General features: G+C 63.9%; 52 protein-coding genes and 1 tRNA gene. 26 read left to right on the top strand and 27 right to left on the bottom strand.

Annotated features, from left to right (window positions below):
• Window positions 1-111: 111 nt before the first annotated feature.
• From ACTJLC_RS26330 to ACTJLC_RS26275, 12 genes are all read left to right on the top strand, one after another.
• A complete protein-coding gene (locus ACTJLC_RS26330) occupies window positions 112-753 on the top strand; it encodes a LysE family translocator (RefSeq protein ID WP_073430356.1) in 642 nt (213 codons plus the stop codon).
• A gap of 102 nt (window positions 754-855) precedes the next feature.
• A complete protein-coding gene (gene htpX, locus ACTJLC_RS26325) occupies window positions 856-1713 on the top strand; it encodes a zinc metalloprotease HtpX (protein WP_073430355.1) in 858 nt (285 codons plus the stop codon).
• A 311-nt stretch (window positions 1714-2024) separates the two neighbouring features.
• Window positions 2025-3464 carry a 16S rRNA (cytosine(967)-C(5))-methyltransferase RsmB gene (rsmB, locus tag ACTJLC_RS26320; RefSeq protein ID WP_440845680.1) on the top strand — a complete coding sequence of 480 codons (1440 nt, stop codon included), beginning with the start codon at window positions 2025-2027 and terminating at the stop codon, window positions 3462-3464.
• On the top strand, window positions 3461-4060 hold the full coding sequence (locus tag ACTJLC_RS26315) for a DUF4390 domain-containing protein (RefSeq protein ID WP_073430353.1): 600 nt from the start codon (window positions 3461-3463) through the stop codon (window positions 4058-4060). The genes rsmB and ACTJLC_RS26315 overlap by 4 nt, the downstream gene beginning before the upstream one ends.
• Window positions 4050-6464 carry a sensor histidine kinase gene (locus ACTJLC_RS26310; RefSeq protein ID WP_073430352.1) on the top strand — a complete coding sequence of 805 codons (2415 nt, stop codon included), beginning with the start codon at window positions 4050-4052 and terminating at the stop codon, window positions 6462-6464. Before ACTJLC_RS26315 ends, ACTJLC_RS26310 begins: the two co-directional genes overlap by 11 nt.
• Window positions 6465-7154, top strand: a complete 690-nt coding sequence (gene esaR, locus ACTJLC_RS26305; RefSeq protein ID WP_114161681.1) for a response regulator transcription factor EsaR — start codon at window positions 6465-6467, stop codon at window positions 7152-7154.
• A gap of 98 nt (window positions 7155-7252) precedes the next feature.
• Window positions 7253-7328, top strand: a tRNA-Phe gene (locus tag ACTJLC_RS26300).
• 429 nt (window positions 7329-7757) lie between these two features.
• Entirely contained in the window at window positions 7758-8489 is a 732-nt protein-coding gene (queC, locus tag ACTJLC_RS26295) for a 7-cyano-7-deazaguanine synthase QueC (RefSeq protein WP_073430350.1), read from the top strand.
• Between the two features lie 138 nt (window positions 8490-8627).
• Complete coding sequence (gene queE / locus ACTJLC_RS26290; RefSeq protein ID WP_440845676.1) at window positions 8628-9260, top strand: 7-carboxy-7-deazaguanine synthase; 633 nt, start codon at window positions 8628-8630, stop codon at window positions 9258-9260.
• Window positions 9261-9269: 9 nt separating this feature from the next.
• Window positions 9270-9713 (top strand): 6-carboxytetrahydropterin synthase QueD, encoded by a 444-nt coding sequence (gene queD / locus ACTJLC_RS26285; RefSeq protein ID WP_090518804.1) that lies wholly within the window; start codon window positions 9270-9272, stop codon window positions 9711-9713.
• 211 nt (window positions 9714-9924) lie between these two features.
• Window positions 9925-10707, top strand: a complete 783-nt coding sequence (locus tag ACTJLC_RS26280) for an HpcH/HpaI aldolase family protein (protein ID WP_114161683.1) — start codon at window positions 9925-9927, stop codon at window positions 10705-10707.
• On the top strand, window positions 10704-11405 hold the full coding sequence (locus ACTJLC_RS26275; protein ID WP_440845674.1) for a tetratricopeptide repeat protein: 702 nt from the start codon (window positions 10704-10706) through the stop codon (window positions 11403-11405). Before ACTJLC_RS26280 ends, ACTJLC_RS26275 begins: the two co-directional genes overlap by 4 nt.
• Window positions 11406-11524: 119 nt before the next feature.
• Here the strand turns inward: ACTJLC_RS26275 and rodA are convergent, their stop codons facing one another.
• From rodA to ACTJLC_RS26250, 5 genes are all read right to left on the bottom strand, one after another.
• Window positions 11525-12673 carry a rod shape-determining protein RodA gene (gene rodA / locus ACTJLC_RS26270; protein WP_310123267.1) on the bottom strand — a complete coding sequence of 383 codons (1149 nt, stop codon included), beginning with the start codon at window positions 12671-12673 and terminating at the stop codon, window positions 11525-11527.
• Window positions 12674-12683: 10 nt separating this feature from the next.
• Window positions 12684-15032 (bottom strand): penicillin-binding protein 2, encoded by a 2349-nt coding sequence (gene mrdA / locus ACTJLC_RS26265; protein WP_440845672.1) that lies wholly within the window; start codon window positions 15030-15032, stop codon window positions 12684-12686.
• A gap of 145 nt (window positions 15033-15177) precedes the next feature.
• A complete protein-coding gene (mreD, locus tag ACTJLC_RS26260) occupies window positions 15178-15690 on the bottom strand; it encodes a rod shape-determining protein MreD (protein WP_073430343.1) in 513 nt (170 codons plus the stop codon).
• The gene (mreC, locus tag ACTJLC_RS26255) at window positions 15687-16799 is read right to left on the bottom strand and encodes a rod shape-determining protein MreC (protein ID WP_073430342.1); all 1113 of its coding nucleotides are present in this window, start codon (window positions 16797-16799) and stop codon (window positions 15687-15689) included. Before mreC ends, mreD begins: the two co-directional genes overlap by 4 nt.
• Before the next feature lie 153 nt (window positions 16800-16952).
• On the bottom strand, window positions 16953-17996 hold the full coding sequence (locus tag ACTJLC_RS26250) for a rod shape-determining protein (RefSeq protein WP_004189550.1): 1044 nt from the start codon (window positions 17994-17996) through the stop codon (window positions 16953-16955).
• A gap of 379 nt (window positions 17997-18375) precedes the next feature.
• On the opposite strand from ACTJLC_RS26250, the gene gatC reads away from it, so the two are divergent.
• From gatC to ACTJLC_RS26225, 5 genes are all read left to right on the top strand, one after another.
• Entirely contained in the window at window positions 18376-18675 is a 300-nt protein-coding gene (gatC, locus tag ACTJLC_RS26245) for an Asp-tRNA(Asn)/Glu-tRNA(Gln) amidotransferase subunit GatC (protein WP_073430341.1), read from the top strand.
• Between the two features lie 149 nt (window positions 18676-18824).
• Window positions 18825-20312, top strand: a complete 1488-nt coding sequence (gene gatA, locus ACTJLC_RS26240) for an Asp-tRNA(Asn)/Glu-tRNA(Gln) amidotransferase subunit GatA (RefSeq protein ID WP_440845669.1) — start codon at window positions 18825-18827, stop codon at window positions 20310-20312.
• 5 nt (window positions 20313-20317) lie between these two features.
• Window positions 20318-21793, top strand: a complete 1476-nt coding sequence (gene gatB, locus ACTJLC_RS26235; protein WP_310123257.1) for an Asp-tRNA(Asn)/Glu-tRNA(Gln) amidotransferase subunit GatB — start codon at window positions 20318-20320, stop codon at window positions 21791-21793.
• A 143-nt stretch (window positions 21794-21936) separates the two neighbouring features.
• On the top strand, window positions 21937-22776 hold the full coding sequence (locus ACTJLC_RS26230; protein ID WP_310318501.1) for a PPK2 family polyphosphate kinase: 840 nt from the start codon (window positions 21937-21939) through the stop codon (window positions 22774-22776).
• Between the two features lie 49 nt (window positions 22777-22825).
• The gene (locus ACTJLC_RS26225) at window positions 22826-23605 is read left to right on the top strand and encodes an exodeoxyribonuclease III (RefSeq protein ID WP_440845666.1); all 780 of its coding nucleotides are present in this window, start codon (window positions 22826-22828) and stop codon (window positions 23603-23605) included.
• Window positions 23606-23644: 39 nt separating this feature from the next.
• Here the strand turns inward: ACTJLC_RS26225 and ACTJLC_RS26220 are convergent, their stop codons facing one another.
• The 7 genes from ACTJLC_RS26220 to argB form a co-directional block, all read right to left on the bottom strand.
• Window positions 23645-24832: a M48 family metalloprotease gene (locus ACTJLC_RS26220; protein ID WP_440845709.1), complete on the bottom strand. Its 1188-nt coding sequence runs from the start codon at window positions 24830-24832 to the stop codon at window positions 23645-23647.
• Window positions 24833-24906: 74 nt separating this feature from the next.
• Complete coding sequence (locus ACTJLC_RS26215) at window positions 24907-26301, bottom strand: AmpG family muropeptide MFS transporter (RefSeq protein ID WP_073430336.1); 1395 nt, start codon at window positions 26299-26301, stop codon at window positions 24907-24909.
• 14 nt (window positions 26302-26315) lie between these two features.
• Window positions 26316-26924, bottom strand: a complete 609-nt coding sequence (metW, locus tag ACTJLC_RS26210) for a methionine biosynthesis protein MetW (RefSeq protein WP_073430335.1) — start codon at window positions 26922-26924, stop codon at window positions 26316-26318.
• Window positions 26921-28066 carry a homoserine O-succinyltransferase MetX gene (gene metX / locus ACTJLC_RS26205; protein ID WP_083084981.1) on the bottom strand — a complete coding sequence of 382 codons (1146 nt, stop codon included), beginning with the start codon at window positions 28064-28066 and terminating at the stop codon, window positions 26921-26923. Before metX ends, metW begins: the two co-directional genes overlap by 4 nt.
• A 298-nt stretch (window positions 28067-28364) precedes the next feature.
• Window positions 28365-29042, bottom strand: coding sequence for a nucleoid occlusion factor SlmA (slmA, locus tag ACTJLC_RS26200; RefSeq protein WP_114161692.1), 678 nt, complete (start codon window positions 29040-29042; stop codon window positions 28365-28367).
• On the bottom strand, window positions 29009-29809 hold the full coding sequence (locus tag ACTJLC_RS26195) for a pyrimidine 5'-nucleotidase (RefSeq protein ID WP_073430332.1): 801 nt from the start codon (window positions 29807-29809) through the stop codon (window positions 29009-29011). The genes slmA and ACTJLC_RS26195 overlap by 34 nt, the downstream gene beginning before the upstream one ends.
• 206 nt (window positions 29810-30015) lie before the next feature.
• Window positions 30016-30915: an acetylglutamate kinase gene (gene argB, locus ACTJLC_RS26190; protein WP_073430331.1), complete on the bottom strand. Its 900-nt coding sequence runs from the start codon at window positions 30913-30915 to the stop codon at window positions 30016-30018.
• Window positions 30916-31180: 265 nt separating this feature from the next.
• Between argB and ACTJLC_RS26185 the strand changes: the two genes are divergently transcribed.
• Window positions 31181-31405 (top strand): cysteine-rich CWC family protein, encoded by a 225-nt coding sequence (locus ACTJLC_RS26185; protein WP_310123246.1) that lies wholly within the window; start codon window positions 31181-31183, stop codon window positions 31403-31405.
• A gap of 40 nt (window positions 31406-31445) precedes the next feature.
• On the opposite strand, the gene ACTJLC_RS26180 is transcribed toward ACTJLC_RS26185, so the two are convergent.
• On the bottom strand, window positions 31446-33083 hold the full coding sequence (locus ACTJLC_RS26180; RefSeq protein WP_440845662.1) for a tetratricopeptide repeat protein: 1638 nt from the start codon (window positions 33081-33083) through the stop codon (window positions 31446-31448).
• Window positions 33084-33214: 131 nt separating this feature from the next.
• Here ACTJLC_RS26180 and ACTJLC_RS26175 point away from each other — a divergent pair, with 131 nt between their 5' ends.
• Together ACTJLC_RS26175 and ACTJLC_RS26170 are read left to right on the top strand one after the other, a co-directional pair.
• A complete protein-coding gene (locus ACTJLC_RS26175) occupies window positions 33215-34525 on the top strand; it encodes an ATP-binding protein (protein ID WP_083084969.1) in 1311 nt (436 codons plus the stop codon).
• Window positions 34522-35064: a response regulator transcription factor gene (locus tag ACTJLC_RS26170; RefSeq protein ID WP_073430327.1), complete on the top strand. Its 543-nt coding sequence runs from the start codon at window positions 34522-34524 to the stop codon at window positions 35062-35064. Before ACTJLC_RS26175 ends, ACTJLC_RS26170 begins: the two co-directional genes overlap by 4 nt.
• Window positions 35065-35200: 136 nt before the next feature.
• Here the strand turns inward: ACTJLC_RS26170 and hslU are convergent, their stop codons facing one another.
• From hslU to ACTJLC_RS26125, 9 genes are all read right to left on the bottom strand, one after another.
• On the bottom strand, window positions 35201-36547 hold the full coding sequence (gene hslU, locus ACTJLC_RS26165; RefSeq protein WP_083084967.1) for an ATP-dependent protease ATPase subunit HslU: 1347 nt from the start codon (window positions 36545-36547) through the stop codon (window positions 35201-35203).
• Between the two features lie 9 nt (window positions 36548-36556).
• The gene (gene hslV / locus ACTJLC_RS26160) at window positions 36557-37093 is read right to left on the bottom strand and encodes an ATP-dependent protease subunit HslV (protein WP_083084965.1); all 537 of its coding nucleotides are present in this window, start codon (window positions 37091-37093) and stop codon (window positions 36557-36559) included.
• A 392-nt stretch (window positions 37094-37485) separates the two neighbouring features.
• On the bottom strand, window positions 37486-37905 hold the full coding sequence (gene dksA, locus ACTJLC_RS26155; protein ID WP_006050516.1) for an RNA polymerase-binding protein DksA: 420 nt from the start codon (window positions 37903-37905) through the stop codon (window positions 37486-37488).
• A 668-nt stretch (window positions 37906-38573) separates the two neighbouring features.
• Window positions 38574-39668, bottom strand: coding sequence for a CobW family GTP-binding protein (locus tag ACTJLC_RS26150; RefSeq protein ID WP_083085066.1), 1095 nt, complete (start codon window positions 39666-39668; stop codon window positions 38574-38576).
• A gap of 199 nt (window positions 39669-39867) precedes the next feature.
• Window positions 39868-41070: a class I SAM-dependent rRNA methyltransferase gene (locus ACTJLC_RS26145; protein ID WP_440845658.1), complete on the bottom strand. Its 1203-nt coding sequence runs from the start codon at window positions 41068-41070 to the stop codon at window positions 39868-39870.
• Window positions 41071-41160: 90 nt separating this feature from the next.
• Window positions 41161-42084 carry a tyrosine recombinase XerC gene (gene xerC / locus ACTJLC_RS26140; protein WP_440845656.1) on the bottom strand — a complete coding sequence of 308 codons (924 nt, stop codon included), beginning with the start codon at window positions 42082-42084 and terminating at the stop codon, window positions 41161-41163.
• Window positions 42085-42110: 26 nt separating this feature from the next.
• Window positions 42111-42830: a DUF484 family protein gene (locus ACTJLC_RS26135; RefSeq protein ID WP_310134942.1), complete on the bottom strand. Its 720-nt coding sequence runs from the start codon at window positions 42828-42830 to the stop codon at window positions 42111-42113.
• A 117-nt stretch (window positions 42831-42947) separates the two neighbouring features.
• The gene (gene dapF / locus ACTJLC_RS26130) at window positions 42948-43811 is read right to left on the bottom strand and encodes a diaminopimelate epimerase (RefSeq protein WP_440845653.1); all 864 of its coding nucleotides are present in this window, start codon (window positions 43809-43811) and stop codon (window positions 42948-42950) included.
• A 144-nt stretch (window positions 43812-43955) separates the two neighbouring features.
• The gene (locus tag ACTJLC_RS26125; RefSeq protein WP_073430320.1) at window positions 43956-44840 is read right to left on the bottom strand and encodes a lipid A biosynthesis lauroyl acyltransferase; all 885 of its coding nucleotides are present in this window, start codon (window positions 44838-44840) and stop codon (window positions 43956-43958) included.
• Between the two features lie 296 nt (window positions 44841-45136).
• Here ACTJLC_RS26125 and metK point away from each other — a divergent pair, with 296 nt between their 5' ends.
• Window positions 45137-46327: a methionine adenosyltransferase gene (gene metK / locus ACTJLC_RS26120; RefSeq protein ID WP_440845651.1), complete on the top strand. Its 1191-nt coding sequence runs from the start codon at window positions 45137-45139 to the stop codon at window positions 46325-46327.
• Between the two features lie 313 nt (window positions 46328-46640).
• Here the strand turns inward: metK and ACTJLC_RS26115 are convergent, their stop codons facing one another.
• Entirely contained in the window at window positions 46641-47012 is a 372-nt protein-coding gene (locus ACTJLC_RS26115; RefSeq protein ID WP_440845649.1) for a hypothetical protein, read from the bottom strand.
• A gap of 461 nt (window positions 47013-47473) precedes the next feature.
• Between ACTJLC_RS26115 and ACTJLC_RS26110 the strand changes: the two genes are divergently transcribed.
• On the top strand, window positions 47474-48235 hold the full coding sequence (locus tag ACTJLC_RS26110; protein ID WP_083084955.1) for a phytanoyl-CoA dioxygenase family protein: 762 nt from the start codon (window positions 47474-47476) through the stop codon (window positions 48233-48235).
• Between the two features lie 110 nt (window positions 48236-48345).
• On the opposite strand, the gene ACTJLC_RS26105 is transcribed toward ACTJLC_RS26110, so the two are convergent.
• Window positions 48346-48552: a DUF3185 family protein gene (locus ACTJLC_RS26105; protein ID WP_073430317.1), complete on the bottom strand. Its 207-nt coding sequence runs from the start codon at window positions 48550-48552 to the stop codon at window positions 48346-48348.
• Between the two features lie 227 nt (window positions 48553-48779).
• On the opposite strand from ACTJLC_RS26105, the gene mgrA reads away from it, so the two are divergent.
• Window positions 48780-49823, top strand: a complete 1044-nt coding sequence (gene mgrA / locus ACTJLC_RS26100; RefSeq protein WP_073430316.1) for an L-glyceraldehyde 3-phosphate reductase — start codon at window positions 48780-48782, stop codon at window positions 49821-49823.
• 71 nt (window positions 49824-49894) lie between these two features.
• On the opposite strand, the gene ACTJLC_RS26095 is transcribed toward mgrA, so the two are convergent.
• Window positions 49895-50080 (bottom strand): hypothetical protein, encoded by a 186-nt coding sequence (locus ACTJLC_RS26095; RefSeq protein WP_073430315.1) that lies wholly within the window; start codon window positions 50078-50080, stop codon window positions 49895-49897.
• A gap of 268 nt (window positions 50081-50348) precedes the next feature.
• Window positions 50349-51644, bottom strand: a complete 1296-nt coding sequence (locus tag ACTJLC_RS26090; RefSeq protein WP_440845646.1) for an MFS transporter — start codon at window positions 51642-51644, stop codon at window positions 50349-50351.
• Between the two features lie 396 nt (window positions 51645-52040).
• Between ACTJLC_RS26090 and ACTJLC_RS26085 the strand changes: the two genes are divergently transcribed.
• Both ACTJLC_RS26085 and ACTJLC_RS26080 read left to right on the top strand, forming a co-directional pair.
• On the top strand, window positions 52041-52253 hold the full coding sequence (locus ACTJLC_RS26085) for a hypothetical protein (protein ID WP_006050502.1): 213 nt from the start codon (window positions 52041-52043) through the stop codon (window positions 52251-52253).
• A 104-nt stretch (window positions 52254-52357) separates the two neighbouring features.
• Window positions 52358-53386 (top strand): serine/threonine protein kinase, encoded by a 1029-nt coding sequence (locus ACTJLC_RS26080; protein ID WP_440845644.1) that lies wholly within the window; start codon window positions 52358-52360, stop codon window positions 53384-53386.
• Window positions 53387-53431: 45 nt separating this feature from the next.
• Here the strand turns inward: ACTJLC_RS26080 and ACTJLC_RS26075 are convergent, their stop codons facing one another.
• The gene (locus tag ACTJLC_RS26075) at window positions 53432-55333 is read right to left on the bottom strand and encodes a DUF3857 domain-containing transglutaminase family protein (RefSeq protein ID WP_440845642.1); all 1902 of its coding nucleotides are present in this window, start codon (window positions 55331-55333) and stop codon (window positions 53432-53434) included.
• A gap of 328 nt (window positions 55334-55661) precedes the next feature.
• Here ACTJLC_RS26075 and ACTJLC_RS26070 point away from each other — a divergent pair, with 328 nt between their 5' ends.
• Complete coding sequence (locus ACTJLC_RS26070; protein WP_440845640.1) at window positions 55662-56399, top strand: PepSY-associated TM helix domain-containing protein; 738 nt, start codon at window positions 55662-55664, stop codon at window positions 56397-56399.
• The last annotated feature ends 220 nt before the right edge of the window (window positions 56400-56619 follow it).

Genomic DNA, 56619 nt, shown 5'->3' with positions numbered 1-56619 from the left:
GACTCGCGCGGGTCTTGAACATCGTCCGTTCGGCCGAGGCTCGCGGCCGCCGCCGCGAGCCGGCTGCGCGTTAGAATCACTTAAGCAACGGTCCAGGTTTCGAGGATTTCCATGTTCGGCATCACCCATTTTGAGTTCTTCGTCGTCGCGGTCTTTTTGCTGAACGTGACGCCCGGTCCCGATACGGCTTACATAGTTGGGCGCAGCGTCGCTCAGGGCCGCGGCGCGGGTCTGATGTCGGTGCTCGGCATCTCGGCCGGCTCCTGCGTTCATTCGCTCGCCTGCGCGTTCGGCTTGACCGCGCTGCTGGCGGCGTCGGCTACCGCGTTCACGATCATCAAGTTCGTCGGCGCCATCTATCTGATCTATCTCGGCGTGCGCCTGATTTTCGCCAAACCGGCCACGGATCAAGCGGGTGGTGAAGCGCGCGGGGCCGGTGCCCCCAAGTCGCTGCGCCAGCTTTTCCTGCAAGGCTTCTGGACCAATGTGCTGAATCCTAAGGTCGTGCTGTTTTTCGTGTCGTTCTTCCCGCAATTCGTGACCACCGGCGGCGATCATAAGACGCTGGCGTTTCTCACGCTCGGCGGCGTGTTCGTCGTGATGAGCATGATGTGGAACAGCTTCGTCGCATGGATCGCGGGTAGTGTGACGCAACGTTTTTCCGGCAAGCCGTCGGTGAAGAAGTGGCTGGATCGCGGCGTCGGCGGTGCATTCGTCGGTTTGGGCATCAAACTCGCCACCGCATCAAGATGATTGAATTTTCCTCACGCGCCCATATCTAACATTTCGCTTACAATCAGGCGCCGCGATCATGCGGCGCAGAGATGAACCGCGTTAGGGCAAGGAGTTGCAGACATGTTCAATTGGGTCAAAACCGCGATGTTGATGGCCGCGATCACGGCCCTTTTCATCGTGATCGGCGGGATGATCGGCGGGTCGCGCGGCATGATGATCGCGCTCGTGATCGCCCTCGGCATGAATTTCTTTTCGTACTGGTTCTCGGACAAGATGGTCCTGCGCATGTACAACGCGCAGGAAGTCGACGAAACCAGCGCGCCGCAGTTCTATCGCATGGTGCGCGAACTCTCCACGCGCGCGAATCTGCCGATGCCGCGCGTCTATCTGATCAACGAAGACGCGCCGAACGCATTCGCCACGGGCCGCAATCCGGAGCACGCCGCGGTTGCCGCGACCACGGGTATTTTGCGCGTGTTGTCGGAGCGCGAAATGCGCGGCGTGATGGCGCACGAACTGGCGCACGTGAAGCACCGCGACATTCTCATCTCGACCATTTCGGCGACCATGGCCGGCGCGATTTCCGCGCTGGCGAACTTCGCGATGTTCTTCGGTGGCCGCGACGAAAACGGCCGTCCCACGAACCCGATCGCGGGCATCGCCGTCGCGCTGCTGGCGCCGATCGCGGGTGCGCTGATCCAGATGGCGATTTCGCGCGCGCGGGAATTCGAAGCGGATCGTGGCGGCGCGCAGATTTCCGGCGACCCGCAGGCGCTTGCCTCGGCGCTCGACAAGATCCACCGCTACGCGAGCGGCATTCCGTTTCCCACGGCCGAGCAGCATCCTGCTACCGCGCAGATGATGATCATGAATCCGCTATCGGGGGGCAGCATCGCGAATCTGTTCTCCACGCACCCGGCCACCGAGGAACGCATCGCGCGTCTGATGGAAATGGCGCGCACGGGGCGCTTCGAATAACGAGCGACGAGCGCTGCGTGCAGTCAACGTGGTGCGATGAAGGGCGAGCCCGCGGGCTCGCCTTTTTTTCGGGCAGTAAAAATCGCGCGAGCGGCAGCGGCGTCCCGCGTGCGCGCGAAGTCGCGCAGAGCCTGGCTTCGCGAAACCCGAGCGATCTACGCGGCGTATGCGCTAAGTACGGGCTCGACCGTCTCCTTCACGCACCCGTCGGCTCCGCCAAGCCCCCCGTCGCACAAGCCCCGTTGCCGCGCCACGCTACAATGTCCGCTGTTTGCGTCGCGCGCACCGCGCTACCCGCCCTTGCCTTTTTCATGACCCAAAAATCTTCTTCGCGTTCTGCTTCGCCGTCGGCGCGTCCGCGCGAATCCCGTTTGTCGATGCTGCATCTCGCGCCCGAATCGCTCGCCTTCGCGCTCGACAGCGCGGGCCAGGCCGTCGGCGCCGTGCGTCTCGGCGCGGCTTTGCCCGCCGCGCTGCAATCCGTATTCGTGAACGCGCCTGAGGGTAGCGCCGCCGCCGCACGCGGCGCGGTGCAGGACATTGCGTACCGCACCATGCGGCGTCTCGCAACCGCCGAATGGCTGATCGCGAAACTGGTGAAGAAAGCGCCGCCGCCGCACGTCGGCCACGTGCTCGCGTGCGCGCTGGCCTTGTTCGTCGACGACGAAGCGAGCGCCGCCTACACCCCGTTCACGGTGGTCGACCAGGCGGTGAGCGCGATCGGCGCGCGTCGCGAATTCGCGTTCGCCAAGGGCCTCGTCAACGCGGTGCTGCGCAATTTTTTGCGCGAGCGTGAGGCGCTGCTGAACGCCGCGCAAGCCGACGAAGTCGCGCGCTGGAACTATCCGGCGTGGTGGATCGAGGCAGTGAAACGCGCATGGCCCGACGCCTGGCAAACGGTGCTCGCGGCCGGCAATAGCCAAGGCCCGCTCACCCTGCGTGTGAACGCCCGCCGCTCGACGGTGGACGCCTACCTGCAAGTGCTCGCGGACCATCACATTCTGGCGAGCAAAGCCGGCGACCACGCCGTCAAGCTGGCCGCGCCAATGCCGGTTGACCGCATTCCCGGCTTCGAGGACGGTGTAGTCTCAGTGCAAGACGCCGGTGCGCAACTCGCCGCTCAACTGCTCGGCGTGCGCGACGGCATGCGCGTGCTCGACGCGTGCGCAGCGCCCGGCGGCAAGACCGGGCATCTGCTCGAACTCGCCAACCTTCAACTCGTGGCGCTCGAAAGCGACGTCTCGCGCGCGCGCCGCATCGGCGAAAACCTGCAGCGGCTCAAGCTCGAGGCGGAAGTGCGGATCGGCGACGCGGGCGCGCCGGCAAAATGGCACGACGACATCGACCAGCCGTTCGATCGCATCCTGGCCGATGTGCCGTGTTCGGCGTCGGGCATCGTGCGGCGTCATCCGGATATCCGCTGGCTGCGCCGCGAATCCGATATTCCCGCACTGGTCGCCGAACAGCGCCGCATTCTCGGCGCGCTTTGGCCGCTCGTGAAGCCAGGCGGCGAGTTGCTCTACGTTACGTGTTCGATCTTTCCAGAAGAAGGCGAATTGCAGGCGCAGTGGTTTGGAAACAAGTATCAGGATGCGGTACGATTGGACGCGCCGGGGCAACTTTTACCTACAGTCGCTCGCGCGCCCGCCGATACATCGGCCGGTTCCGATGCCGGACAACTCGCTGAAGCGAGCGACGGCGCGAACTCAGACCACGACGGATTCTTCTACGCGCGCTTTCAGAAACGGTGACCATCAAACGCTTCCTTCCGCTTCGGCTCGCCGCCGTGCTCTGGATCGCGCTGGCCGTATGGCTGGCCGCACCGGGCGTGGCGCACGCCGACTCGATCGCGGTGCAGCGTGCGTCGCTGCAAGCCGACAACTCCGGCTGGAGCCTCGACGCGCGTTTCGACTTCGACTTGAACAGCAATCTCGAAGACGCCGTCAATAAAGGCATTCCGCTTTACTTCACGACCGACTTCGAACTAAGCCGGCCGCGCTGGTACTGGTTCGACGAGCAACCGGTGAGCGTGTCGCAGAGCATCCGCCTGTCGTTCCAGCCGCTGACGCGCGAATACCGCGTGTCGAGCGTGTCGTCCGGCGGTTTGCAGCTCGGCTTCACCACCCTCAAGGACGCGCTCGCGGTGATCAAGCACATTCCGTCGTGGCATGTGATCGAGCGCAATCAGGTGAACGTCGGCGAGACTTACACCGCGTCGGTGCGCATGCAACTCGACATCGCGCTGATGCCCAAGCCGTTCCAGATCGACGCGGTGAACAACCGCGACTGGAACCTCGCGTCCGAATGGAAGCGCTTTACCTTCACGGTGACCGAACGTGCTAAATAGAGTGCGCCGAGCCACCAGTGTCAGCAGCGTCGTCGTGCGCGTGCTGGTGTCCACGGTCGCGGTGACCGCCGTGCTGCTGCTCGTGCTGCTGGCCGCAGCGAGCGCGAATACCGAATTCTTCGACCGCTATTACCAGTGGCTCTATGCCGCGAACCTCGTGGTCGCGATGATCTTTCTGCTGGTGGTGGCGACGCTCGTCATCATCATCATCGTGCGGCTGCGAAAGGGGAAGTTCGGCACGCGGCTGCTGGCGAAACTCGCGTTCTTCATGGCGCTGGTCGGCGTGGTGCCGGGCGGCATCATCTACGTCGTCTCGTATCAGTTCGTGTCGCGCAGTATCGAGTCGTGGTTCGACGTGAACGTTGAAACCGCCCTGACCTCGGGCCTGAATCTCGGCCGCGGCATGCTCGACGCATCGCTGTCCGATCTGCAAACCAAGGGCCGCCTGATGTCCGAACAGCTGGCGAGCGCGGACGCGGCCGGCACCACGCTCACGCTCCTGCGCTTGCGCGATCAGTTCGGCGTGCAGGACGCGACGATCGTCGAACCCACGCGCAGCATGTCGGGCGCGACGCCGGATATGCATGTGGTCGCGCAAGCCTCCAGCAATTACGCGACGCTCGTGCCGAACGATCTGCCCACGCCGCTGATGATCGACCAGGCGCGCGGCCGCGGTTATGCGGCGATCGAAGGCGAAGTCGACGGCGATCCGCGCGCGCATGGCAGCAAGGGCGCGTTGCGGCTGCGCATCGTGCAGCGTATTCCCGATTCGAACGCGGCGCTGTTGCAGCCCACTGAACGCTTCCTGCAACTCACGCAGCCGGTGCCGCCATCGCTCGCACGCAACGCCGACGCGGTGCAGCGCGCGTATCGCGAGTATCAGGAGAAGGCGCTGGGGCGCACCGGCTTGCGCAAGATGTATATCGGCACGCTCACGCTCGCGCTGTTTCTCGCCACCTTCATCGCGATGATGCTGGCGCTCGCGCTCGGCAATCAGCTCGCGCGGCCGTTGTTCCTGCTTGCGCAGGGCACGAAGGAAATTACCGAAGGCGACTACACGCCGAAGCGCGAAATCAAGTCGCGCGACGAATTGGGCTTCCTCACGCAATCGTTCAATGCGATGACGCGGCAGTTGTCCGAGGCGCGCGCGGCGGTCGAAAACAACCGCATCGCGCTCGAACATTCGAAGGCGTATCTGGAAAGCATTCTCGCGAACCTGACCGCGGGCGTGTTCGTGTTCGACCGGCAATTCCGTCTCACCACCGCGAACCGCGGCGCCGAGCGGATTTTCCGTCAGCCGTTCCAGACGGTGATGGGTTCCGCGCTCGAGCAGATCGGCGTGTTGAGCGAATTCGGCGGCATGGTGCGCAAGGCCTTTGCCGATCGCGAAGCGGCGAGCGGCGACGGTCACGACGACCGCGGCCATTGGCAGCAGCAATTCTCGGTGCAGGTGCCGGGCGAGACGGAGCCGCTCACGTTGCTCGTGCGCGGCGCGCGCCTCGTCTCCGCCACCGACCGCGACGCGGAAGACATGCAAACGTCCGGCTACGTGGTCGTGTTCGACGACATTTCCGACGTGATCTCCGCGCAGCGTTCGATCGCGTGGGGCGAAGTCGCGCGCCGCCTCGCGCACGAGATCAAGAATCCGCTCACGCCGATCCAGCTTTCCGCGGAGCGTCTGCAAATGAAGCTCGCCGACAAGCTGTCGCCGACGGACGCCGATGTGTTGAAGCGCGGCGCGACCACGATCGTCAACCAGGTCGCGGCAATGAAGCAGATGGTCGACAATTTCCGCGACTATGCGCGCACGCCCCCGGCCGTGCTCGCGCATCTGCAACTGAACGAACTGGTCAGCGAGGTGCTGACGCTGTACGGTATCGAGGAAGGCAAAAGCGCGATTCAGGTCGAACTCGCGGCGTTGCCGGCGATCCGGGGCGATGCGACGCAATTGCGTCAGGTGATTCACAACCTGCTGCAGAATGCGCAGGATGCGGTAGCCGACGTCGAACAGCCGCATGTGCTGCTCGAAACGAGGACAGTAGAATACGGAGACCCCGACGCGGAAGGCAAAGTACGTGTCGCGGTGCGTCTGACGGTGTCGGATAACGGACCCGGTTTCCCCACGCGTATCCTCACCCGTGCATTCGAGCCTTACGTCACGACCAAGGCCAAAGGTACGGGTCTGGGTCTTGCGATGGTCAAGAAGATCGTCGACGAACATGGCGCGCGCATCGACGTTCGCAACCGGATGAAAGCGGGCGATGTGGTCGAGGGCGCGCAGATTTCGATTCTCTTCCTTCAACTGGCAGACGATGCCGCGGCGCCCGAAACAGGGTCGCGGCCGGCGCACGGCGGTGCGTCGCAGGGAACGACAAAAGCAACAGTGCAGACAAGGGCAGCGTAAATGGCAACCATCCTGGTGGTAGATGATGAAATGGGCATCCGGGAATTGCTCTCGGAGATCCTGAGCGACGAGGGGCATGTCGTGGAGGCCGCGGAAAACGCGCAGGAAGCGCGCGAGTTCCGCTTGCGCCAGGCGCCGGATCTGGTGCTGCTCGACATCTGGATGCCCGACACCGACGGCGTGACGTTGCTCAAGGAGTGGGCCGCGCAGGGGCAACTGACCATGCCGGTGATCATGATGTCCGGTCACGCAACCATCGATACCGCGGTGGAAGCGACCAAGATCGGCGCGCTCAATTTTCTCGAGAAGCCGATCGCGTTGCAAAAGCTGCTGAAGGCCGTCGAGCAGGGCCTCGCGCGTGGCAATGCGGCGAGTGCGCCCGGCGGCGCGGCGGCGAAGCCGATGTTGCCGGTCAGCGCCTCGGCCGTGGCTTCGGCGGCCGCGTTGCCGATGCTGTCCGCGGACGGTATGGGCAGCGGCGCGTTGGCCGCGCAAACGGCCTCGATCTCGTTCGATATCCCGTTGCGCGACGCGCGCGACGCCTTCGAGCGCGCGTACTTCGAATATCACCTCGCACGTGAGAACGGCAGCATGACGCGCGTCGCCGAAAAAACCGGTCTGGAGCGCACGCACCTGTACCGCAAGCTCAAGCAGCTCGGCGTCGATCTCGGCAAGAACAAAGGGGAATAAGTAGCCCTTGTGGCCGGCGCGCGATGGCCGCAAGGGCAGATTTTTCGAGAAGGGACTTGCCCGCCTGCTGACCCTTTGATATCATTTCGTTCTTCGTTGGCCCGGTAGCTCAGTTGGTAGAGCAGCGGATTGAAAATCCGCGTGTCGATGGTTCGATTCCGTCCCAGGCCACCAGGATTCAGCCCCAGGAAATCGCAAGATTCCTGGGGCTTTTCCTTTTCTGACGGGCTTTCGTTGCTTCGGCCTGTACGCGCGGTGTGCCGAGACGGGCGCGGCGGTATTCGGCGTCGCATGATAAAATCGCGTCAGTTCAAGGACTTGCATGCGAGTGGGTCGCCTGAGTGCCGCTGCGCCAGCCAAGTCCTTTGGCGTTTCTGGGCGGACCTTTTGCGCTGCAACCCGGCATGGGAGCGGCCAGGGCGACAATCGGCAACTGGCACCAAAGCTTTCGCCCGACGATCGGTATAACGCCCAGCGACTCTGCGCGCGGAAGGCGCGGCCTATACTGATTTGGGCCGGCAGCAATGCCGGCACGCGTCGCGTTGCTCGCATGGCGCACCTCGCGCAGCGCGACGCGGCGCTCATCATTCACGGAGTTTCACGGTGATCCGCAAAGACGCTAAACGTAGCGCTCTCGTGCTGTTTTCCGGCGGCCAGGATTCCGCCACGTGCCTCGCTTGGGCGCTCGAACGCTACGAAACGGTCGAGACGCTCGGCTTCGATTACGGTCAGCGGCATCGCGTCGAACTTGAATGCCGCGAAGGATTCCGTCAGGCCGTCGCGCGCGCATTTCCGGCGTGGGCGAAGCGCCTCGGCGACGATCATATGATCGACTTGTCGGTCTTGGGCTCGATCAGCGATACCGCCATGACGCGCGAAATCGCGATCGAAGCCACGGCCAACGGTTTGCCGAATACGTTCGTGCCGGGCCGTAACCTGATGTTCATGACGATTGCCGCGGCCATCGCGTATCGGCGCGGTTTGCAAGTGCTGGTCGGCGGAATGTGCGAGACGGATTTTTCCGGCTATCCCGATTGCCGCGACGACACGATGAAGGCATTGCAGGTTGCGTTGAACCTCGGCATGGACTCGCGTTTTCTGCTCGAAACGCCGCTCATGTGGCTCGACAAGGCGGACACGTGGCGTCTCGCGCACGAGCTGGGCGGCGACGAACTGGTCGAGTTGGTGCGCGTTGAAACGCATACATGCTACGTCGGCGAGCGCGCGGAATTGCATGCGTGGGGTTTCGGTTGCGGCGAATGCCCGGCGTGCCGCTTGCGCAAGCGCGGCTACGAAGCGTATCTGGCCGGCGAAAAGGTCACCGAGCCGGTGTGAGGCCGGGTCTGGTTTTGACGCCGACGCCGGCATACGCCGCGCGGCGAACTTGAATACGGGGCGCTGGGCAGCACCTACGCCTGGCCCCGGCAGCATGCGAACAGGCAGTATCTTCAGGAACACGAGGCAAAAAGCAGCATGACTTACGCGGTCAAGGAAATCTTCTACACGTTGCAGGGCGAGGGCGCGAACGCCGGGCGTCCGGCCGTGTTCTGCCGGTTCGCCGGCTGCAATCTGTGGTCGGGCCGCGAGGAAGATCGTGCGGATGCCGTGTGCCGCTTCTGCGATACCGATTTCGTCGGCACCGATGGCGAGAACGGCGGCAAATACCGTAGCGCCGAGGAACTCGTGCAAATGATCGCGTCGCTGTGGCCGCAAGGCGAGGGCGAGCGCTTCGTGGTGTGCACCGGCGGTGAGCCGATGCTGCAGATCGACCCGCCTTTCGTCGACGCGCTGCATGCGGCCGGCTTTGAAATCGCCATCGAAACCAACGGCTCGCTGCCGGTGCTCAAGACCATCGACTGGATTTGCGTGAGCCCGAAAGCCGACGCGCCGCTCGTCGTCACCAAGGGCAACGAACTGAAGGTCGTGATTCCGCAGGACAACCAGCGCCTGTCCGACTATGCGAAGCTCGACTTCGAGTATTTCCTCGTCCAGCCCATGGACGGCCCGTCGCGCGACATCAACACCAAACTCGCGATCGACTGGTGCAAACGCCATCCGCAATGGCGCCTGTCGATGCAGACCCACAAGTATCTGAACATTCCCTGACTTGCCGTGCTGACGATTACACGAAAACTCGAATTCGACGCGGGTCACCGCATCCCCGATCACCGCAGCCAGTGCCGTAACCTGCACGGCCACCGCTACGTGCTCGAAATCACGCTGCAAGGCGATCTGGTCGACACCGAAGGCGCGCCCGACCGCGGCATGGTGATGGACTTCGCCGATGTGAAGTCGCTCGCCGTCGAGCATCTGGTCGACAAGTGGGACCATGCGTTCCTCGTCTACGAAGGCGATACGCAGGTGCGCGGCTTTCTGGAAACGATGGCCGGCCACAAGACGGTCGTGCTCGACCGCATCCCTACTGTCGAGAATCTTGCCGCCGTCGCGTTCGACATTCTTGCGAACGTCTACGACGCGCATTACGGCGTGAATCTGCGTCTACACAAGCTGCGTCTGTACGAGACGCCGAATTGCTGGGCCGACGTGGTCCGCGATTAAGCGCCAGGGCCGATCGCGCACGCCGAACCCCCGCGTTATTGTCACGGTATGATCGCTCCGATAACCATACGGAGCGAGACATGCCGGTCACCGCATTGCGTCGCAGCAGGCAGCCGGGCCGCGAGAGTCCTGGCGTTCGCCTGCACTGCATCACCCGCATCCTGAGTCGCTTTCCGCGCGACGTATCCCGTCGCCGTGACGGAGCGCGCCGATGAGCACTTTCACCAATCCCCTCAAGCAACGTTTGAAGGAAGCCGATCCGCTGTTCGGTCTGTGGCTGTCGCTCGGCAGCGACGCCGCGGCGGAGGCGCTCGCGCACGCGGGTTTCGACTGGTTGCTGATCGACATGGAACACGCGCCGAACGATAGCGGCGACGTTACTTCGCAATTGCGCGCGATCGCGGCGGCGCATCTGCCGAGCGAGCCGGTGGTGCGCGTGCCGGCCACCGAGGCGTGGCTCGTCAAGCGCGTTCTGGATGCCGGCGCGCGCACGCTGATGTTCCCGAATATCGCGTCGGCGGACGAAGCGGCGCATGCCGTGCGTCTCACGCAATATCCGAGCGCCGAGGCGCTCGACGGTCAGCGCGGCGTCGCCGGCATGGTGCGGGCGGGAGCCTACGGCATGCGGCGCGATTACGTGCAGACGGCGAATGCGCAGATCTCGACCATCGTGCAGATCGAGTCGGCGCGCAGCCTCGAAGAAGTGGAAAAGATCGCGGCGACCCCAGGCGTCGATTGCCTGTTCGTGGGACCGGCCGACCTGGCCGCGAGCCTCGGTCATCTCGGCGATTCGAAGCACGCCGACGTGCAGGCGGCGATGGCGCGCATCGTCAGCGCCGCCGACAAGGCCGGCATCGCGGCGGGCATTTTCGCCATGGACGCCGTGAGCGCGAGGCAGTATCGCGATGCCGGTTTTCGTTTTATCGCGCTGGCCGCCGACGTCTTGTGGATGTTGCGCGCGACTCGCCAGGCGTTGCAGGAGGTGAGGTCATGAAGGTGAAGGTGCAGGGCGTCGTCGCGCGCCTGGCGATTGCGGCGGTGTTCATGGCGAACGTGGCGGCGCATGCGCAGGACCGGGTCGCGAAGCCTTCCGATGCCGAGACGCAAACCGCGGTCGCGGACTACAACGCCGGCAATCTGACCGCGGCGCTTGCCGAATTCCGGAAGGCCGCCGAGCGCGGCAGCCGGCTCGCCGAGTTCAATTACGCGATGATGCTGCTCAACGGCGAAGGCACCCCGGCCAACGTCGACGAAGGCAAGAAGTGGCTGCGCAAGGCCGCCGACGCCAACATGTCTCACGCGCAATACGTGTACGGCAAGATGTACGACGATGGCGAGTTCGTCGGGCGCGATCCGGTCGAGGCGCATCGCTGGTTCCTGAAGGCCGCGCAGCAAGGGCACGTGCAGGCGGAGCTTGCGCTTGCCAACCAGTTCCTCGACGGCCGCGGCACCGAGCGCGACAACAAGCAGGCATTCGTCTGGTACAAGAAAGCGGCAGAGGGCGGCGACATGACCGCGCAATACGTGACGGGCTCGTTCTACGAGCGCGGCGGCGACGGCGTGGACAAGAACCTGAACGTGGCGCGTGCCTATTACGCGGCCGCCGCGGCACAGGGCGATCCGGCGGCGCGGCTCAAGTACCAGGAGCTCAGCACGCAGTTACGGGATCGGAAGGAAGTGAAACCGCAGTGAACGCTGCGGTGAACGACGCCGTAAACGAAACAGGGCGCTCCTTCCGGTTCGTCGAATTCGTTGCGGCGCTTTGCTTGCGACAGCCCGCATCGGTTTGCGGTTGCCAGCGCGCTGGAGCGCTAGCTCTGCATCAACCGTTTCTGTCGCGCGACGTTCATGATCAGGCCGGCCGCGACCCCCAGCGTAGTGAGCGCGGTGCCGCCGTAACTCATGAACGGCAACGGCACGCCTACCACCGGCAAGATTCCGCTCACCATGCCGATGTTGACGAACGCGTAGGTGAAAAACGCCATCGTCAGCGATCCGGCCAGCAGACGCCCGAACAGCGTGGCTCCATTGGCCGCGATATAGAGTCCGCGCGCGATCAATAGCATGTACAGGACGAGTAATACGATCCCTCCCGCCAGCCCGAATTCTTCGGCGAACACGGCGAAGATGAAGTCGGTGTGCTTCTCGGGGATGAATTCCAGATGCGCCTGCGTGCCCTTCAGCCAGCCCTTGCCGAGCGGGCCGCCCGAGCCGATTGCAATCACCGCCTGGATCGTATGGAAGCCCTTGCCGAGCGGATCGGAGGTCGGATCGAGCAGCGTGCAGATGCGGTGCTTCTGATAGTCGTGCATGAGCGGCCACTGCACTTGCGGCTGGCAGATCTTGTCCTGAAACGCCGCGATGGAGCCGACCGCGATCACCCCGGCAAGCAGCACCGGCACGATCAGCTTGAAACTCAGACCCGCGAAGTAGATCACGAAGAACCCGGCCGCGAACACCAGCACGGCGGTGCCGAGGTCGGGCTGCTTGGCGATCAGTCCGACCGGCACCGCGAGAATCAGCAGACCGACGAGGTAGTCGTACCAGCGCATCACGCCTTCGCGGCGCTGGTAGTACCACGCGAGCATCAACGGTGTGGCGATCTTCAGCATCTCCGAAGGCTGGATCACCACGCCGACGTTGATCCAGCGCTTCGCACCCTTGCGCGTGAGGCCGAACAACGCCACCGCGACCAGTAACGCGATGCCGAACGTATAAAGCGGGACGGCGAAGCGCATCAGCATGGTGGGCGGCACATTGGCAAGCGCCCACATCAGTAGGAACGTCAGCATGATGTTGCGCAGTTGATCTTCCACGCGGCCGGGAACGTCCAGACTCGCGCTGTACAACGTGATGAGGCCGACGCACAACAGCAGGAACACGATCAGTGCGAGCGGACGGTCGAAGCCCGCGAACATCCGCTTGATGCGGTCGAGCCAGGCGCGCTTGTCGAATTGCATGCCTTTCTCCTTACTCGTCGATGCCGCCGGAAACCGGCTGGCGTGGCGACGTGGGCTGAGTGCCGTTATCCCGCGACGGTTCTCCGACGGGATTTCCTTCCGGGCGTGCGGCGGCGCTCGGCGCCGGCTCGCTACCCGGACGGGGTGGATGCGGAGCGCGGGGTTTGCGCGGCGTCTTTACGGCGGAGGACGCGGGCGTGGCTGCCGACGCCCCCGCACCCGTCGCAGCGGGCGCCGATGAGCCCACCGCCGCCGATGCCGCCGCCGATGCGGATGCCGCCGCCGCGGCAGAAGCCGCCGCTGCCGCCGAAGCCGCGCCCGGCATCGGCAACGCCGTGAAGCCCGCGGCGATTCTGACCGGCTGCGTCGCCGCATCCTGAGGTGCCGGTGCGCCGCCCACTTCGGGCGCGGAGGCATCCTGGGTCGCGGAAGCCGCAGTCGCGATAGCCGCTGCTTGCGCGCCGGGCTTGTTCTTGCCGACGAGGTAATAATCGAGCACACGTCGCGCGATCGGACCGGCGGATTCCGCGCCCCAGCCGCCGTTTTCCACGATCAGCGCGAGCGCGATCTTCGGCTGCTCGGCGGGCGCGAACGCAATGAAGAGCGCGTGATCGCGCAGGTGCTCGGCGGTCGTCGCATGGCCGCGGTAGTTCGCGCCCTGCAGCGAGTAAACCTGGGCCGTGCCGGTCTTGCCGGCCGCCAGATACGGCGCGCCGATGAACAGTTTCGACGCCGTACCGTTGGTCACGACGCCTTCCATCGCGCGCTTGATGATGTCGATATCGGATTGCTTCACGGCGAGCTTGTCGGTCGGATCGCGCACGACCGCGCGCGTGTCCTTGGTGATCGGATTTTCGACGTCGCGCACGAGGTGCGGCTTCATCACGACGCCGTTGTTCGCAAGCGTGGCGGTGGCGTGCGCGAGTTGCAAAATCGTGAACGAGTTGTAGCCTTGGCCGATGCCGAGGCTGATCGTTTCACCTTCGTACCAGCGTTGCTGCTCGGGCTTGCGATACGCCTTGCGCTTCCAGTCGGTCGAAGGAAGAATGCCGCGCGCCTCGCCCGAAATGTCGATGCCGGTGATCTGGCCGAAACCCCACGGCTTCATGAAGCCGGCGATCGCATTGACGCCGAGATCGTGCGCGAGCATGTAGAAATACGTGTCGTTCGACACCACGATCGCGCGGTTCATGTCGACCCAGCCCTGGCCCGAGCGCACATCGTTGCGGAACGTGTGGCCCCCGAACGTGTACGAGCCCGGATCCTGGAAGCCCCAGCCCGGCGTGCGCTTGTGCAGCGTCAGCGCGGCGAGCGCCATGAACGGCTTGTAGGTCGAGCCCGGCGGATAGGTGCCGTGCAGCGGGCGGTTCAGAAGCGGGTGATCCGGCGAGTTGTTGAGCTCGTCCCAGGTTTGCTGATCGATGCCGTCGACGAACGAATTGGGATCGAAGCTCGGCGCCGACACGAAGGCGAGCACGTCGCCCGTGGCCGGCTCGATGGCGACCAGCGCGCCGCGGCGGCCCGCGAATGCCTGCTCGGCGACCTGCTGCAAGCCGATATCGAGCGACAGCACGAGGTTGTTGCCGGGCGTCGCCTGGGTGCGCGACAACGTCCGCACCGGCCGGCCGCCGGCGGTGACTTCGACTTCCTCGAAACCGGTCTGGCCGTGCAGCTCGGTCTCGTAGCTCTGCTCGACGCCGATCTTGCCGATGTAGTCGGTGCCCTTGTAGTTGTTCGCGTCCAGACGCGGATCGTAGTGGTCCGGGTCCTTGTCGTTCTGGTCGCTGGCGTCGTCGATGCGTTCCTGGTCGCGCTGCGAGATCCGGCCGATATAGCCGATCACGTGCGCCGCGGTCGGCCCGAGCGGATATTGGCGGAACAGGCGCGCGCGCACTTCCACGCCGGGGAAACGGAAGCGCTGCGCGGTGAAGCGCGCGACTTCGTCGTCGGTGAGGCGGGTGCGGATCGGCAGGCTCTCGAAGTTCTTCGAGTCTTCCTGCAGCTTCTTGAAGCGGCGCCGGTCGCGTGCGTCGATCGAGACGACCGTGGCCAGGCTGTCGATCACGTTTTCGAGCGAATCGTTCAGCTTCGACGGCGTGATTTCAAGCGTGTAGGCCGAGTAATTCTTGGCCAGCACCACGCCGTTGCGGTCGGTGATGATGCCGCGGTTCGGCACGATCGGCGCGACCGAGATGCGGTTTTCGTCCGCTTGCAGCGAGTACTTGCTGTAGTGCCAGACCTGGAGGAACAGGAAACGGAAGCCGATCAGCCCGAAGCAGACGAACACGAACACGCCCGCCGCCGCCACGCGCACGCGGAACTTCGAGAGCTGTTGCTGAGTGTCCTTGAATTCGGTCATGCGATTCTGCAAAAGGCCGGGTCGCGGCCATCATGAGTGTGCGCCTGATCCGGTCGGAACCGGGAGGCATGAGCGGCGACGTGCGTCGAGCGGGCCGCGGGCGTGGGTTCGACTGGGACGGCCGGCGCGCTCGCTGCGTGATCGATCAAATCGGCCGGGTGTCGTCCGGGTCGGCCGGGCGGCGTTGGGGCATCAACAGCAGGATGCTTGCAATCGGCCACAGCGCGGCTTCCACGAAGCCGTCGATCAGATAACCCCAGCCCGGAAACGCCGCGCCCGTCAGCAGACGGATCACGAACGGCACCAGTTGCGCGACCACGAGAAGCGGCATGACCGCGAACGTCTGCACGCCGAGCGGCATCCACAGCACCCGGCGGTGGATCGTGATCGCGCCATACGACAGCAGCGTGTACGCCAGCGCGTGCTCGCCGAGCAGGCTGGCGTTGTGCACGTCCATCAACAAGCCGAGGAAGAACGCGATGCCCATGCCGACTTTGCGCGGCTGGTGCACGTTCCAGAACAGCAGCACGAGGGCGACGAAGTCCGGCACGCCGACGAGGCGCCCCCACGGCATCAGGTTCAGCAGGAACGCCGCCGCGAGACTGAACGCGATGAAGTACGGATTGACCGGCTGCAGAATGTATTGCGGACGGTTCATGGTTGCGCCCCCGGCGCGGCTTGCGGCTTCACGTTCTTGTCAGCGGTCGGTTTCTTTTCGGCGGCGGATTTTTTCTCCGTGGCGGCGGGCGCGGCCGGAGTTTTCTCAGCAGGCCTGGCGGCGGCCGCGGGTTTTTCAGCCGGTTTCCCGGCTGGCTTGGCTGCGGACTTATCCGCCGCAGCCTTGCTGTCCGCACCCTTGCCGGCTTTCTTGGCCTTCGCGGCTTCTTTCGCCGCGGTGGCCGGATCGGGCTCTTCCGGCGGACGCGGCGGTATGTCGTTCACGTAATGCAGCACCAGCAACTGACGCGCGCCGCGCACCGGTGCGACCGGCAGGCAGATCACGCGCGCAAAGGCGGTATCGGCCTGTTTGTCGACCCGCACCACCTTGGCGACCGGCAGCCCCGGCGGATAAATGCCGTCGAGTCCGCTGGTGACGAGTTCGTCGCCGGTTTGCACGTCGGCGCTGATCGGCACGAAACGCAGATCGAGCGTATCGCCCTTCGGCGTACCGTAAATCACGCTGCGCAAACCGGTGCGCACGATCTGCACGGGCACCGCCTGATCCTTGTCGGTGAGGAGCGTCACCTCGGCCTGCAAGGGGAACACGCGCGTGACCTGGCCGACCACGCCGTCTTCATTGACGACCGGCGAGCCGTTCTGGATGCCTTGCTGCGCGCCACGGCCGATCACGACCTTCTGCGTGAACGGATCGCGTGTGTCGTACTGGATTTCAGCGGGCAGCGATTGCGTGGTGGCGCGCTGCGACAGTTGCAGCAGCGCGCGCAGATGGGCGTTCTCGGCGGCCAGTTCGGCGGCTGTATTGGCTTGCTGCGAGAGTTGCAGGTCTTTCGTGCGCAGCTTGTCGTTTTCGCTGCGCAGCGTGGCGCTGGTCACCGCGAGGTCGGCGGCGCCCATGAAGACGTCGCGCGGCACGAGAGCCGCGCGCTGCAACGGGTAGAGACCGGCACCGAGGACGCCGCGAACGATCTCGAGCGTTTTGAACCGTGCATCGGAGATCAGCAGGGCCAGCGCCAGCACGACGAAAAACACCAGCCGCGCGAGTGCGGATGGGCCTTGCTTGAACAGGGGCGGCGGACTGTATTCCATGGTCGGCGCCGGGGGCGTGAGCGGTTGGGTGAGACGGCGGCGCGCCAGGGACGCGCGTTCAGCACGCGGAGGCTGGAAGGTCCAGCCAACGGCAAACCGGCCCGCAAGGGGCCGTTTGCCTGATCCGCGCTACTGACATGGAGACGGGCTCGCTTACTCGTACGAGAAGATGCTGCCCAGCTTGTCCATGCGTTCGAGCGCCATGCCCGAGCCGCGCACGACGCACGTGAGCGGGTCTTCGGCGACGAGCACCGGCAGGCCGGTTTCTTCCGCGAGCAGGCGGTCCAGATCGCGCAGCAGTGCGCCACCGCCCGTGAGCATCATGCCGCGCTCGGCGATGTCGGCGCCGAGTTCCGGCGGCGTTTGTTCGAGCGCGATCTTCACCGACGACACGATCTGGTTCAGCGGATCGGTGAGGGCTTCGAGAATTTCGTTGCTGGAAATCGTGAAGCTGCGCGGAATGCCTTCCGACAGGTTGCGGCCCTTCACTTCCATTTCCTTGACTTCCGAACCGGGGAACGCGGAGCCGATTTCTTTCTTGATGGCTTCGGCGGTTTGTTCGCCGATCAGCATGCCGTAGTTGCGGCGAATGTAGTTGACGATGGCTTCGTCGAACTTGTCGCCGCCCACGCGCACCGAACCTTTATATACGATGCCGCCGAGCGAGATCACGCCGACTTCCGTCGTGCCGCCGCCGATGTCGACGACCATCGAGCCGGTAGCTTCAGACACCGGCAAGCCAGCGCCGATCGCGGCGGCCATGGGTTCTTCGATGAGATAGACCTGCGAAGCGCCGGCACCGTGCGCGGCTTCCTTGATGGCACGACGCTCGACCTGAGTCGAACCGCACGGCACGCAAATGATGATGCGCGGCGACGGCGAGAACATGCGCGATTCATGGGCAGTTTTGATGAACTGCTTGATCATCTGTTCGGTAACGGTGAAGTCGGCGATCACGCCGTCTTTCATTGGGCGGATTGCCTCGATGTTGCCCGGCACCTTGCCGAGCATCTGCTTGGCTTCCTTACCGACTGCCTGAATGGTTTTCTTGCCGTTGGGACCGCCTTCCTGGCGGATCGAGACCACCGACGGTTCGTCGAGAACGATACCTTTGCCACGCATGTAGATGAGCGTATTGGCAGTGCCAAGGTCAATGGCCAGATCGTTGGAGAAATAGCTGCGCAAAAAACCGAACATTCAAAATCCTGTCTCGCTTGGCGCCGGGCCTCGCAACGTATGCGCAGGGCGGCAGCGGAAAAAATAACAGCCTCAACCGGGCGAAATGGGCGCCGCTGATCTTGAAGCTGCGGGGGAGTCTACCGGAGGCCGGTGCAAAGCCACGTTAGAAAAATCCGAACCATCTTTGAGAACTGATCGGAAAGGCCGTGTTAAGTCGGTCCGGGTTTGGGTCGAACGCGTAATGATACCTTATAATTTTGGATGTTTTGAAGGAAACGGCTGGCACTTTTTGCCACCGCTGGCCCCTTTTTCGAGGTCTTCCTCCTGCGTCGTAACCCGCTGTCGCGGCATTGTTTTTTCGTTGCCGCGGCGGTCCACCACATTTTCCGGTGACTGCATGGCTCTGACCCTGACCGATGTAAAACGCATCGCGCATCTCGCGCGGCTCGACCTTGCCGAAGCCGACGCTGAGCACACGCTCGTCCAGCTCAATGACTTCTTCGGCCTCGTCGAGCAGATGCAGGCGGTCGATACCACCGGCATCGCCCCGCTTGCTCATCCGATCGAGCAGATCGAAGACGTCGCGCTGCGCCTGCGCGACGACGCGGTAACCGAAACAGTCGAACGCGAAGCTTTCCAACGCCCGGCGCCGGCCGTGCAAGACGGCCTGTACCTCGTGCCGAAGGTGATCGAGTAAGAATCGCGCATCAAGCCCGGCACGGCGTGCGAACGGAATACCGCTCGAATCCGCGCCATCCGGCTTCCTCGGCTCGGCTTGCCGGCGGGCAGCCGAACGCCCAAACGGCAGCGTTGCCCGCGCTGCCGCGCTCTTCAGGATAAAACGCAATGCATGAAAAAAGCTTGACCGAACTGCGCGCCGCACTGGCGGCCAAGGAATGCTCCGCAGTCGAACTGGCCCAGTTGTATCTGAAGCGGATCGACGCCGCCAATAGCCTCAACGCATTCATCGAGGTCGATGCCGATCTGACGCTCGCGCAGGCGAAAGCCGCGGACGCGCTGCTGCACACCGGCCACGCGGGTCCGCTGGCCGGCCTGCCGATCGCGCATAAGGATGTGTTCGTCACCAAGGGCTGGCGCTCCACCGCCGGCTCGAAGATGCTGTCGAACTATCAGAGTCCGTTCGACGCAACCGTGGTCGCGCGTCTGCAGAACGCCGGCATGGTGTGCGTGGGCAAGACCAATATGGACGAGTTCGCGATGGGCTCGTCCAACGAGAATTCGCACTTCGGCCCCGTGCAGAATCCGTGGGATCGCCAGGCTGTGCCGGGCGGTTCGTCGGGCGGCTCGGCGGCTGCGGTCGCCGCGCGTCTCGCGCCGGCCGCCACCGGCACGGATACGGGCGGCTCGATCCGTCAGCCGGCATCGTTCTCGGGCATCACCGGCATCAAGCCGACCTACGGCCGCGTGTCGCGTTACGGGATGATCGCGTTCGCCTCGTCGTTGGATCAGGGCGGCCCGATGGCGCGGAACGCCGCGGACTGCGCGACGCTCCTCAACGCAATGGCCGGTTTCGACGAACGCGACTCCACGAGCCTCGTTCGCGACGACGAAGACTACACGCGCTATATCGGCAAGCCGTGGCAGGAAGACGGCGCCAGCAAGCCGCTCGCCGGCTTGCGCATCGGCCTGCCGAAAGAGTATTTCGGCGCGGGTCTCGCCGACGACGTGCGTGCCTCCATCGACGCCGCGTTGAAGCAATACGAAGCACTCGGCGCAACGCTGGTCGAAGTCTCGTTGCCGAAAACCGAACTGTCGATCCCCGTCTACTACGTGATCGCGCCGGCGGAAGCTTCGTCGAACCTGTCGCGTTTCGACGGCGTGCGCTTCGGCCATCGCGCCGCGGAGTATCGCGATCTGCTCGACATGTACAAGAAGTCGCGCGCCGAAGGTTTCGGACCTGAGGTGAAGCGCCGTATTCTCGTCGGCGCCTACGTGCTGTCGCACGGCTATTACGACGCGTACTACCTGCAGGCGCAAAAAATCCGCCGCATCATCGCCCAGGATTTCCAGGAGGCGTTCAGGCAGTGCGACGTGATCATGGGACCAGTCGCGCCGTCGGTGGCGTGGGACCTCGGCGCGAAAGGCGACGATCCCGTGCAGATGTATCTGGCCGACATCTACACGCTGTCGGTGAGCCTCGCCGGTTTGCCGGGCATGAGTGTGCCGTGCGGCTTCGGCGCGGGCGCGAATGCGCAGCGTCCGGTGGGTCTGCAGATCATCGGCAACTATTTCAATGAAGCCCGGATGTTGCAGGTGGCCGACGCGTTCCAGCGCGCGACCGACTGGCACCGCAAAGCACCGGCAGGAGTGTGAGCACCATGACCAAGCAATGGGAAGTCGTGATCGGTCTGGAGACCCACGCGCAACTGTCGACCCAATCGAAGATTTTCTCGGGCGCTTCGACGCAGTTCGGCGCCGCGCCCAACACGCAGGCATGCCCTGTCGATCTCGCGTTGCCGGGCACCTTGCCCGTGATGAACCGCGGCGCCGTCGAGCGTGCGATCCAGTTCGGTCTCGCGATCGGTTCGACGATCGCCCCGCGCAGCATCTTCGCGCGCAAGAATTACTTTTATCCCGATCTGCCGAAGGGCTATCAGATCAGCCAGTATGAAATCCCCGTCGTGCAGGGCGGGCAGGTGAAGATCCAGGTGCCGGCCAACGAAAAGGCGGGTAAGGAAGCGTACGAGAAAGTCGTCAATCTCACGCGCGCTCACCTCGAAGAAGACGCCGGCAAGTCGCTGCACGAAGACTTCGCGGGCATGACCGGCATCGACCTGAATCGCGCGGGCACGCCGCTGCTGGAAATCGTCACCGAGCCGGAAATGCGCAGCGCGGCGGAAGCGGTCGCCTACGCGAAAACGCTGCACACGCTCGTCACGTGGCTCGGAATTTGCGACGGCAACATGCAGGAAGGCTCGTTCCGTTGCGACGCGAACGTGTCGGTGCGCCCGGTCGGTCAGGCGGAATTCGGCACGCGCGCCGAAATCAAGAACCTGAACTCGTTCCGCTTTCTGGAAGAAGCGATCCAGTACGAAGTGCGCCGTCAGATCGAATTGATCGAGGAAGGCGGCACGGTGGTGCAGGAAACGCGGCTGTACGATCCGGACAAGCGTGAAACGCGTTCCATGCGCAGCAAGGAAGACGCGCACGATTACCGCTATTTCCCCGATCCCGATCTGATGCCGCTCGTGATCGATCCGGCGTGGGTCGAGCGTGTGAAGCGCGAGATGCCGGAATTGCCGGCAGCGATTCAACAACGCTTCGTGACGCAATACGGCCTCACGCCGTACGACGCGAACATGCTCACGTCGAGTAAGGCGATGGCCGCGTACTACGAAGCGGTGGTCGCCAAGGTCGGCCCGGCGAACGCCAAGGTCGCGGCCAACTGGCTCATGGGCGAGGTGTCGTCGCAACTGAATCGCGAAGGCCTGGATATCGCCGAAAGCCCGGTTTCGTCCGCGCAGCTTGCGCTGTTGTTGCAACGTATCGCCGACGGCACGATCTCGAACAAGATCGCCAAGGAAATTTTCCTCGCGATCTGGGAGGAAAAGGCCACGGACGAAGCCGCCGCGGATCGCATCATCGAGGCCAAGGGTTTGAAGCAGATTTCGGACACCGGCGCGCTGGAAGCGATCATCGACGAAGTGCTCGCCGCGAACCAGAAGTCGGTCGAGGAATTCCGCGCCGGCAAGGACAAGGCGTTCAACGCGCTGATCGGCCAGGCGATGAAGGCGACCAAGGGCAAGGCCAATCCGGCGCAGGTGAATGAGCTGCTGAAGAAGAAGCTGTCCTGAGCCGGCGCGCAGTTCAGACGCAGTTGGGGAAACCCGGTTGAAGCGCGAGCTTCAGACATCGCGGGCCGTTGCCGGAAACGAAAGTGGGGCAACGGCCCGTTTCATTTACGGGCCCGTTTGAACGCAGATCACGGAGAGTGTGAATGGCGAAGCAACCCGAACTCGACGACTTCCGCGTGCCGTATTTCGAGGCCGGCAAGAAGAACGGCAAGTTCTCGCTCGGCAACGTCGACCCCGCCGCAAGGCCGTTTTCGAGCGGTTCGAAAGACGCCGACCGGGCGCGCTTGTCCGAGATCGGCGCGAAGCTCGACATACAGCAGGAGTGTCTCCACGCGCAGCAGAAGCGTCGCGTGCTGCTGGTGCTGCAAGGCATGGACACGAGCGGCAAGGACGGCACCATCCGCGCGGTGTTTCATGAAGTCGATCCGCTCGGCTTGCGCATCGTGCCGTTCAAGGCGCCCACGGCCACCGAACTCGCGCATGATTTTCTGTGGCGCGTGCATTCGCAGGCGCCCGCCGCCGGCGAGCTGACCGTCTTCAATCGCAGTCACTACGAAGACCTGCTCGTGCCCACCGTGCTCGGCACGTTGGATGCCCAAGGCTTCGAGCAACGCTGCCGCCACATTCGCCAGTTCGAGGAGATGCTGGCCGATAGCGGCACGACCATCGTCAAGTGCATGCTGCACATTTCGAAAGACGAGCAGCGCGTGCGCTTGCAAGCGCGCATCGACGATCCGAGCAAACACTGGAAGTTCGACGTGTCCGATCTCGATGCCCGCAAGCACTGGGACAAATATCAGGCGGTGTATCGCGACGCGTTGGCGGCGACGTCGACCGAATACGCGCCGTGGTACGTGGTGCCGGCCGATTCGAAAACGCACCGCAACATCATGATCGCCGAGTTGCTGCTGCGCACCTTCGAATCGTTGAAACTCGAATATCCGCCGCCCAAGGAATCGCTAAGGGGTGTCAGGGTCGCGTGACCCCGTGCCCTCCGCTACCAGAAACGAATCGACATCAAAAAGGAACGACATGTTGCGTGTGATTACCGCCAACCTGAACGGCATTCGCTCAGCGGCCAAGAAGGGTTTTTTCGAGTGGTTCGGCGAGCAGCAGGCCGACGTGCTGTGCGTGCAGGAAATCAAATGCTCGCAGGACGATATGACGCCGGAATTCATGGCGCCGCACGATTTCACCGGCTACTTCCAGCATGCGGTGAAAAAAGGCTATAGCGGCGCGGGCGTGTACACCCGCCATGAGCCGGACGAAGTGGTGATCGGTTTCGGTAGCGAGGAGTTCGATCCGGAAGGGCGCTATGTCGAACTGCGTTTCGGCAAGCTGTCGGTGATCTCGGTGTATGTGCCGTCGGGATCGAGCGGTGACGAGCGTCAGCAGGCCAAGTACCGTTTCATGGACGAATTCATGCCGCATCTCGCTGAACTCGCCAGGGAGCGCGAGGTGATCGTGTGCGGCGACGTGAACATCGTCCACAAGGAAATCGACATCAAGAACTGGAAGAGCAACCAGAAGAACTCAGGCTGCCTGCCGGAAGAGCGCGCATGGCTGACGAGGCTGTTCGACGAAGTGGGTTACGTCGACGTGTTCCGCACGCTCGACCAGCGGCCGGAGCAGTACACATGGTGGAGCAATCGCGGCCAGGCTTATGCGAAGAACGTTGGGTGGCGGATCGATTATCAGATCGCGACGCCGGGCATCGCGAGCAAGGCGAAGCGCACCGGCGTGTTTCGCGACATCAAGTTCAGCGACCATGCGCCGCTGACCGTCGATTACGATCACCAGATCGACAAGTAGCCATTGCCCGCGCCGCACGCGGCGTGCGGCTCGCGAAATTCATTCGCGGGCCAGCTTGCGGCGCGGACGGCCTATGCCGCCGTAGTCGGGCAACTCGTCGATCGTTTTGTCGATGGCCTTTGCGTAGAGCGGCAACATATCCGGCAAGCGCTTGACGATGTCCTGGCGGCGCGCCTGCGTGTACGGATGCACGTAGATGAAACCTTGCTCGCGGTTGGCGCGCGTCGCCGCCGCCAGTTTGTCCCACAGCCCGATGGCCGCGCGCGGATCGAAGCCGGCGCGCGATGCGATATCGCTGCCGATTACGTCGGCTTCCGTCTCGTCGGTGTTTTCGTACTTCATTTCGAGCAACTGCGAACCGATGCCGAGCGGCGCCACGCCGAGATCGGCGAGACCGAAGAGTTGCGGGATCGCGCCCGACGAACTGATCTGTCCCGCCTGCCGTTCGCCGAGCCGCTCGCGCGCATGCTCGCGCAGCGCGTGCGCGATCTCGTGCCCGAGCAGCATGCCGAGTTCGTTGTCGTTCAGACGCACCCGGTCGAGCAGTCCGCTATACACGACGATCTTGCCGCCAGGCAGACAGTACATGCGGATATCGTTCGAGCGCACCACCGCGACGTCCCACTTCCAGCCCTTGGCCCGCTCGTTCCATTTCAGCGAGTAGGGAATCATCTTGTCGACCATCGAACGCACGCGCGTGACGTGCGCGTCGGCATCGCCGTACAGGCGATTCGCGTGCTCCGCGCCATAGGCGATCTGATCGAACTCTTCGGCGGCTTGCGTTTCGAGCACCGGCGAGGGGATCAGGTTGCGGAACACCAGGTAGCCGCCGTAGCGTAGCTGTGTGTTGGGGCCGTACGAGGGCGACGCCGGCACGCTGGCGGCGGTTGCCGACGTGGCGGCGGGCGCCTTGGCGGCTGCCGGCGGTGACGATGTGGCCGCGGGCGTGCGCGGCGTCACCGGCGCCGGGGGCGGTTGCGGCGAAGGCGGCGTGACGGCCGCGGGCGCGCTGCCGGCGTTGGTGGCGCTGTTCGCGCCGGGCGTCGATGTCGAATTCTCGGGGCTCGCCGGGCTCTGCGCCGGTTTTGCCGTTGGCGCTGTGGACGGTGGCGTTGCGGTTGCCGATGTCGGTGCGCTAACGCCGGCCGCCGGGGCCGTGGCGTAGGCGTTCAACGGCACGACGGCCCATGCGAGGCCCGCGCAGCCGAGCGCCCATACGACATGCAGCGCGGCGCGGCCGGGCTGGAACGCCTGCGCCTCGGCGCTATCCCGGCGCCCCGCGCGCGTAGCCGCAAACGCCGTCACGACTGAGTCCTCCACGGCGCGATGCGCAGCAGAAGCAGCATGCCGGGCAGCGCCAGCACCGTGCAGACGATGAAGTAGTCGAACCAGCCAATCTGCGCGACCACGTAACCGCTTGCCGCCGACGCCAGCGTGCGCGGCACCGAAGCGAGACTCGTGAAAAGCGCGAACTGCGTGGCCGTGTAGCGCGGATCGGTGGTGCTGGCGATATACGCGGTGAAAGCCGCCATCGTCAGGCCGGTGGAAAAGGTCTCGAATCCGTAGACGAGGGCCAGCGCGACCGAGCGCGGCTCGAGCTGCACGGCCCAGTCGATGCCCACCAGCGCCAGCAGCTTCGTCGTGCCCTCGCTCAGCCACACGGCGATGTCGTAAATCACCACGAGACCCGGCGAGGCGGGCCCGAGATGCGCGAGCCACGCGAAACCGAGCGTCGACACCATTTGCAGCACGCCGAAGATCCACAGCCCGCGGCCGATGCCGATCTTCATCAGCCAGATTCCGCCGACGATCCCGCCCGCGAGACTCGCGCCGAACGCGGTAGTCTTCGCGATCACGCCGACCTGCGTGCGCGAAAAGCCGATATCGAGGAAGAACGACGTGGACAGCGTGGTCGCCATCGTGTCGCCGAGCTTGTACAGAAAGATGAAGCCGAGCACGAACAGCGCGCCGCGCCAGCCGTCGCGGTGAATGAATTCGCTGAATGGCTGCACGATCGCCTCGCGCAGATTCTTGGGCGGCGTGCCATGCACTTCGGGCTCGCGCACCACTAGCGTCATCACCATGCCCGGCAGCATGAACGCTGCCGTGACGATGAAAACGGTGGTCCACGGCAAATGGTCGGACAGAATCAGCGCGAGCGATCCAGGGACCAGCGCCGCGATCTTGTAAGCGTTCACATGAACCGCATTGCCGAGCCCCTGCTGGGTATCGCTCAGCAATTCGCGCCGGTAGGCGTCGATCGAGATATCCTGGCTTGCGCCGAAGAACGCGACGAGCGCCGTCAACGCGGCCACCGTCCAGATCGAATCGCGCGGCGACACGAAGCCGAGCGTCGCGATCGCGCCGGCGACCAGAATCTGCGTGACCAGCATCCAGCCGCGCCGTCTGCCCGGACGCCAGCCAGGAAAACGCGGCACGTAGCGGTCCATCAGCGGCGCCCAGATGAATTTCCAGGTATAGGGAAACTGAATCAGCGCAAACAGGCCGATTTCCTTCAGGTTGACGCCTTCAGAGCGTAACCACGCCTGCACCAGATAGACGAGCGTGAACAGCGGCAACCCCGACGTGAAGCCGAGAAAGACGCAAATCAGCATGCGCGTATTCAGGAATGCGCGCCAGCCGGGATGTTCTTCGTGAGCGGTAAGTGCGGGCGCCTCATGCGGCGGGTTCGACATGTGGATAACTTGCGTTAGCTTTTCTTGACGCGATAGACCGCAAGACTACCACGCCAGTTCGCCCCCCATCGCACCGCCTGACCTTCGTGGAGGACGACGCGGTCGAGAATCTCGATGCCGACTTCGGGCGCGAGCGCCTCGAAATCCTTGATGGTCAGCACCCGCACGTTCGGCGTGTTGTGCCACTGATAAGGCAGCGACTTCGACACCGGCATGCGGCCTTGCAGGACCGAAAGCCGGTGCGCCCAGTAGCCGAAATTCGGGAACGAGACGATGCATTCCTTGCCGACGCGCACCGTCTCGCGCAGGATCGCCGCCGTCTGATGAATGGTTTGCAGCGTTTGCGACAGAATCGCGAAGTCGAAACTGCGGTCTTCGAACAGACGCAGGCCGTCTTCCAGATTCTGCTGGATCACGTTCACGCCGTTTTGCGTCGATGCCAGCACGCCCGCGTCGGTGATTTCGATGCCGTAGCCTTGCACGTCCAGCTCTTCGGTGAGCAGCGACAGCAGCGAGCCGTCGCCGCAGCCCAGGTCGAGCACGGTGGCGCGCGTTTCGACCCAGCGGGCGATCGCGCGGAAGTCCGGGCGTAGCGCCAGGTAATCGAGTGCTCGCTGGTTCATGCGTTCACCTCGTTCGCAATGCGTTCGTAATAGGCGCGCATCAGGTTGTGATAGCGCGCGTCGTCGAGCAGGAAGGCGTCGTGGCCGTGCGGCGCGTCGATTTCAGCGTAGGTGACCGTGCGCTTGTGATCGAGCAGCGCCTTCACCAGTTCGCGCGAGCGGGCCGGCGCGAAACGCCAGTCGGTTGCGAAGCTGGCGATCAGGTATTTCGCCGTGGTGTGCGCGAGCGCGGCGGTCAGATCGCCGTCGAAGGCCTTGGCCGGGTCGAAATAGTCGAGCGCGCGGGTAATCAGCAGATACGTGTTCGCGTCGAAGTAGTCGGCGAATTTGTCGCCCTGATAGCGCAGATACGATTCCACCTCGAATTCCACGTCGAAGTTGAAGTTGTACGCATCGAGCGCGCCTTCCGCGCGGCGCAGCGAGCGGCCGAATTTCTCGGCCATGTCGTCGTCCGACAGATAGGTGATATGGCCGATCATGCGCGCGACGCGCAAGCCGCGCTTCGGCTTCACGTTATGCGCGTAGTAATTGCCGCCGTGGAAGTCGGGGTCCGACAGGATCGCCGAGCGCGCCACCTCGTTGAACGCGATGTTCTGCGCCGACAGCTTCGGCGTGGACGCGACCACGATGCAGTGCGCGACGCGCTCGGGATACATCATGCTCCACGCGAGCGCCTGCATGCCGCCGAGGCTGCCGCCCATCACCGCGGCAAAGCGCGTGATGCCGAATTCATCGGCGACGCGCGCCTGGGCGTTGACCCAATCTTCGACCGTCACCACGGGAAACGTCGCGCCGTACGGTTTGCCCGTGGCCGGATCGATGCTCATCGGCCCGGTCGAACCGAAGCACGAGCCCAGGTTGTTCACGCCGATCACGAAGAATCTGTTGGTGTCGAGCGGCTTGCCGGGGCCGACCATGTTGTCCCACCAGCCGAGGTCCTTCGGATTATCGGCATACACGCCGGCCACGTGATGCGAGGCGTTGAGCGCGTGACACACCAGCACCGCATTGCTGCGCGCGGCGTTGAGCGTGCCGTAGGTCTCGACCATCAGGTCGTAACCGGCCAGCGAGCTGCCGTTCTGCAAACGCAGCGGCTCGGTGAAATGCATTTTTTGGGGAGCGACGATACCGATCGATTCCATTCATTCCGCCATTTGACAAAGACAGGGCGGCTAGATGGCGTCGGCGAAGCACGGAGAGGAACGACTGTGTGCGCGGCTGACGACCTCTTTAGCCGCATTTATAGTGAACCGCGGGATCTTCCCGGCAGTTCGCGCGCCCGCAATCGAGTCAGCAAATCGGCGCGTGATGGATGTTCAGGAGCGCGGCCCCGGATGCTTCGTGGTGCCGCAGTCAGGCGCAAAGTATAGCGGAAAATCCCATGCGGCAGCGTCGCGGGCACGGTCCTGGCGCGACATCATCCGAGATGCGCGGCGTGGACTATTGGAGAATCAGCAGGAGCTGCGCGTCGGCATGTTCGGCGGGCATGCGCGCGAAACCGCTGCGCACATAGCGATGCCAGCGGCCGATGATATAGCTCAGCAAAAGGCTCGCGCGGACGGCGGGGTCGTAGCCGGCGGGCAGCGGGACGGCAACGTTTTCGCCCGTGATTGCTCCTGCTTCCATGTGTGCCACCCGCAGACATTGTTTCAACGACGCCTCGACGCGCTCCAGCATCTGATTCACACGCTCGGTCAGCCGTTCGTGCTCGCCGACCAGCGCCTCGCACGTCAACACGCGCGTCATGCCGGGATTCTTCGCGGGGAAGTTGAGCAGCATCAGCGCGATCGCGCGAGCTTGCAGCACGCCGTTGCTTTCCTTGTCGGCGATCTGGTTGATGAGCCCGAAGATGGTTTGCTCGATGAACTCGATCAGCCCTTCGAACATTTGCGCCTTGCTGGCGAAATGGCGGTAGAGCGCCGCTTCCGACACGCCGAGCCGGGCGGCGAGCGCCGCCGTGGTGATCTTTTCGCTCTTCGGCGCCTCCAGCATGGCGGCGAGCGTCTGCAGGATGTGGACGCGGCGCTCGCCCGGCTTCAGGCGCTGCGCGCGCCCGGCGACGGGCGCTGTGCGCTCGTGTTCGGCTAAGGCTTCGTCGGGCTTGTCGATCGGCTGCATGGCTGTCGTCCCTGCTGTCCCTTCAATCGAACCGAGCGGGTGCCCAGTCGAAGCGATTTTAACGAACGAATGGTCCGATCGACATAGTGCGGCCGGCCGGTGCCCGGCAGGCGCGTCGGCACGCCGTCCGCATGCGGCTTGCGCGGCAGATGGCCGGTGATCCACACGGTGCGGATGCCGAGGCGCCGATAGTGCTTCAAATGCGAGCGCGTGTCTTCAACGAGGATCACGTCCTTGAGCGACACATGCGCGTCGCGCATCGCCTTGCGCAACATCGCGTGGTCGGGTTTGGCGCGCCAGTTGCGGCGATCGCGCATGTGCTCGATCGCGATCACCTGTTCGAACAGACGCTCGATGCGCAGCTTGGCGAGCACCGCGCGCGCATAGCTTTCGGGCGCGTTGGTCAGCACGATCTTGCGGCCCGGCAGCGCCGCGACGAGGCGCGCGACACCGCGTTCGTGGCGAATCATCGAACCGAGGTCGGGAAACGTATGCACGACCTTCAGGAAGTCGTTCGGATCGAGCGGATGATGGCGCGCGAGACCGAGCAGCGTCGCGCCGTAGCGCTGCGTGTAACCGGTGCGCAAGCGGTTGGCTTCGTCCATTTCGACTTGCAGCGCGTCGATGATGTACTGCGTCATCGCCTGATTGATCGCCGGAAAGATCGCGTGCGAAGCGCGGTGCAGCGTGTTGTCGAGATCGAACAGCCAGACCGGGCGGCCGCCAGCGATGTGCGGGCGGCGGCGTCGGGAAGTGGGAGTGCGCATGATGAAAGGCGCCGTTCAGGCGCGAGCGGTCGCATTACGCGGCAAACGCGGACGGTTCGCGGCGCGGACGGCGATCGAGGAAGGGTGAGTGTGTCGGCGTGAGACGCTGGCGTGCAGCGGGATAACGGCCAACGAAGCAGTGAAACGACGCGGCACACATGGCGCGTCTTGCGAGCGCGCCGTGCGTGCCGGGTTTGAGGCAGGAATCAATGCGAGCGGATCATCGTGCCGAACGGCTGTTCGGTGAGGATTTCCAGCAGCACCGAGTGCTCGATCCGGCCGTCGATGATGTGCACCGAACGCACGCCGCTCTTGGCCGCGTCCAGCGCCGACGAGATTTTCGGCAGCATGCCGCCGGAGATCGTGCCGTCGGCGAACAGGGCGTCGATTTCGCGCGCTGAAAGATCGGTGAGCAGATTGCCTTCCTTGTCCATCACGCCCGGAATGTTGGTCATGATGACCAGCTTTTCCGCGTTCAGCACCACGGCCAGCTTGCCGGCGACCAGGTCCGCGTTGATGTTGTACGACAGGCCGTCTTCACCGAAGCCGATCGGCGAGATGACCGGAATGAACGCGTCGTCTTGCAGCGCCTTCACGACGGCCGGATTGATTGCCTCGACTTCGCCTACCTGGCCGATGTCGACGTATTGGCCGGGGTTGTCGCGATCCGGCATTTGCATCTTGCGCGCGTGGATCAGGCCGCCGTCCTTGCCGGTGAGGCCGACCGCATGACCGCCGAAATGATTGATGAGCGTGACGATGTCCTGCTGCACCTCGCCGCCGAGCACCCATTCGACGACTTCCATCGTCTCTTCGTCGGTGACGCGCATGCCCTGGATGAACGTGCCCTGTTTGCCGATCTTCTTCAATGCCTGATCGATTTGCGGACCGCCGCCGTGCACGATGACCGGATTGATGCCGACCAGCTTCAGCAGGATCACGTCGCGCGCGAAGCCTTGCTTCAGGCGCTCTTCGGTCATGGCGTTGCCGCCGTATTTGATGACCACGGTCTTACCGTGATATTGGCGAATGTAGGGCAGCGCCTCGGCCAGGATTTCAGCCTTCAGGGTGGGCGCAATCTGCGAAAGGTCGGGAAGCTCGGACATGGCGGCAGGCTCGGGCACGGGACGGTTAAAACAGGGCGAATTGTACAGGACTGGCGCGTTGCAACAGGGTTTTCGACAGCGACGGCGACGCCTGAGCGCGCCGGTTTTGTACACCGCGCAGGGGCGGCCGGCAACCTGTAGCCGACGATCGAGCGTACCGTCGTTGAGACGCGCCCCGCAATTGGCCGAATGGACGACTGACGGAGCTTCGCCAGTCGTGGCATCATTTCCTGACCAAGGCTGAAGCGAGACCACCTGACACGTCATGAAACCGTCCGCCTCCCGCTCCGAAGGCAGCGCGCGCTGCCCGCGCTGCGGTAACGCTTTTGATTGCGGCATGCATGCCCAGCCGTCCGAGTGCTGGTGCCGCGAGATGCCGGTGCTGCCGGCAGACAGACTCGATCCGGCCGGCCGTTGCCTGTGTCCCGAATGTCTTGCCGCGGAAATTGCACGAGCGGCTCGGGAGCGACCGGACGCCGGTTCGTCCTGAAGCAGGCGCAAGCGGCGCAGCTTCGACGAAACGCGGCGCTCTATGTCACGCGATGCTGGGCCGCGAGTGCGCTCAGGTCACGGGCGACGGTTTCCAGCACCGGCTCCCATTGCCCGAACCGTGGTTGCCGGTACAGCGTCGCGCTCGGATACCACGGGCTGTCGCGCCGATCGAGTAACCAGACCCAATGCGGGTTGACGTCGAGCAGCACCCAGGTGCGCTGGCCGAGCGCGCCGCTCAAATGCGCGGCCGACGTGCACACCGTGATCACGAGGTCGAGCGCGCTGACGAATGCGGCGGTATCGTCGAAGGTTCTGAATTCGGCGGTGTAGTCCGTCATGGGCAGGCCGGCTGCTCGCGCGGCCGCAACGTCCGCGTTCGCGCCCGGTTGCAACGAATAGAAGGACACGTTCCGCATGCCGCTGAAATGGGCCGCATAACGTTCCCAACCGACGCGCCGGAACGGATTGCGCTGATGGCCGTGGCTGCCGGTCCACGTGAGTCCAACCTTGAGCCTCGTTTCTCCGGCGAGCCGTTCTTGCCACGACGCGCGGGCTGCCGCGTCCGCGTGCAAATACGGCGTGGCGCGCGGAATCGTGTCTTCGCGCGTGTCGAAAATCAGCGGCAGGCTGAGTAGCGGTATTTCGTAATCGAATGGCGGGAGCGAATCGACACCGCCGCCGGCCGAATAGGCGTCGACATGGTGACCGAGGCTGCGCGCGAGCAGTGCGCCCATCTGCGGAAACGAATTCCAGACGAGACGGCCGCCGTCGCGATGAACACGCTCGGCCAGCATCGGCATGTAGCGGCAGAACTGCAAGAGATCGCCCATGCCCTGTTCGCCCCACACCAGCAGCGTTTTGCCGCCGAGCGGTTCGCCTTGCCAGGTGGGCGCCGGCATGACGGGGCGGTTGCCGCTCAGTTCCTGGGCGCCGTCCCAGCGCGCTTCGTGCGAGAGCCAACCGGCTGCGTAATCGCCTCGCACGAGTTGCAGCATCGCGAGATTGGAGCGCATCTTCGCGTCGTCGGGCGCCAGCGCGCAAGCCGCTTCTCCCGCTTGCGCCGCCTCGTCCCAGCGTTGTGCCTCACGCAGCGCCAGCGCATAGTTGTTGTGCGCCAGCGGGCTGCCCGGCGAGCATTGCACGGCTCTCGCGCCGGCTTCGATCGCGAGCGGCACGTTCATGCTCATGCGGTATACGTTCGCGAGATTGGTCCAGCCGTCCGCATCGTCGGGATCGTCGCGGACGGTGCTCGCGAGCAGCGCCAGTTGCTCGCTCAGGTCGCCGCCGGTAAGCATCAATGCGGCGGCGAGATTGCCGCGCAGGCGCGGTAGCTGCGGATCGATTGCGAGCGCGCGGCGATAGGGCGCGATTGCGTCGGCGTGCCGATTTGTCATCTGCAGTGTGTAGCCGAGGCGGAAGTGCGGAATGGCGCTTTGGGGATCGAGTTGGGCAATAATGGCGGCGAGTTGGATCGCGTCGGCGTGCCGGTTGCGCTCACGCAGCGCGGCGGCGAGCGAATCGAGCGAGGCGTCGTCGAGCGGATGGATTTCGGCCGCGGCATTGAGCCATCGAGCCTCCTCTTCGGCCGCGCCGTTTTTCCTGGCCGCGGCGGCGCGCAGCAGGAAGGTCAGGAACGCTGAGAGGGCGTGCGTCTCGCTATCAGAGGTGGGCTGCATGAGTGGATTGTGCGGTGGAAGAACCGATGATGACCGATCGGTCCGTGCGAGGCGTTCGCAAAAAATGCCATCTTACCCGCGCGAGGTGGCTGCATAAGTCGTACCGGTCCGAACAGGTGAGCTAAAGAGTCATGCATCGTATAACCAACACCGGCCGGGTCAATCTCGGTCATCTGTTCTGGCTGCGCAGCCTCGCCATCATCGGGCAACTGGTGACGATCGCGGTCGTGCAGATGTTCGTCGGCGTGCACTTGCCGTTGCCTGCCATGCTGCTCGTGATTGCCCTCGAAGTGATCTTCAACGCACTCACATGGTGGCGCGTCTCGCAGCAGCGGCCCGAGTCCAATATGGAGCTGTTCGGCCAGATCTGGGTCGATCTCGGCGCATTGTCCGCGCTGCTGTTTCTCTCCGGCGGCACCACCAATCCATTCGTTTCGCTGTATCTGCCGTCGCTTGCGATTGCCGCCGCCGTGTTGCCGTGGCATCTGATGGCGTGGCTCGCGGCGTTCGCCGTGGCCTGCTACGCGGTACTCGGTTTCGACTCCGTGCCGCTGAATCTCGACAACCCCGCGAATCTGTTCGACTACTATCGGGCCGGCATGTGGGTGAACTTCATGGTCAGCGTCGGGCTGATCGCGTGGTTCGTCGCGCGTATGTCGCGGGCTCTGCGGCTACGTGACGCAGCGCTCGGAGAAGCGCAGCAGCGCTTGCTTCACGATGAACGCGCGGTCGCGCTCGGCGTGCAGGCCGCCACCGTCGCGCACGAAATCGGCACGCCGCTGTCCACCATTGCGATGCTGTCCGAGGAATTGCGCGACGCGGCGCGCACCGACAAAGGACTCGCGCCGTACAGCGCCGATCTGGAATTGCTCGAACAGCAGATGACACTGTGCACGTCGGCGCTTGCCCGATTGCGTAGCCGCGCATCGACAACCACCAACCGTCAACTGATCGGCGAGTGGCTGGAGTCGTTCGGCGAGCAGTGGCGCTTGCGGCATCCGCATGTGAAGTTCGAACGGCTCGGCGTGCCGCCCGCGGACGTCAGCCTTGACGATACGGTTGCCGTGAGTCAGATTCTCACGATTCTGCTCGACAACGCCGCGCGCGCGAGTCGCGATCACGTGACGTTGTCCTGCGCGCTTGCGGCTCGCGGCGACCAGATCGTATTCGAAGTATGCGACGCGGGCCCCGGCATTCCGGCGCCGCTGCGCGGGTCGCTCGGCACCATGCCGGTCGACAGCACGCAAGGCGGACACGGCGTGGGCCTCTATCTGGCGTTTTCGGCGGCCGCGCGTCTCGGCGGATCGATCGAACTGACCGATGTCAGTCCGATCAAGCCGCGCGGCACGCGCGCAGTCCTGAGACTGCCGCTCGCGGGGCGCAAATTAGCAGGCGCGGGCCGCCAGGGCGCCGCACCATCCAACACGGAGAAACAGGCATGAGTGACAAGAATTTTCTGGTGATCGACGACGATGAGGTGTTCTCCGGCATCCTCGCCCGCGGTCTCACCCGGCGTGGTTATACGGTGAGCGAGGCGCATAACGCCGAGGAGGCGATCAAGCTGGCGAATCAGCAGAAGTTCAGCCAGATCACGGTGGACCTGCACCTCGGCAACGACTCCGGCCTCACGCTCGTCGCGCCCTTGCGCGACTTGCAGCCCGACGCGCGCATGCTGGTGCTGACCGGCTATGCCAGTATCGCGACGGCGGTGCAGGCCGTGAAAGACGGCGCCGACAACTACCTCGCCAAGCCGGCCAACGTCGAGACGATCCTGTCTGCGCTGCAAAGCGAGGCGAGCGCGCTGCAAGCCGAGGAGGCGATCGAGCATCCGACGCCGTTGTCGGTCGCGCGTCTTGAGTGGGAGCATATTCAGCGCGTGCTCGCCGAGCATGGCGGCAACATTTCGGCTACTGCGCGTGCGTTGAACATGCACCGCCGGACGCTGCAGCGCAAGCTGGCGAAGCGGCCGGTCAAGCAGTAAGCGCGAGCCGATTCCTCCGCTTGCGTCGCGGCGGAAAACAAAACGGGCTGCCTTGGCAAAGGCAGCCCGTTTTTTATCGTGACGCTTGATCTGCTTCAGGCAATGCGCGCAGCTCGTATTGGCATCAGCAGCGGCATCACAGCACGTAACGCGACAGATCTTCGTCTTCGGCCACTTCGTTCAACGCGCGATCCACATAGGCGGCGTCGATCTGCACCGTCTTGCCCGAATGATTGCCGGCCGCGAACGAGACTTCCTCGAGCAGCTTTTCGATCACCGTGTACAGCCGGCGCGCGCCGATGTTCTCGGTCTTCTCGTTCACCGAGTACGCGATTTCGGCAAGACGGCGAATGCCGTCGTCGGCGAATTCGAGGTGCACGTCTTCAGTGGCGAGCAGCGCCTGGTATTGCTTGACGAGGCTCGCATCCGTGGACACCAGGATCGATTCGAAATCCTTCACCGACAGCGAATCCAGTTCGACGCGAATCGGAAAACGGCCCTGCAGTTCGGGAATCAGATCACTCGGCTTGGCTAGGTGGAACGCGCCGCTCGCGATGAACAGGATGTGATCGGTCTTCACCATGCCGTACTTGGTGTTGATCGTCGTGCCCTCGACGAGCGGCAGCAGATCGCGCTGCACGCCCTGACGCGACACCTCGCCGCCGCCGGCTTCATTGCGCGACGCGATCTTGTCGATTTCGTCGAGGAACACGATGCCGTTCTGCTCGACGTTCTGCACCGCCCGGGTTTTCACTTCCTCGTCGTTGAGCATCTTGCCGGCTTCTTCGTCGGTGAGGACTTTGAGCGCTTCCTTCACCTTCATCTTGCGGCGCGTTTTCTTGCCGCCGCCGATGTTCGCGAACATCGAGCGGATCTGCTCGGTCATGTCTTCCATGCCCGGCGGCCCCATGATGTCCATGCCGACTTGCGGCTGTTCGACGTCCAGTTCGATTTCCTTGTCGTCGAGCAGGCCTTCGCGCAGACGCTTGCGGAATGTCTGACGCGTGGTGCCGCCTTCATCGGCGGTGTCCACGGCGCTCGAACTCGCGCCAAAACCGACCGGGCGCGCGCTCGGCAGCAGAATATCGAGGATGCGGTCCTCGGCCTGATCCTCCGCCTTGGTCCGCACCTTGCGCATTTCGGTTTCGCGCGTTTGCTTGACCGAAATTTCCATCAGATCGCGCACGATGCTGTCGACGTCGCGGCCCACGTAGCCAACCTCGGTGAACTTGGTGGCCTCGATCTTGATGAACGGCGCGTCAGCCAGTTTCGCCAGGCGCCGCGCGATTTCAGTCTTGCCGACACCGGTCGGGCCGATCATCAGGATGTTCTTCGGCGTGATTTCCTGGCGCAGCGGTTCTTCCACCTGCTGACGCCGCCAGCGGTTGCGCAGCGCCACGGCCACCGCTTTTTTCGCGCGGCCTTGGCCGATGATGTGTTTGTCGAGTTCCGAGACGATCTCGGCAGGGGTCATGGTGCTCATCGTGGGTCCTTACTCGATCGTCTCGATAACGCGGTTGTGGTTCGTGTAGATGCACATGTCGCCGGCGATCTCCAGCGACTTCTCCACGATTTCGCGGGGCGACAACGCCGTGTTGTCGGTGAGCGCTTTCGCCGCGGCCTGCGCGTAGGCGCCGCCCGAACCGATCGCGCAGATGCCGCCTTCCGGATCGAGCACGTCGCCGTTACCGGTGATGACGAGGGTGGTGGTCGCGTCCGCCGCGATCAGCATGGCTTCGAGACGGCGCAGCATGCGGTCGGTACGCCAGTCCTTGGCGAGTTCGACGGCGGCGCGCGTGAGATTGCCCTGGTGTTTTTCGAGCTTCGCTTCGAAGCGGTCGAGCAGCGAGAAGGCGTCGGCCGTGCCGCCGGCGAAGCCGACCAGCACCTTGCCGTTGTAGATGCGCCGGACCTTCTTCGCCCCGCCCTTCATGACGATGTTGCCCAGCGTGACCTGGCCGTCGCCGCCGAGCGCGACCTGGTCGCCGCGGCGCACGGAGACGATCGTCGTGCCGTGAAATTGCTCCATATGCGTTCCTCTTTGCAAAACGGGTAGGACGCGGCAGCGCAGCCACCGCATGAATCCGGCAAGCGGACGGCGCGCGACGCTGAAACCGGACCGGCCGGTGCGCGCGCTCGTACAACGCATGTTCGATTTATTTTAGGGCGTACGCGGTCATATCAAGAGCCGGCAAATGGCATAAGACAAAAAACCGTGTTTCGGCGGAAGTGCGCTTGCGGAGTAGGCAGTCTTCGCGGGCCGGGCGGGCGAGGCGCTAAAGCGCCGGCAGCAGGCGTGGAGCGGGATGGTCGGCGGGAACCGACGGGTGTCGCGCAAAAGAAAAAAGGCGCACGGACCACCGTGCGCCTCTCGACGAAGCAGCGTAACAGGGCGCGGAGCCAAAGCCGCGCCGCAGGCGTTCAGTCGCCGAACAGCTTCTGGCGCAGTTCGCGGCGTTCCTGCGCTTCGAGCGACAGGGTGGCAGTGGGGCGGGCGAGCAGACGCGGGATGCCGATCGGCTCACCGGTTTCCTCGCACCAGCCGTAATCGCCGGAATCGATGCGCGCGAGCGATTGCTGCACCTTCTTCAGCAGCTTGCGCTCGCGGTCGCGCGTGCGCAGTTCGAGCGCATGCTCTTCCTCGATCGTTGCGCGGTCGGCCGGGTCCGGCACGATTACGGTTTCGCGCAGGTTCTCGGTTGTTTGGCCGGCATTGCGGAGAATTTCCGCCTGCAGCTGTTCGAGCTTGTTCTTGAAGAAAGCGAGCTGATCCTCGTTCATGTAATCCTTGTCGCTCATCTTCAGGATTTCGGCTTCGGTCAAGAGTCGTTTCGTCGTCATCTGGCTTACTTCTTCAATGTGAGGCAAAACTCTTACATAGTGCCCGCACTTTCGTATTGCCCGCAAAGGCGCTTGTGGACGCTGAACGCGGGGCTCGCACCGACGCTGAACTGTCGTGACGCCCAAGCGCCTCCGCGCCCACACACCGGGCGTCGCTACGCCAATGCGGGGCCGAACTCCTCTGGAAACCGGTTCTCAAATGCTCCTGAGGCATTGCTTGCCGTCAGCACGCCTTTCAGGCTGTGCCTGCCGGCATCATCGGCGCGTTTCCGGATAAGGTTTTCCAGCGCCGCTTCAGGCCCGGCACGGTGAACGCGCTGACCGGGCAATTCGTTGTCATTCTCCAGTGGGCACGTATTGTAACTGAACCACAATCCGGCACAGCAACTGGTGAAAATCCCCCTGCGCTGCCGTGATATCCCGAAAATATAACGCGCGCAGCACCAAAAAGCGATGCTCGTGCACGTTTAATACAGCAGGGTTTTCACGCGTTTTTCATACATACGACTTTTCGCCCGCCTTTCGGCGCCGTTCAGCCGGATTCGGCAGAGGATTGGCCCTGATTTTCCCATTGCGCATAGGTGCGATTCGAGCGCCACGCATGGCGGACGCCGCCGGCTGGCCGGCCTGCGGCGATGTCGCTCATGCTCATGCGCATGGGCATGCGCTTACGCTAGGCAAGCGTCCAATCCGTCCGTGATCAGGTCTTGCGGCAGTTCGATGCCGATGAACACCATCTTGTTGGTCTTCTTCTCGACCGGTTGCCACTTCGCGGCCAGATCGCTGCCCATCATTTGATGCACGCCCTGGAACACGACCTTGCGATCGACGCCTTTCATATACAGCACGCCCTTGTAGCGCAGCAGGCGCTCGCCGTAGATTTGCAGAATCCCGCCGAGGAAGTCCTCGAGCTTGTTCGGATCGAACGGACGGTCGTTGCGGTACACGAACGACTTGATCTTGTCGTCGTGATGCGCGTGGTGGTGGTTCGTGTGAGCGTGGCCTTCGTGATCGCAATGGCCGTGGTCGTGATCGCAGTTTTCGTGATCGTGGTCCGCGTGCGTATGGCCATGCTCGTCGTGCGCGTGAGCGTGGCTGTGCGCATGGTCGTCTTCGACGAGGAAGTCCGGATCGATCTCGAGCTTCGAATTCAGGTTGAAGCCGCGCAGGTCGAAGATTTCCTTGATGTCGGCATCGCCGAAATTGACGACCTTGATCGCCGCCTTCGGGTTCATGTGCAGCAGGCGGTGGCGCAGATCGGCCACGTGCTGTTCGTCGACCAGGTCGGCCTTGGTGATGAACAGGCGATCGGCGAAACCGACCTGGCGCTGCACCACTTCATGCTCGTCCAGTTGTTGGTTCGCGTGCTTCGCATCGACCAGCGTGATGATCGCGTCGAGCAGGAATTCGTTGGCGATCTGGTCGTCCATGAAGAAGGTCTGCGCGACCGGGCCCGGATTGGCGAGCCCGGTGGTCTCGATCACGACGCGGTCGAAGTCCAGCTTGCCGGACTGTTTCTGCGCCGCCAGATCGCCGAGCACGCGCGAAAGATCGCCGCGGATCGTGCAGCAGATGCAGCCGTTGCTCATCTGAATGATCTGTTCGCCCGTGTCCTGCACGAGGATTTCGTTGTCGATGTTCTCTTCGCCGAACTCGTTTTCTATCACGGCGATCTTCATGCCGTGCTTTTCGTTCAGGATGCGCTTGAGCAGGGTGGTTTTGCCGCTGCCGAGAAAGCCGGTCAGGATGGTGACTGGAATCATGTTGGTCGCCTGTATGTACGTGAAACGGTCCGTAATGGAAAGCATCGCGGGCGCGGCGGCCTGGCGGCGCGCGGCCCTGTCTAGCCGGTTATTGAAACATATCTGTCAAGCCGGCGCTGGCCGGCGGGGTTCGAGCCGGCACGGCGCGCACGCCATGTGCGCGGCATGGCGCGGCAAATAGACCCGAAACTATGGGCGATCACGCGATTTGCAACAATAGGCCTTTCAGGTATTCGCCTTCCGGGAAAGCGGTGAGCAGCGGATGATCCACCCCGGCGCCGAGGCGCTTGAGAATCCGCGCATCCACGCGCGCGTCGGCCGCCGCGCTCGCGACGATCTTCTGGAACAACTCGGAGTCGATCGCGCCGGAGCACGAGTAGGTGAAGAGCAGCCCGCCCGGGCGCAGCAGCTTCAGGCCAGTCAGATTGATGTCCTTGTAAGCGCGCGACGCGCGGTCCACATGTTCACGCGACGGCGCGAATTTCGGCGGATCGAGCACGATCAGGTCGAAGCGCTCGCCCTCGTCGTACAGGCGCCGCAGTGTCTTGAAGGCGTCGGCGTCGAGCCACGTGGCGCGTTCGGCATCGAAGCCGTTGGCCGCCACGTTCTGCTGCGCGAGCGCCAAGGCCTCGCCCGACGAATCGATCGACACCACGCGTTTGGCGCCGCCTTTCAGGGCCGCCAGCGAGAAACCGCCCGTGTAACAGAAGCAATTGAGGACGTCGCGATCCTGAGCGAGTTGCTGGACCAGCAGGCGGTTGTCACGCTGGTCGACGTAGAAGCCGGTCTTGTGGCCGTTGCGCACGTCGACGTGATAACGCACGCCGTTTTCGCTGGCGATCAACGTCTCCGACGGCGCTTCGCCCGCGAGCACGCCGGTGATCTGTTCGAGTCCTTCCTTCTGGCGAATCGACACGTCCGAGCGCTCGTACACGTTCGGGCAGCCAGTCGCTTCGACCAGCGCCGCCACGATCGCCTGTTTCCACGCTTCGACGCCCGCCGCCATGAACTGGCAGACCAGCTGGCTGCGCTGTCCTTCATCCTCTGCGACGTAGTGATCGACGATCAGGCCGGGCAGTCCGTCCGCCTCGCCGAAAATCAGCCGCACCGCGCCGGTGTCATGCACCATCGTTTGACGATGCGCGAGCGCGCGCTGCACGCGGCGCTTGAAGAACGCGTGATCGATCGGCTCGGTTTCGTCGAAGCTCCACACGCGAGCGCGGATTTGCGAATGCGGGCTGTACGCTGCGCGCGCGAGAAAGCGGCCGTCGTGCGCGCGCACCAGCACGGTGGCGCCGGGAGCGGGATTGCCGTCGACCCGGTCGATCGCGTTGGCGTAGACCCACGGGTGGCGGCGCAGCAGCGATTTTTCTTTCGACGGTTTGAGCGTAACGGTATTCATCGGGGTGTCAGCAGGGCAATGGGCCGTGGGGTAGAAGCATGCGGCCGGTGAAGCAAGGCGGAAACTGCAAACCGCAAAAAGAAGGCGGAGTCAGTCGCGTTTTTTGGCGCGCGGGTGCGCCTGATCGTAGACCTGCGCGAGATGCTGGAAATCGAGCGCGGTGTAGACCTGAGTGGCGGTGATGCTGGCGTGGCCGAGCAGTTCCTGCACCGCGCGCAGGTCGCCGCTCGATTGCAGCACGTGCGTGGCGAACGAATGGCGCAACACGTGCGGATGCACGTTGGCGGGAATCCCGGCGACCAGCGCCGCGCGCTTCACGCGGTCCCGCACCACGTTCGGCGACAGACGATTGCCGCGCGCCGACAGAAACAGCGGATGCGGATCGTGCTTGATCATCTGCTCGCGCACCGCGAGCCACGCGTTCAAGGCCTCGATCGCCTTGCTGCCGACCGGCACGACGCGGCGCCGGTTGCCCTTGCCGAGCACTTCGACTTCGGCGGACTCCAGCTTGAGCCAGCCGGCGGAGCGGTAGCCGTCGGCATCGGCGAAACGGGCGTCGAGGCCCACCAGCTCCGAGAGACGCAGGCCCGACGAGTAGAACAGTTCGAGCATGGCGTGATCGCACAAACCTTCGAGCGACGCGGCGGGCGGGCTTTCCATCAGGCGCGTGGCGTCGTCGACGGAAAGCGCCTTGGGCAGCGCCTTTGGCTGTTTCGGCGCGCGCACGGTGGCGACCGGGTTGGCCGGCAGATCGACGCGGCCGGCGAACCAGCGGTAAAACGCGCGCCACGCCGAGAGCCGATGGCTGATCGAGCGCGCCGTCAGTCCGCCCGCATGCGCACGCGACACGGCGCCGCGAATGTCGACGGCGGTGAGGCTGGCGAGCGGCCGCCCCTTGGCCAGCAGCCGGAGTTCCTCGAGTTCGTGGATGTAGCTGCGCAGCGTATGCGCCGACAGCCGGCGCTCGTGTTCGAGATTCGACAGATAGGCGGCGATCGGGTCGGCTTCGGTCACGATGTTTTTATAGCGGCGCGATGTGCTCAGCGCGGCAGCAGACGGCTCAGCGCCGCGCTCGCCAGCGCGCCGATCTGCGTGAGGAAATCGGTGGCCATCCCCTCGTGGAACCTGCGCGGGTCGGCCGAACCCATCACCAGCAGGCCGAAGGCGGGCGCTTCTTCCTTGCCTTCCGGGTCGCGCAACGCGAGCAATGCGATCGATTCGGTGACGTGCGCGGATTCGGCGGTGCTGCCCGCCGCCGACGCTTCCTCGCTCACGACCGCCGCCGGCAACAGCCATTGCGCCGCCTCAAAGCCGGTGTTCGCGCCGCAATACGGCGTGGCGAGGCTGTTCGCGAAGAGCCGCACTTCCTCGCCGACATGGCGCGCGAAGTCGGCTTGCGCATAAGGCTCGGCCACGTCCCACACGCGCAGCGCGGCTTGCGGCACGTCGAAAATATCGCGCAAGCCGGTGGCGATCGTGCGCGGCAGCGCATACGGATCGCGCTCAGAGATTACGCGGATGGTCCAGCGATTGAATTTCGACGCGATACTGTCGTTCTCGTGACCATAACGCAGCAGTTCGGCGAGGCGCCGTTCCAGATGCTTGTTCTTGTCGCGCAGCATTTCCATCTGCCGCTCCTGCAGCGACACCGCGGCTTTGCCGTGCGGGTTCGCAAGCCGGATCGTCGCGAGCATCTCCGCGTGTTCGGCGAAGAATTCGGGGTTGGCGAGCAGGTATTCGGCGACTTCGCGATCGTTCATGGTTTCAGCTAGAGGACTACGGGCCGACGCGGTGAGGGGCGCATCGGTCAATGGGTTTAATCGGCCGCTCGACCGGCAGGTTCATCGGAGAACCCGGTCGGGCAATTCAGTCGCAACTCAATCGGCCAACTCGATCTCGCCTTCGAAGACGGTCACCGCCGGGCCGGCCATCAGGAGCGGCTGGCCGTCCTGCGTACTGTCCCACGAGATCGTCAATTTACCGCCGTGCGTGTGCACGAGCACCGGCGTGTCCAGCAGTCCGCGGCGGATGCCCGCGGCGACCGCCGCGCACGCGCCCGTGCCGCACGCCAGCGTTTCACCGGCGCCGCGTTCGTAAACACGCAGCCTGATTTCGCCGCGGCCGACGATCTGCATGAAGCCCGCGTTCACCCGCTGCGGGAAGCGGGCATGCCGCTCGATCACCGGGCCTTCGATCAGCACCGGAAATTCCTCGACGTCGTCCACTACTTGCACGGCGTGCGGATTGCCCATCGACACGACGGAGATCCAGCGGGTCTCGCCGTTCACGTCGAGCGGCCAGAGCGTATCGGCGCCTTCGCGGCGGCCTTCGAGACCCTTGGTCGCGAACGGCACGCGCTCGGGATCGAACACCGGCGTGCCCATGTCGACCAGCACTTCGCCGTTTTCCTGCATGGTCAGCGTGATGATGCCGTTCTGCACTTGCACGCGCACGCTGCGCTGATCGGTCAGGCCGCTGTCGCGAACGAACTTGACGAAGCAGCGCGCGCCGTTGCCGCAATGCTCGACCTCGCCGCCGTCGCAATTGAAGATGCGATATCTGAAATCGACACCGTCCACGGTGGGCTTTTCGACCAGCAGCAACTGATCGGCGCCGACGCCGAAATGCCGGTCCGCGAGCGCGCGCACCTGCGCCGGCGTGAGGTTGACCGGTTGGCGGTAGCCGTCGAGCACGACGAAGTCGTTGCCCGCGCCGTGCATTTTGGTGAATTTCAGTTTCATCTCGCTATTGTAAGTGACGCGCCCGCGGCTGAGCCGAACGCCGCATTTTTTCCACCGGCTCACCCGCGGCGGTTGTCTGTGCGCTCGGGCACGTTTTTCGAAGACCGCTTTGAAAACCTTGGCGCAAGCCGCGTCGAAAACCGCTCAATACACGCTCGGCTGGCCCGGCGGGCGCGTCTTGAAGCGCTTGTGCACCCAGTAATACTGCTCGGGAATCAGCGGAATCTGCGTTTCGAGGAAGGCGTTCATGCGTCGCGCATCCGCGTCGTCGTCGCCGCTCGGGTAGTGTTCCCATGGCTCGAACACCCGCAGCCGGTAACCCTTGTAGTTCGGCAGCACCTCGCCGATGAACGGCACCACTTGCGCATGCCCGACCTTCGCGAGACGGCCCACCGCGGTCAGCGTGCAGGTCGGCACGCCGAAGAACGGCACGAAGGTGGAATTGCGCGCGCCGTAGTCCATGTCCGCGCCGAGCATGACCGGCTTGCGTTCGCGCAGCCAGCGCAACACGACGCGCGCGCTGTCGGCGCGGCTCGCCATATCCGCGCCGAAGCGCGCGCGCGCCGCCTTGGCGACCTGCTCCAGTTCGGGGTTCGACATCGGCTGATACAGCGAGCCGCAGTGGCGCTTGAGCGAGTAGTTGAGGAAGATCGAGCCCGCCTCGATACCGACGAAGTGAAAGCCGAGAAACAGCGTGGGCGGCAGGTTCGGGTCGGTGAGATCGATTGCGCTGTCGAGTTCGATCAGCTTTTCGAGCTTCTTCGCCGAGCCGAACCACTGCACGCTGCGCTCGACATAGCTGCGGATCGCATGACGGAAATGCTGTTGCGCGATCTCTTCACGGCGCGCGTCGCTCCATTCGGGGAAGCACAGCTTCAGATTGATATGGACGATGCGCTTGCGGTTGCTCGGAACCTGGTAGAGCAGCCAGCCGAGCCCGTCGCCCAGGCGGGCGATGAAACCATAGGGCAGCAGCGCGAACAGTTTCAACAACCCGATCGCGAGCCTCGCGCCATAGCGGCTCAGCATGCGACCTCCAGGGAAGACGTGGATGAGGCGTTCTGCGTGACGGGTTCAAGGAAAGCGGAAGAATTGACGTAATACCGCACTCGTGGACACTCTGTGACAATCAAGGGAAGTCGCTATAATAAGGGCTTCGCCGAGTTAATAGACAACTTGCGGGGCGAAGCCGGCGGGTGCGATCCACGTGAAATGACGTGATATGCGCCCATCGGTAAGGTAATCCGCTAAAGCGTCGCCGCTTCAAGGCTCCCGAAGCTGGCTACGTGAAACTCAACCGTAACCACACAACAGGAGTCTGCAACGTGGCAAACGACTATCTCTTCACCTCCGAATCGGTCTCCGAGGGCCATCCCGACAAAGTCGCGGACCAGATTTCGGACGCCATTCTCGACGCCATCCTGACGCAGGACAAATACTCGCGTGTTGCAGCGGAAACGCTGTGCAACACGGGTCTCGTCGTGCTGGCCGGTGAAATCACCACCACCGCGAACGTCGATTACATCCAGGTCGCGCGCAACACGATCAAGCGCATCGGCTACGACAACACCGACTATGGCATCGACTATCGCGGCTGCGCGGTGCTCGTCGCGTACGACAAGCAGTCGCCGGACATCGCCCAGGGCGTAGACCGCGCGCACGACAACAACCTCGATCAAGGCGCCGGCGACCAGGGCCTGATGTTCGGTTACGCCTGCGAGGAAACGCCCGAACTGATGCCGTTGCCGATTTACCTGTCGCATCGTCTGGTGGAGCGTCAGGCGAATCTGCGCCGCGACGGCCGCCTGCCCTGGTTGCGTCCGGACGCGAAGTCGCAAGTCACCGTGCGTTATGTCGACGGCAAGCCGCATTCGATCGACACCGTCGTGCTGTCCACGCAGCATTCGCCGGACATCGATCTGGCCGTGCTGCGCGAAGCGGTGATCGAGGAAGTCATCAAGCCCACGTTGCCGGCCGACCTCATCAAGGGCGACATCAAGTTCCTGGTGAACCCGACTGGCCGGTTCGTGATCGGCGGTCCGCAGGGCGATTGCGGTTTGACGGGTCGCAAGATCATCGTCGATACCTATGGCGGCGCGGCGCCGCACGGCGGCGGCGCGTTCTCGGGCAAGGATCCGTCCAAGGTCGACCGTTCGGCTGCTTACGCCGGCCGTTATGTCGCGAAGAACATCGTGGCCGCCGGCCTCGCTTCGCGCTGCCTCATCCAGGTGTCGTACGCGATCGGCGTTGCCCAGCCGACTTCGGTGATGGTGAATACCTTCGGCACGGGCCGCGTGTCGGATTCCACGATCACGAAGCTCGTGCAGGAGCATTTCGATCTGCGCCCGAAGGGCATCATCCAGATGCTGGATCTGCTGCGCCCGATCTACGAGAAGAGCGCGGCCTACGGCCACTTCGGCCGCGAAGAGCCGGAATTCACATGGGAAGCCACGGACAAGGCGCTGGCGCTCGCCGAAGCGGCCGGCACGGAACCGGTTGTGGCGTTGGCGGAATAAGCCGGCAAGTCGTTCGCCGGTTGCTTTTGTAAAAAACCCCGTCGGCGTGAGCCGACGGGTTTTTTCTATCTGTGCGATCCGCGTGGACGCGGCGCGCCGACGGTCGACGCCACAGCGGCGGCGGGCACGCGCTGTCGCAAATGGACGCGCACGGCGTCACGCGAGGCCAAGGATTGCGACGTTCGGCGCGCTCAATGATCCGCGAGGCGCCGGCTCACAGCGGCGGGCTCCAGCGCGCCAAGCTCAACGCGCCGAACTCAAGGCACCAAACCCAGCGCACCAAACCCAGCGTACCAAACCCAGCGCACTAAACTCAACGGCTCGCGAATGCAAACGCAAACCAGCCGGTGCTGCCGCTCGTCGACATGCGGCGCGGCCGGCGGCTCGTGCTCTGCGGCACGGTGACCGGCGCCGCACGGCGCGTAGCGGCGAGGCGCAGCGGCGTCGGTTTGCGCAGCAGCGTGCGCAGCGAAAAACGGCGCGAACCGCCTTGCAGACGCAGTGCCGAAAAGAAGGTATGGAACCAGGTGCGAATGCCGTCGACCGCTTTGGCCTCGCGCCATTGTTCGCCCAATGCGCGAGTGCGCGTGGCGTGGTGACGCAGCGCACGCACGACGTGGCGGCGCGCCGGACGCGCCGCTTTCAACGCGGCGCGAGTAAGACGGGTGCTCAGAAGAGTATGCATGGCTTCAGAAGTGGGCAACGTGTCACGCGACGGAATGTGTGCCAACCGCAGCACCAAATGTGCCAATGGCGTGGTCGCGAGGGACGGCGTGAAAGCCCGGAATTCGATTTGAAAGGGCACGAGGGACGGCGGAATCGGCGTGGACGGCCTGTGCGCGCCGTGAAAGTGCGGGAATGGCGATCAACATGCGTGCAGGCTACACGCGATTCGTGACGTCAGAAAGTCCGTTTTTACCCTGCGAGTCAGGGTTTTCACGGGGCGCCCGATTGCCGCGCGCGCCCCTCGGCCGTGCCCTCCATGATCGACGATCGTGCGTGTTTGCCCATCGAGCGTGCTAGACGGTTCGTCGTTGGGAACCGGGGTAATGCGTATCTCATGACCTTTCGCAAGGCGAACAGCACGCAGCCTGATCGCGCCCGTTTTACAATCGAGCATCAGCTAGTCGACAGTCGCGGAGCACCATGTCACTTCACTCGAAGAAAGAGCAGATTCACACGTTGCGGGAGCAGGGCTTTGTCGTCGTGCCCGGACTGGTGTCGCCGGAGCGTTGCAGTGAACTCAAGCAGATTGCCCAGCGGCAGTTAGAGGAAGCCGCGGCGCCGATCGAGTTCGAGGCGGATCTGCAGTACCCGGGCGCGCCGACGTCGAGGCATGCGGCAGGCGGTCATACGGTCCGGCGGCTGCTGGATGCGTATGGGCGTCATCCGAGCTTCGCGCAATGGGCCACCGCGCCGGAAATTCGCGGCTGGATGGAGCTGTATTTCGGCGAGGAACCCCGCCTGTCGCGGGCGCATCACAACTGCATGATGACCAAGCATCCCGAGTACGGCAGTTTGACCGGCTGGCATCGCGACGTGCGTTACTGGTCGTTCGAACGGGACGACCTGGTGTCGGTGTGGCTCGCCATCGGTTCGGAGACGGTGGACAACGGCGCACTGTGGCTGGTGCCGAAGTCGCACAGTGCGGCGTTCACGTCCGACCGGTTCGACGAAGCCAAGTTTTTCCGTTCCGATCTGGAAGAGAATCAGGCATGGATTCGCAACGCGGTCTCGCCTGAGCTCAAGGCTGGGGACGTGGTGTTCTTTCATTGCAACACACTGCATTCGGCCGGCAAGAACCTCAGCGATCAGGTGAAGTTTTCTCTCGTGTACACCTATCACGGCGCGAGCAACGTGCCGTTGCCCGGTACGCGCTCGGCCGCGAAGCCCGAGATCGCTTTTTAAGTTTCTGACGCGAGCGGCGGCGGCGCTCGTTCGCGTGCGTCCCAGGCGCGCGGATGCAACGCGCCGCCCGCGCGGCAAGCCGCTTACCGCTTGCGCCTTATCGCTTACGCTTACCGCTTGCGTCCGGACAACGCCATCCCGGTCAGTCCCGCGATAGTGGCGATGACACCGCCCACGATCAGCATGATCGCCTTGTTGGTCGGCGAGCCGGTAAACACGCGCGACACGTCGCTGCTAACCGAATTGAACGCCTGCCCGCCGAAATACAGCAGCACGATACCGCCGACAATCAGCGCGATTGAAATCGCCTTCGCCATGCACTTCTCCCATCAGCCTTGATCGGCGAAAGTGTAGGGGACCCGCCAGCAATCGTCCATCCCGCATGCTGGGCGTCTGCACGCATTGCGTCGATTGGCTACCATAACGATCTTGCCGCACGCAGTCGCACGAACATTACATAAACATAAAGACAGCACGCCTCCCGCACCATGCGATTCCACACGCCCGACATAATCGGGCGGCCTCAACATCAAGGACTCTAGCAATGGCTTACGAAGCAGCTTCAGAACGCTATTCGGACATGCAGTACCGCGTCTGCGGCAAGTCGGGTCTCAAACTGCCGGCGCTGTCGCTCGGCTTGTGGCACAACTTCGGCGATACCACGCCGATCTCCACGCAGCGCGACATTCTGCGCACGGCCTTCGATCTGGGCATCACTCACTTCGATCTCGCCAACAACTACGGCCCGCCGTACGGCAGCGCGGAAACCAATTTCGGCCGGCTCTTCAAGGACGATTTCAAACCGTATCGCGACGAACTGCTGATTTCGTCGAAGGCGGGTTGGGATATGTGGCCGGGCCCATACGGGCAGGGCGGCGGCTCGCGCAAGTATGTGCTCGCGAGCCTCGATCAGAGCTTGCAACGCATGGGCCTCGATTACGTCGACATTTTCTATTCGCATCGTTTCGACGCCGACACGCCGCTCGAGGAAACCGCCGGTGCGCTGGCGAGCGCGGTGCAGCAGGGCAAGGCGCTCTACATCGGCATCTCGTCGTACTCGGCGACCAAGACGCTCGAAATGACGAAGCTGCTCGCCGAATACAAGGTGCCGCTGCTGATTCATCAGCCCGCGTACAACATGCTCAATCGCTGGATCGAACATGAACTGCTCGATACGCTGGAGAAGGTCGGCGCGGGCGCCATCGCCTTCACGCCGCTCGCTCAGGGCCTGCTGACCGGCAAGTACCTGAACGGCGTGCCGGAAGACGCGCGCGTGAACAAGCCGGGCGGCGGTTCGTTGAAGCAGGAGCATTTGAGCGCGCAAAACATCGAGCACGTGCGCAAGCTCAATGACATCGCCGCGCGTCGCGGGCAAAGTCTTGCGCAGATGGCGCTCGCCTGGGCGCTGCGCGATTCGCGCGTCACGTCGGTGCTGATCGGCGCGAGCCGTGCGGAGCAGGTGCGCGAGAACGTCGGCGCGTTGAAGAACCTCGCGTTCTCGAAGGAAGAACTGGCGGAGATCGATCGCTACGCGACCGAAGGCGGCATCAACCTGTGGGAAAAACCGTCGACGGATCAGGCGATCTGATCCGCGCGAGTTTCACGCCGCGGATATGCCGTGGAGATAGAGAAAGTCGCCCGGGAGGCGGCTTTTTTTCGCTATACCAGCGCGGGTAAGCCTTCGACCAGCACGACCGCGAACACCACACCGAGGAGCGCCCCCAGGACCCGCAGCACGTTGTGCCGGAATTCCGTCTTGCACGGAAGCGCGCCGACAAACAGCGCCCCGGCCAACGCCATCGGAATCACCAGGATGAAATCGCCGATCGTGAAGTAGGTCGTCATAGTCGTCTCCTTATGTATTACCGGCGCAAGCAGCGGCTCTGTTTGGTGGAGTCGTGCGCTGCCAACGTCCGATACGAGTATAGGTGACGCTCCAGCCAACGTAACGACGCATCGAGCTGCGGCCTTGCTTATTCGCAAGCCGCTGAGCCCGCGCTGCCAAGGCGCGCCGCAATTGGCGCGCCGCAACAAACAGCGCCAAAACGGCGAAGCGCATGCTTACGCGGGCCTTACTTTCGATGGCGATCCGATGCGCGGCGAATCGACTCGATCAAGCGGCTGTGCGTTCGCGTGCGCGCAAATCACGCAATCTCAAGGCCGCCGCGAGGCCGATGACGAGCAGCACGCCCACTAGTCCCGCGACGCCGTTCCATCCGTAACCGGCCCATATGTGACCGCCATACGAACCAACGAGGCTCGAACCGAGGTAATACGCGAGCAGATACAGCGCGGCGGCCTGGCCCTTGGCTTCTCTCGCGAGCCGGCCGACCCACCCGCTTGCCACTGAATGTCCCGCGAAAAAGCCAAAGGTCACGCACGCGATGCCGAGCGCGATCGCCGTCAGCGGATGCAGCAGCGTGAGCGCGAGACCGAGCGCCATCAGCGCCAGGCTGCCGATCAGCACGCGAGCGCGGCCGAACGTATCGGCCATGCGCCCCGACAACGGCGAGGCGATCACGCCCGCCAGATACACGATGAAGATCGCGCCGATCTCCGCCTGACTCAATCGATAAGGCGGCGCCAGCAGCCGGTAGCCGATGTAGTTGTACAGCGTGACGAAACTGCCCATCAGCACGAAGCCGAGCAGAAACAGCAAGGGCAGGCCGGGTCGCGTGAACTGTTTGAGCAGCGCGGTGCGGTGATGGTTGAAACCCAGCCCGCGCCGCGGCACGAAATGATGCGACGGCGGCAGCAGCGCGCGAAACGCGAGCGTCGACAGAATGCCGAGCACGCCGATCGTGCCGATCGCGACCCGCCACGAAAACAGATCCGCGACAACACCGGTAATCACACGCCCGGCCATGCCGCCGATCGCGGTGCCGCCGACATAGAGGCCCATCGCCAGGCCGAGCCCTTCGGGGTGTACTTCTTCGGCGAGATACGCCATCGCGACGGCGGGCACGCCGCCGAGCGCGAGTCCTTCGAGCGTGCGCAACACGAGCAGTTGATGCCACTGCGGCGCGATCGAGACGCCGATCGTCAGCAGCGCGGACGCCATCAGCGATAGCGTCATCAGATGGTGGCGGCTCCAGCCTTCCGAAACGAAACCGGCGATGAACACGGCAAGCGCGAGCGCCGCCGTGGTCAGCGACAGGGACAAACTGCTTTCGGCCGGCGTCACATTGAACGCCGCTGAAAACGACGGCAGCAACGGCTGCACGCAGTACAACAGCGAGAACGTGGCATAGCCCGCAAACAGCAGCGCGATGCTGGCACGCCAATAGGCACGCGTGCCGCGTTCGAGATAGGGAATGGGGTGGGCGTCGGGCACGGCGGGGAACATGAAAGAGGCGGAAAAAGGAAGAGCCGAAGCGATAGGCCGATGACACTCCGGCGGCGCGACCAAGGAATCTCCGTTGGCGGGTGCAACGCATTGAAAGGCGTTAACGATACGCTGAAAAAAGCGCTGAGGTGGCGCGCCGGCCATGATGGGCGGACTGTCGGACCGCTGCCTGTTTTTGATATCTCGCCCTCGCAGGGTTTATGATGGTCTCGTTACGACGCGCTCGGCATCATCGGCTCGGCGCACCGTGATGGGGATGACGCGAAACGACGGGTGAAGTCGCTTTTGTTCGCGCTATCCACGGCCCCGCAAAACGGGAACAATGATTCGAAATTCTCACGCGGTTGACGCGCAGCAGATTGGGGGCGTTCGCAACGTCATCGGCGAAGCGGCGCTTTTATCATCACCTTGACCGGCGAGGAAACCATAAAGCCGGCTATGGGAGAACGGGGAAACATCATGCAAATCGGTTCCATTGTCCGATCGGTGCATATCGCCGTGCCGCAAGGCGCGCGCGGGATCGTCATGCGCATTCTCGGCGACATGGCCATGGTGGCGTGGTATGCCGGCGAGCCCGGCGCTTCGCCGCAACTGAACACTGAACCCTTTTTCCTCGAAGACCTGATCGATACCGGCGAACTCGTGCGTCCGTCGAGCGCGCAGATGCATTGAAAGCAGTTTGCGTTCGACTTGTCTGTCAGTTGTAAGACGCGCGACGAGCGGCGTGGTGAGCCGTGACCCTCGTCTTTGACGACGGCACGGCGCACAATGCGCCCATGAACAACGACACTCCCGATTCGCGGGACGACGCCGATAGCGCCGTCCCTTTCGCCCGGCTCAGGCCGGAAATCGTGCTCGACGCGCTCGACAGCGTGCTCGCCAGCGTCGGTGTGCGTACCGACGGCCGCATGCTCCCGCTCAACAGCTACGAGAACCGCGTCTACCAGGTCGGCGTCGAAGACGGTCCGCCCGTGGTCGCGAAGTTCTATCGGCCGGCGCGTTGGAGCGACGCCGCCATTCTCGAAGAACACGCGTTCGTCGCCGATCTCGCCGCGCGCGAAATTCCGGCGGTGCCCGCGCGTGTTTTCGAAGGCCGTACCCTGCATGACTTCGACGGTTTTCGCTTCTCGATCTTCGAGCGGCGCGGCGGCCGCGCGCCCGATCTGGACCGGCGTGACACGCTCGAATGGCTGGGGCGTTTCATCGGCCGCATTCATGCCGTTGGGCAGACGCAGAACTACATCGAGCGTCCCACGCTCGACATCCACACGTTCGGCTATGAGCCGCGCGACTTCCTGCTGTCGCACCGCTTCGTGCCCGACGATGTGCGCACGGCATGGGAAACCGTGGTGAACCTCGCGCTCGAAGGCGTCGAGCGAGCGTTCGAGCGCGCGGGCGAGATTCGCATGATCCGCATGCACGGCGATTGCCATCCGAGCAATGTGTTGTGGACCGACGCGGGGCCGCATTTCGTCGACTTCGACGACAGCCGCATGGGTCCGGCCGTGCAGGATTTGTGGCTGCTGCTGCCGGGTGAGCGCGCCGAGGCGTCGCGTGCATTGACGGATCTGCTTGCCGGTTACGAAGACTTCTGCGATTTCGAGCCGCGCGAACTTCATCTCGTCGAAGCGTTGCGCACGCTGCGTTTGATTCACTACCAGGCGTGGCTCGCGCGTCGCTGGGACGACCCGGCGTTTCCCGCCGCGTTCCCGTGGTTCAACACGCAGCGCTATTGGGAAGAGCGCATCCTCGAACTGCGCGAGCAGCTCGGCGCGATGCAGGAAGGCCCGTTGTGGCCGGTTTGAGCGGTCGGTGTTCGCGCGCCCGCGCGGCTCAATGTGTTCAGCGCTTCAAGGCGCCTGCGATGCCACATTCGACGATTCCATCAGCGTCGACTTGACGATCACTTCGGCGCGCACGTCGCGCCCGATCGCTTCGATCGCGGGGCGCATCTGCGCGAAGTCGTCGGGCGTGCAGACGTCGCTGTCGAAATGGGTGGCGCCCTCGCGCGTCATCGTCACCGCGTTGCTGTGCGGATCGAGCGTGTACTGCGACTCGAAATCGACGAAGCGGTTTCGCGTTCGCTGCGCCTCCGGCATGTCGAGCACGCGAAAATTGGCCGGCAATTCGACGCGCGCCCGTTCATGCAACACGAGGTTGTGGCAGACGAACGGCTGCGTGCGCTCGCGTTCGCCGAGCCAGTAACGCGCGTCCGCCGCGAAGCCGCCGGCGAGGCTCGTCAGCGCCGGAATGGCCGCTGCCGCGCCCGGCACCACGAGATTCTCCAGCGTGCCCTTCATCGTGATGGTCAGCGGGCCGTCGGCGACCGTCAGGTCGCTGGTGGCGAGCGTCGCGGTGCCGCGCAGATTGGCGCTGCGCAACTCGGACTGGATCGACTCCTCGCGTTGCGCGTGAGTCTGCCGGCGTAGCAGGGCGCGCGTCTGCTCAACGGAGGCGCCGGACGCTTCCAGCCGATACGTGAAGCTCGCGGAGCCATCCGGCTGGACCTTGATCGACAGGTCCGTGCTGCGCGTCACGAGCGCGGTGGCGGGTGTTCGCGCGAGCACGCCCTGGCCGACGAGCACGGTCGGCCGGTTCATATCGGACGAGGGCAGAAAGCCGAATTCCACATTCGACGCCGTGGAGTCGGCGTAGAGCTGCAAGTCCGGCAGCCATGTGATGACGTGATTGATGACGCCATAGCCCGGCACGCTCGGCAGCGTGTAGATCGTGCCGCTGCTGATCAAGGCCGGCTCGTTGCGGATGCCGACCGCGTCGAGCAGCGCGCCGTAGAGCGCCACGTGATCCTTGCAGTCGCCATAGCGGTTGACGAGGACCGCGCTCGCGCTGTGCGGCACCACGGCGCCGCGTCCGACGTTGATCGCCACGTAGCGGATACTGCGGCGCACCCAGTCGTACAGCGTCTTGGCCTTGTCGCGCGGTGTGCGGTCATGCGCCGTGAGGTTCCGCGCGAGCAGCGTGACAGCGGCGTCGCGCGCGCCCGGATCCGCGGCGGACGCCCGATAGCTTGCGGCGAACGTGGCGTAGTCGGGGAAGGTGGACACCATCAGCCGGTCGCCGTATGACACGTATGCAATCGAGCCGCGTTCGAGGCGGCTGAAATGCGCCTTGTCATAGCGGTATTCGTAGCGCGTGCGGCCCTCGCGCGTCACCGGTTCGAGCGCCGTGAAGCCGCGCGCGTCCGCATAGAGCGGCTTGTTGGCGGGCAGATCGTAGATCAGACGGAAGTTGCGCGTCGGCGCGAGTTCGGGCGCCGTGAAGTCGCTGAATTCTCCCGGCACGATCGGCTGCTTTTGCGTTTTGCGGTAGGTGAGATGCACGCGCGCGCCGGGTTCGACGGCAGGGAACACGATCACCTTTTCCTGGATGTCCTGGAACATCGGTGCGTCGAACGAGCGCGCTTCCTGCACGTCGCGGATCTGCTCGGGCTGCACGTCATGGCGTACGCCGTCCGCGGTGGTCGTGTAGGCCTCGAGGATCTGCACGTCCGCCATGTTGCGGTTGAACCAGACGTATTGCTGCGCCGCCCGCGCGACGCCTGCTTCGTTGTTGACGCGCAGCGTCATTGAATCGAGCTTCGCGTAGGAGCCGTCGGCGTTGACGGTGAAGGTCTGGGTTTCGCCTTCGTTCGTATAGGGATCGTCCAGTTTCGCCGCGCTGTTCGCGTTCGCGGCGTGGACGCCGGCAAGCCAGCCCAACGAGGCAAGACAGACCCAGGAGAAAAGACGCATGGCAGGCAGGTATCCAGAACCGCAACATTGACGGGATCGCCCGCTAGAGTCCGTTTGCGCCGTCTGGATGTCAAGCGGATGTCGCGCGCTGCGATTGAGCAAATACCATTATCGTGTAATGATAGCGATTCTCAATTGAAAGGCATCGCCAGCGTTCGTCACATTTCTCCTCCTCTGTGACGGCCAGCCAGCCTCTCAACCGGACGGCCCGGACCGCAAGCCGGGTCGTCTGGCCCCTCCTTTCGATACCTCATTCACTGCTGCTGTGAGCGTGCGCGTTGTCGCCGCGCGCCGGCGATGATTAACCTGCTGCGCCTGGAGCCTGGATGTGAACGCGCCTGAATCGATCGACCTGAAACCTGCCGCGGGTGGCACGCAATACAGCGCTCACGCTCCAGAGCGCGGTCGTCATCTGATGGACGACGCCGAGCAGGCGGCGCGGCGCCAGCGTTCGCGGCGCGCGAATTTCATCAAGTGGCTGCGCAAGGTGCATGGCTGGGTCGGCTTGTGGGGCGCGGTGCTCGGGCTAATGTTCGGCGCGACGGGTTTCCTGTTGAATCATCGGGCCGGGCCGCTGAAGGTGTCGTCGGGTGAGCCGCAGGTCGAGGAGATGCAGATTTCCGTGCCGCAAAAGCCGCTGCACTCGCCGATGGACATGGCGAAGTGGCTCAAGAGCGAACTGAAGATCGACGGCAAGCCGGGCAAGGCGAAACGCGAGCCGGCGCATCCGGTGGCCTGGGGCGATCGCAGCACGATGCAGCCGGAATTCTGGCAGGTCGGCATTTTTGGGCCGACGCAGAATGTGCAGGCTGAGTACTGGGTGGGCAATGGCTTTGTCGCGGTGAAGCGCACGCACAACTCGTTTCTTACCACGATGAATAATCTGCACCGCGGCGTGGGATTGAGCGTCGGGTGGGTGTTGTTGATCGATACGATCGCCGGCGGGATGATTCTGCTTTCGTTGACTGGTGTGTTGCTGTGGACTGAGCTGAATAAGCGTCGGTTGGTGGGGGTGGTGTTGGTGGGTGGGTCGGTTGTTGCTGCTGTGGTTTGTGGGTTGATGTAGTGGTTTTTTTGCCTGGGCGGCGGTGGTTGTGCTGTTATGGGCGTTGGCCTTTCCTTGTGTTGTTAGTGGTCTATTAGCGTTGCCCCTGTGCGGGGCGGCACCTGTAGTGGTCCAATGACTCTGGACACCTCTAAAGGGGATAATCTCCAACCGAGGTGAGAAATGAGCAGACGGAACATAACCGACGAATTCAGGGCCGAAGCGGTGCAGCTGGTTGTCG

This window comes from Paraburkholderia sp. 22099, assembly GCF_052045835.1.
Taxonomy (GTDB): Bacteria; Pseudomonadota; Gammaproteobacteria; order Burkholderiales; family Burkholderiaceae; genus Paraburkholderia; species Paraburkholderia terricola.
This window is presented reverse-complemented; position numbering and strand designations above follow the sequence as displayed.

What these genes read in the sequence shown, in the direction of transcription:
- rodA (WP_310123267.1), bottom strand. Translation starts at nt 12,673, where the DNA reads ATGCAATTCGACAAGCGCGCCTGGCTCGACCGCATCAAGCGGATGTTC.
- ACTJLC_RS26080 (WP_440845644.1), top strand. Translation starts at nt 52,358, where the DNA reads ATGAACAACGACACTCCCGATTCGCGGGACGACGCCGATAGCGCCGTC.
- metX (WP_083084981.1), bottom strand. Translation starts at nt 28,066, where the DNA reads ATGGAATCGATCGGTATCGTCGCTCCCCAAAAAATGCATTTCACCGAG.
- ACTJLC_RS26215 (WP_073430336.1), bottom strand. Translation starts at nt 26,301, where the DNA reads ATGTCGAACCCGCCGCATGAGGCGCCCGCACTTACCGCTCACGAAGAA.
- ACTJLC_RS26125 (WP_073430320.1), bottom strand. Translation starts at nt 44,840, where the DNA reads ATGCTGAGCCGCTATGGCGCGAGGCTCGCGATCGGGTTGTTGAAACTG.
- dksA (WP_006050516.1), bottom strand. Translation starts at nt 37,905, where the DNA reads ATGACGACGAAACGACTCTTGACCGAAGCCGAAATCCTGAAGATGAGC.
- ACTJLC_RS26075 (WP_440845642.1), bottom strand. Translation starts at nt 55,333, where the DNA reads ATGCGTCTTTTCTCCTGGGTCTGTCTTGCCTCGTTGGGCTGGCTTGCC.
- htpX (WP_073430355.1), top strand. Translation starts at nt 856, where the DNA reads ATGTTCAATTGGGTCAAAACCGCGATGTTGATGGCCGCGATCACGGCC.
- ACTJLC_RS26175 (WP_083084969.1), top strand. Translation starts at nt 33,215, where the DNA reads ATGCATCGTATAACCAACACCGGCCGGGTCAATCTCGGTCATCTGTTC.
- ACTJLC_RS26110 (WP_083084955.1), top strand. Translation starts at nt 47,474, where the DNA reads ATGTCACTTCACTCGAAGAAAGAGCAGATTCACACGTTGCGGGAGCAG.
- hslU (WP_083084967.1), bottom strand. Translation starts at nt 36,547, where the DNA reads ATGAGCACCATGACCCCTGCCGAGATCGTCTCGGAACTCGACAAACAC.
- ACTJLC_RS26275 (WP_440845674.1), top strand. Translation starts at nt 10,704, where the DNA reads ATGAAGGTGAAGGTGCAGGGCGTCGTCGCGCGCCTGGCGATTGCGGCG.
- queE (WP_440845676.1), top strand. Translation starts at nt 8,628, where the DNA reads ATGACTTACGCGGTCAAGGAAATCTTCTACACGTTGCAGGGCGAGGGC.
- gatA (WP_440845669.1), top strand. Translation starts at nt 18,825, where the DNA reads ATGCATGAAAAAAGCTTGACCGAACTGCGCGCCGCACTGGCGGCCAAG.
- ACTJLC_RS26230 (WP_310318501.1), top strand. Translation starts at nt 21,937, where the DNA reads ATGGCGAAGCAACCCGAACTCGACGACTTCCGCGTGCCGTATTTCGAG.
- ACTJLC_RS26280 (WP_114161683.1), top strand. Translation starts at nt 9,925, where the DNA reads ATGAGCACTTTCACCAATCCCCTCAAGCAACGTTTGAAGGAAGCCGAT.
- gatB (WP_310123257.1), top strand. Translation starts at nt 20,318, where the DNA reads ATGACCAAGCAATGGGAAGTCGTGATCGGTCTGGAGACCCACGCGCAA.
- gatC (WP_073430341.1), top strand. Translation starts at nt 18,376, where the DNA reads ATGGCTCTGACCCTGACCGATGTAAAACGCATCGCGCATCTCGCGCGG.
- esaR (WP_114161681.1), top strand. Translation starts at nt 6,465, where the DNA reads ATGGCAACCATCCTGGTGGTAGATGATGAAATGGGCATCCGGGAATTG.
- ACTJLC_RS26145 (WP_440845658.1), bottom strand. Translation starts at nt 41,070, where the DNA reads ATGAATACCGTTACGCTCAAACCGTCGAAAGAAAAATCGCTGCTGCGC.
- ACTJLC_RS26330 (WP_073430356.1), top strand. Translation starts at nt 112, where the DNA reads ATGTTCGGCATCACCCATTTTGAGTTCTTCGTCGTCGCGGTCTTTTTG.
- mrdA (WP_440845672.1), bottom strand. Translation starts at nt 15,032, where the DNA reads ATGACCGAATTCAAGGACACTCAGCAACAGCTCTCGAAGTTCCGCGTG.
- ACTJLC_RS26150 (WP_083085066.1), bottom strand. Translation starts at nt 39,668, where the DNA reads ATGATTCCAGTCACCATCCTGACCGGCTTTCTCGGCAGCGGCAAAACC.
- ACTJLC_RS26170 (WP_073430327.1), top strand. Translation starts at nt 34,522, where the DNA reads ATGAGTGACAAGAATTTTCTGGTGATCGACGACGATGAGGTGTTCTCC.
- ACTJLC_RS26250 (WP_004189550.1), bottom strand. Translation starts at nt 17,996, where the DNA reads ATGTTCGGTTTTTTGCGCAGCTATTTCTCCAACGATCTGGCCATTGAC.
- ACTJLC_RS26135 (WP_310134942.1), bottom strand. Translation starts at nt 42,830, where the DNA reads ATGAACGATCGCGAAGTCGCCGAATACCTGCTCGCCAACCCCGAATTC.
- rsmB (WP_440845680.1), top strand. Translation starts at nt 2,025, where the DNA reads ATGACCCAAAAATCTTCTTCGCGTTCTGCTTCGCCGTCGGCGCGTCCG.
- ACTJLC_RS26115 (WP_440845649.1), bottom strand. Translation starts at nt 47,012, where the DNA reads ATGCATACTCTTCTGAGCACCCGTCTTACTCGCGCCGCGTTGAAAGCG.
- ACTJLC_RS26180 (WP_440845662.1), bottom strand. Translation starts at nt 33,083, where the DNA reads ATGCAGCCCACCTCTGATAGCGAGACGCACGCCCTCTCAGCGTTCCTG.
- ACTJLC_RS26105 (WP_073430317.1), bottom strand. Translation starts at nt 48,552, where the DNA reads ATGGCGAAGGCGATTTCAATCGCGCTGATTGTCGGCGGTATCGTGCTG.
- ACTJLC_RS26195 (WP_073430332.1), bottom strand. Translation starts at nt 29,809, where the DNA reads ATGCGCACTCCCACTTCCCGACGCCGCCGCCCGCACATCGCTGGCGGC.
- mreD (WP_073430343.1), bottom strand. Translation starts at nt 15,690, where the DNA reads ATGAACCGTCCGCAATACATTCTGCAGCCGGTCAATCCGTACTTCATC.
- ACTJLC_RS26085 (WP_006050502.1), top strand. Translation starts at nt 52,041, where the DNA reads ATGCAAATCGGTTCCATTGTCCGATCGGTGCATATCGCCGTGCCGCAA.
- dapF (WP_440845653.1), bottom strand. Translation starts at nt 43,811, where the DNA reads ATGAAACTGAAATTCACCAAAATGCACGGCGCGGGCAACGACTTCGTC.
- mgrA (WP_073430316.1), top strand. Translation starts at nt 48,780, where the DNA reads ATGGCTTACGAAGCAGCTTCAGAACGCTATTCGGACATGCAGTACCGC.
- ACTJLC_RS26095 (WP_073430315.1), bottom strand. Translation starts at nt 50,080, where the DNA reads ATGACGACCTACTTCACGATCGGCGATTTCATCCTGGTGATTCCGATG.
- metW (WP_073430335.1), bottom strand. Translation starts at nt 26,924, where the DNA reads ATGAACCAGCGAGCACTCGATTACCTGGCGCTACGCCCGGACTTCCGC.
- mreC (WP_073430342.1), bottom strand. Translation starts at nt 16,799, where the DNA reads ATGGAATACAGTCCGCCGCCCCTGTTCAAGCAAGGCCCATCCGCACTC.
- ACTJLC_RS26225 (WP_440845666.1), top strand. Translation starts at nt 22,826, where the DNA reads ATGTTGCGTGTGATTACCGCCAACCTGAACGGCATTCGCTCAGCGGCC.
- hslV (WP_083084965.1), bottom strand. Translation starts at nt 37,093, where the DNA reads ATGGAGCAATTTCACGGCACGACGATCGTCTCCGTGCGCCGCGGCGAC.
- argB (WP_073430331.1), bottom strand. Translation starts at nt 30,915, where the DNA reads ATGTCCGAGCTTCCCGACCTTTCGCAGATTGCGCCCACCCTGAAGGCT.
- ACTJLC_RS26185 (WP_310123246.1), top strand. Translation starts at nt 31,181, where the DNA reads ATGAAACCGTCCGCCTCCCGCTCCGAAGGCAGCGCGCGCTGCCCGCGC.
- slmA (WP_114161692.1), bottom strand. Translation starts at nt 29,042, where the DNA reads ATGCAGCCGATCGACAAGCCCGACGAAGCCTTAGCCGAACACGAGCGC.